This is a genomic window from Streptomyces sp. NPDC002888 (assembly GCF_042888465.1).
GTDB lineage: Bacteria > Actinomycetota > Actinomycetes > Streptomycetales > Streptomycetaceae > Streptomyces.
The window spans coordinates 56,204-111,815 of the sequence record NZ_JBIAPU010000006.1 but is presented as its reverse complement, the minus strand read 5'-3'; the positions used below and the strand labels follow the sequence as shown (position 1 = coordinate 111,815).

The window sequence follows — 55,612 nt, the reverse complement described above, 5'->3', positions numbered from 1 at the left end:
GACCAGGGGGCGCCGTCACCGTCGCCGCGAGATCGTTCAGCGTTGCGTTCACCACCGGCCAGCACATGTCGAGCGTGTCGCGGTTCGGGGTGTGTCCGGTCTGTTTCTCCGCCAGAGGGTGGACGAGATTCCTGCACTGCCGGATAAGTTCCGAGGCCAGTTTGGCATCGTGCTCGATCCATTTGTTCTCGTACGCGAAGTCCAGGAAGTCTTTCAACCCCATGTTCCGCAACGGCTTCGGCATGCGTGCGCCTGCGGCGCGGGTCTGCGCAGCATGCGCAAGCACCCCCTCCAGAAGGCTGCCCAGCATGATGACCGCCGACGTATAGGCGCCGTGCTCGTAGCAAATGCGTGCCTCGTCCAGCCGGAGTTGCACGGTGGCGGCGAGTTCCGGGTCGCTCACCACCTCCGTCACGGAGACCTTCAGCTCGACACGCGGCAACCGCCGTACCTCGTCCTCGAAACCGGCTTCACAGCGGACGAGGACCAGCTGGCCTCCGTCTTCGCCGATCCGGCGTCCGTCGAGCACGAGTACCTCGTTGAGCCGCTTCAGCGTGGCGTGGTACTCCTGCTGCTGGTTGTAGTACTCAAGGCGGTTCGCCAGGCGCAGGATTGCGCGCTCGGCGTCGTCCATGCCGTCCTCCTGCCGCTCCTTGAGGAGTTCCCGGGCCCACTTGTGCCTCGGTGTACTTCCGTCGTACTCCGGAACGTCATCCCAGCCCGCCCGCTGGAAGAACGCGGCTATCTCGTATCCCTTCCGGTAGAGCAGTGGCGCCTCGTCCCCGCAGATCAGGTGGGCGATCTCCGTCAGTGTGCTGTCGTCGAAGACGTCGTTCACATCAGGCTCCTTCGAGAGATACGGACGCGTCCTCATCGAGCATCGCGTCGAGTTCATCAGCAGTGAGGTCGGTGTCGTCCACGTCGATCGGAGCCCATGTGCTCCCCGAGTCGCCCTGGACCTCCTCTGTGACTCCGGGCCGGATACCCAAAGCGTCAAGGCGCTTCCACAGCGGAGCCAGCGAATCCTCCGGAGACAGGGCGAACTCGCTGCTGCGTACGCGCCAGAACTGCCAGCCCGCCCGGCGTAGTTCTCGCTCCCGCTCGTAGTCGTCACGGATCTGGTCAGGGGTGGAGTGATACGGGCTGCCGTCGCACTCCACGGCGAGGCGACCCGCCTCTCCGACGACGACGAGGTCGATGCGTTTGCCGCTGACCTTCCACTGCGGGACGACGTGGTAGCCGCGTTCCTTGATCCTTCGGAAGACCCGCTGCTCGAAAAGGGACTCAAACGGCTTGCTCGGCTGGTCGGGCGAGACGGCGGAGAGGCTGGGAGAGCTGCCCTGGAGTTCCGGTGGCGCCTGCATATAGGTGAGCAGGGAGTGGCGCAGGTCCCTGCTGCTCAGCTGGTCCGGTGTGACGGAGGTGAACAGCCACATCTGGTCGCGCGCCCGGCTGGCAGCCACGTTGAACCGCCTTCCGCTCCCCTGGCCGGTCGCCCGGGTGTGACCGGCGTCGATGACCATCGAGAGCAGGACGACGTCCCGTTCGTCCCCCTGAAACTGTTCGGCCGTGCCGACACGTATGTTGTGCCGCTGACGGATCGCGGGGTCGATCCGTGTGTCGATGAGATTTTCCAACAGCCTCGTCTGGTGTCCGGAACGGAGCACGATGACCCCGAAACTCCTATTCGCGTACGCGTCGTCCTCCGCAAGTTCCTGCAACGTGGCGACGATACGTTCTGCCTCGGGCCTGTTGACCAGGGTCTCTCCCCGTCCCTCGCAGTGGCCCTCATGTACATGGACGACTTCGAGGGGCCGCAGCCGATCCGCTCCGTATTGCCGCAATGGCACGAGTTCGTTGTCGGGATAGAACTGGGTGGAGGACCACTTGATGATCTCCGGCATGCACCGGAAGTGCTCGGTAAGCCGGATCGTCTCGGTAAAACGGGCGGACAACAGGGCATAGAGGTTGGACTTGGGGCTGAGCCCGTCCCGCTGCCAGTCGATGAGATTAGGCAGGAGTGAGTCGAGGAGTTCGTCGAACCGCTCATGCTTGCCACCCGTGTAGAACGGGACACACTGCTTGTCGTCACCCACGACGATGATCCTCGGAGCCAGCCACAGCAGCATCAGCCCATCCAGACCGACCTGGCTCGCCTCGTCCACGATGACGACATCGAAGGCGTCCGGCTCGGGATCAATCATTTCGGCGACCTGCTTGATCGGCATGACCCAGGCCGGGACCGCGGCACGCGCCTCACGCATCGCGGAACGGGCGTTCTTCAGATGCCGCTTGCCGAGTTTCGTCATTCCCTTGCCTGCGTTCGACATGGCCGACGCATAGGCGCTCAGTGCCTGTCTCTGTCCGGCCGTCATCCGGTCCAGGCAGTGGTACAGCGCCCGGTCGGCCGCCAGTTGGGTCACCGTGTTTTTCAACTGCGCCTCGACTGCTTCCAGTTCCCCTTCGAGCTTGGCTTCCTTGCCAGGCGTGAGCATCGCGTCCTGGAAGGTACGCGCCCGCCGCCATGCCCAGGCTCCGTCCAGGTCCACAAAGCGGTTCTCCCAAGCCACCTCGGTCGGCGACTCGGCGAAACGCCGGGCAAGTTCAGGGTGGTCCTCGGACAGTCGTTCCAGGAGTTTGCGAGCCTCCCGGCGATCGGCCTCACGGTTAAACGCCTCGGTCACTGAGTCGATTGCGGACGCGTACGCCTGCGGATCACGGGCGGTGACAGCCCGATGCACCTCTGCCAGTTCGGCCACGCCGCGGGCATCGGGCCTCGGCAGTTGCTCGGCGAGGGACCGCAGCGTCTCCTCCGCCTCACGGGCGCGGAGCAGCCGTTCCGCGCCGTTCGCCGACGTACGGACGTCGTCCCACTGCTGTGCCGTCCGCACCGTGGCCTTGATCCGGGCCTTGAGCAGGACGTCGTGCAATGTACGCACGGAGTGGGTGAAGCCGTCTGCCGCTCGGAGCGTCGGCACCCGGTCCAGCAGCTCCGACAGAGCCACCGCCGTGGAGCCCTCGGCCGCTGGCGCGCCGACGCTCTGCCAGCGCTCGTTCAGCCGCCGGACGCACTGGCGCGCCGCCAGATGGGCCACGACTGCGGAGATCTCGTCCGGTGTGCTGGGCAGCCGCCCGTCCACCCGGCAGTCCCGCAGGAGGACTTGGGCTTCCTTCTGCACCGGCCTCAGAGCGAGTTTACGCAGCTTGCCACCACCTCTCAGGTGCTGTTCGAGGTCCTTCCCAGCGGCGATGAGACGCGATTCCTCGGCAAGCGTCACATCGGGTACGTCAAGCACGGCGAAGGGCATGTTCTGAAGCACGCTCTGCACACTCTCGGCGCGCGCGGACGACTGACGTACTCCCTCCCACAACTGCTGTCGCCGGCCTGCCATTCCGTCCTGCAGAGCACACGTGATCCACTCGTCGGGCGGCCAGGCGGCGGGATCGCCCGGCAGGCCCTCGCTCTGCAGTGCGTGTTCCGCCGCGTCCAGCAGTGCAATCAGCGTCGTAATCAACTCACTGCCCTGGTCGGCGAGTTCGAGGGCGAGCGTGTCGGACGCTGGTGCTGCGCAGGCACGTATGGCCGTGTCCAGGGCATTGACCGCCTCTTCGAACAGCACCGGTGCGACGAAGTCTGCGGGGTCCGGGCAGCGGGCGGCATGCTCGTCCATCACCCTGGCCCCATGCCGGGACACCAGACCCAGCAGGCGCTGGGCCTCGTCCTGGCTCAGCAAGGGTTCCATCGGTGCCGAGGCCGGCAGGGCGGGCATCCAGTCGTACTTCGGTGCACCAGCAGTGACGGTCTCGACGATCTCCGCAAGCCGCCCCTGGTAGCCAGGTGCCACGTCGAGGTGTTCGTACCACTCCGCCTCACGAACGGCACGGAGTTCGTCACGGAGCCGCGCGCGGGTGTCCGAAAGTTCCGAGCGCAGCGCCTCGTGGCTCTTGATCTTTACGCCGAGACGCTCCGTCGACTGGGTGGCGCTGAGCTGGGAAAGCGCGCGCACGGACTGTTCGAGGTCGTCGCTGCCGTCCTGACGCCGGTCGCCCTGGAGGACGCACAGGCTACGCAGTTCGGGTGGCAGTTGCCGCCGCAGGACCTTCAGCGCCTGGCCCTTCTCACTCGTCACGAGCACTCGCTTGCCGTCCGCCAGCAAGGCGCACACGAGGTTGGCGATGGTGTGCGTCTTTCCCGTGCCGGGTGGTCCTTGAACGACAACGCCAGTATCAGCCTGAAGGCGCCTCAGTACCTCCCGCTGGGCTTCGTTCGACAACAGCGGGAACAACGGGTCGGGGCCGAGGGCGGGCGGCACATCGCGGCCCCCTGCCGTACCCCACACCCGGCGGTCCTCTGCTTCCAGCTTGTACAGCAACTGAGCCAGACCCAGCGGAGCGATGGCACCGGGCTGGGCAAGGCGGTTCGCGATGCCGTCGTAGAAGTTCACGAGGGCGCCCTGGCCCCGCTGACGGAGAATGATCGCTGGCGAGAACCCGAGCGTGGGCACCGGCAGCCCCGGGTCGGCGGGCGGGCGGCCCCAGCCACGGTGGAACGCCACCGTGCGATCGGTGCCGAACGCCCTCTCCGACCAGTCACCGAGCACGTCTTGGGAATCACGGGACAGCGGATGGAACCCTTCCGCGTCGACACGGTCCCGCAGCGGGCCCAGCAGACGGGTGCTGTAGCCCTCGTCCGCGTCAAGGAACTCGCTGTCCTCCATCCTCACGGGGTCTCCGGGTGCGAGAGCGACGGTGATGGACATGTCCGTGGAATTCACGGTGAGTATCAGCGGCACCGTCAGAATATGCCGGGCGATGCGCGCCGACGGACGTGCAGCTCCGACGATCAAGAATCCGGCGCCCAGAACCGCCTCGTATTCCTCGCCGTCCTGCTGAATCTTGGTCGCCATTCGGTACAGCTGCTGATAGAGCTCCCTATACGGCCGGTCGATGCGCTCTTTTTCCGACCACTTGCGCCACACATCGACCCATCGCGTGTAAGCGCGCAGCACGTCATGCGCTTCCTCCCGGCGGATCTCGGAGACCTCGAACAGATCTCCGTTCTCGTCCTCCTGCCAGCCCTGGCCCGGTCCCGACTCGGCCAGCGGGGGTGCTTCGGGCGTCGCTGTGGTTGCGGCCTCGGGATCGACCCACCGCGCCAGCACCTCGGGCAGCACAGGAGCCGGGCGAGGCGGGCGGTGTGCCACCTTGAGCAGCGTCCGGTCGGCGTCCGGGTGCCGCCGGAGTTTGTCGTCCGGCAGGCCGGAGAGCCAGAGGACCTCCGGATACTTCTGCCAGTCGCGCACCGGCTTATACGACCCGCGAACGATTTCGCGCATATATTCGACAAGTTGACGCGTGCGGTGGACCGCCTCCGGATTGTCCGCTCGGAGTGCAGAGTTAAGAGACACCTATCCCCCCAGTCATGGCTCGATGGAAAGCCTTCCAGGATGTGGGAGAGGAGCGGTGTCATCAACAGGAACCGGCGAGTAATGAGGTGAACAAGCCACATTCCGCGAAAGTTGGCTGTAACCCGGCCAACCGTTAGGAGCGAACCCACGTGTGGCGATCACGTGCCGCCATGTACACCGACTCGACCTTGTCCGGTCGCCAGCCAGCCTTGAGGTGCTTGAACGCCGCGATGTCGCGCTCCCGAAGGACACGTACGTCCCGGAGTGACGGCACGACCTGCAGCCCTGCCACCGCCACGAAGGCGAGCACCGGCTGAACCTCGACTGGAAAGCCACACGCACTCGTCAGCGCAGCTGAGGCCCGCCGCGCCTCAGCTCGACTCTTTCGCACGTGGGGGTACGACTGGCCGCCTATGCGAACAAAGTCGTCGCCCACCCAAACGCGCGCTCCGTGGTGGCACTTCGTGTTGAAACAGAAGGCTCCGCCCGGGCCAATCAGGACGTGGTCGATGTCAACATCACCGGCCAGGGGTATGGAATGCAGAACTCGCCAGCCTCGTCGCGCCAGCCTCTCCAACTCCGCTCCCACCCGGCGCTCGCCGGCCAGTCCGGTGCGCCAACTGTCCGCCTCCAGACGCCGACCGGACAACCTGGCCAACGCCCACCGCCAGAAACCGGGCGTCAGCTCGTCCACCTTCATCTGCAGCGCGTCTCCCGGGCGGTTCCCGGCAAGGTCGTCCTCAGAACGCAGCGCCTTGTGCGCCACCGGCCCAGGTAGCGCAGCGAGATAGGGAGCAAGTACGTCAAGTACCGCATCTCGCTGCCCTTCAACGAGGAGCTGCAGATACCCGGTACGACGGTCGAGCCAAGCAACCTTCTCGCCGTCCGACCGATTCACGTATAGACGGTCATGTCCGTAACGCTTCCACACGGAGACCCGTAAGCCGCTCACGCTCCCACCCCCGTTCCACCAATGAACATGTGACCAGGGCCAGGAACAACGAGCAAGACCGCCTCCTGTCTGCGCCGAGCATGCCGGTGGCCGAGGTCGTCGACACTCCCCACCTGGTTCTGCGAGCGTTGCCAGGGCACATCCAGGGCACATGAGCCTGGGAAACGGCGCCGAGTAGTGAGAACTACCGAGAGCCGTTTCCGCAGCTCAGCGCACATCGCCCCAAGAAACCCCAGGTCAGCCTCCCGCCCCTCCCATTCGCTGCACTAGTGGGCGCGGGCGACCCCACTGGCCACCATTGTTGACCCCTGTTTCTGGCACTGCTGTGGCACGCAGGCACGAGTGAAGAGGTGAGGGGACCACCCACTAACCTTCGACCTATACACAGGCGTTACAATAGATGGCCAATAATCGCATGCCGCACAGGAGGTGAAAGTCACTTCCGGAATGCCAGCGTCGGTATCTGCTACCCCGTCACTACACTCAGGGAGCATTTTTGTGAGCGAGTTCATTTCCCCTGATGACACCCGTTACGACGAGCGGGCTCGGGCTCTCGTCCGTATTGGCCGCGAGGCTATCGCCGTGGCCGACGAAGAGAAGCTGGATTCTTATTTCGCCGACGGCTTCGCCTTTCACGGGCCGGACGGTGATATGACCTATCAGCAGCTCCGGTCCTTCTTCGCCGCCATGCGCGCCGCGTTCGAAGGATTCTCCTGCGAGCGGCGGTCCATCGTTAGTCAGGGAGCTTTCACCGGTTGCCGAACCTCCATGTCGGGCAAGTTCACCGCCCCCTTCGAGGCATCCCCGGTGGGTACCATCGAACCCAACGGGGAGGCGATGAGGCTCGAGCTGATCAACATCTTCCGTTACGACGAGGACGGCAGGCTGGCCGAGGAATGGGTGCAGTACGACAACCTCGGATTCCTCCGTCAGTTGGGCGTCGACCTCACCGAGGGGCGATAATCCCTCCGCCCAGAGGGACTTCCCAGCCTGACGCCGCACACCGGCCAGCGCCCGTGCCCACGGGTACGCCTCCGGGTTGCCCCGCTTCGGCGGATGCGACACATACCCGTCCGGGCCGTCGAGAACGAGGGCGCCCTGTTCCCTCAGCGCAGCGACCGAGCGGGCAACCGAAGGCTGCGCGCCCTGCGCCTGGTTGAAGTACGGCATCGCCACGACGGGCACACCCCTGTGCGACCTCGGCACCACCCTGCGCCGTCTCACGCGCGGGGGCTGGCTGTGAAGTACTGCGTCCACTGCACCGAGCCGATCGAGCCCGGCGAGGAGTACACGACGGTGATCCCCCTCTCAGACTCGGCCGCCCATGCCGGAGCCGACCTCAACTCGCCGGATCGTCGACCGCCCCATGACGCTTAGCGAGGAGAGGGGACTGAAGAGGTCTTCTCAGGCCAACCCGAGTGACCGAGATCGCCGTCCCCGTGGCGCTGCTGATCGTCCTCGACATCCACGTCCGCCGCTGGCGCCCTCGCACCTGACGGCCCAGCCCCATCAAAAAGCCCCCGCCCCGCGAAGAACTCGCAGGTCGGGGGCTTAAAGGCGTCCGCTTACTTCTTCTTGCCCTGGTTCTTGACCGCCTCGATCGCAGCCGCGGCCGCCTCCGGGTCGAGGTACTTGCCGCCCGGGGTCACCGGGTTGAAGTCGGCGTCGAGTTCGTAGTACAGGGGGATGCCCGTCGGGATGTTCAGGCCCGCGATGTCGGCGTCGGAGATGCCGTCGAGGTGCTTGACGAGGGCGCGCAGCGAGTTGCCGTGGGCGGCTACGAGGACCGTGCGGCCGGTGAGGAGGTCGGGGACGATGCCGTCGTACCAGTACGGGAGCATGCGGAGGACGACGTCCTTGAGGCACTCCGTGCGGGGGCGCAGCTCCGGGGGGATCGTCGCGTAGCGCGCGTCGTTCGCCTGGGAGAACTCCGAGTCGTCGTTCAACGGCGGGGGCGGGGTGTCGTAGGAGCGGCGCCACAGCATGAACTGTTCCTCGCCGAACTCGGCGAGGGTCTGGGCCTTGTCCTTGCCCTGGAGGGCGCCGTAGTGGCGCTCGTTCAGGCGCCAGCTGCGGTGGACCGGGATCCAGTGGCGGTCCGCGGACTCCAGCGACAGCTGGGCGGTGCGGATCGCCCGCTTCTGGAGGGACGTGTGGACAACGTCGGGCAGCAGGCCGGCGTCCTTGAGCAGCTCACCGCCGCGGACAGCCTCCTTCTCGCCCTTCTCGTTGAGGTTGACGTCCACCCAGCCGGTGAACAGGTTCTTCGCGTTCCATTCGCTCTCGCCGTGGCGGAGGAGGATCAGCTTGTACGGTGCGTCGGCCATGCGTATGAGCGTAATCCAAGGCTTTGGGCGGGAGCGCGGGTGCCCGCAGGGCGGACGGCGGGCCGGTCGGTTGACTGGATTTGTTAATTGAGTGGCCTCCGACAACCGCCGGATTGTAAGTTGTGATCACGGTAGGAGCCACTTACATCCGTAGCCACCCGCCTGAGCCGCTTGTATCCGTTTGTATCCGTGGGGGGATCCCGCCATGTCCGTCGCCACTCTGAGACGTGCCGCCCGCGAGACCGTCTCCGGGCTTCCCCGTGAGTTCTGGTGGCTGTGGACCAGCACGCTCGTCAACCGGCTCGGTGCGTTCGTGGCCACGTTCATGGCCCTGTACCTGACGCTCGACCGCGGGTACTCCGCCTCCTACGCCGGCCTGGTCGCCGCTCTGCACGGGCTCGGCGGGGTCGTCTCCTCGTTAGGGGCGGGGGTGATGGCCGACCGGCTCGGGCGGCGGCCGACGATGCTCGTCGCGCAGGTCGCCACCGCGTTCTCCGTCGCGCTGCTCGGGTTCGTGCACGACCCGGCCGCCATCGCGGCCACGGCCTTCCTCGTCGGGATGGCGTCCAACGCCTCCCGGCCCGCCGTGCAGGCGATGATGGCCGACATCGTGCGGCCCGAGGACCGGGTGCGCGCCTTCTCGCTCAACTACTGGGCCATCAACCTCGGCTTCGCCGTCTCCTCCATGGCCGCCGGGTTCATCGCCGAGGTCAGTTACCTCGCCGGGTTCCTGATCGAGGCCGGGATGACCCTGGTGTGTGCCGTCGTCGTCTTCCTGAAGCTGCCCGAGTCACGGCCCACCCCCGAAAGCAGCGCCAAGGAAACAAGAGACGACGTCGGGCTCCGCACCGTCCTGCGCGACGGCCGCTTCATGGGCGTCGTCGGCCTGTCCTTCCTCGTCGCACTGATCTTCCAGCAGGGGGCGATCGGCCTGCCCGTGGCCATGGGCGACGCCGGGTTCGCGCCCGCCGACTACGGCATGGCCATCGCCGTCAACGGGGTGCTGATCGTCGCGCTGCAGATCCCGGTGACCCGTTTCATCGAGCACCGGGATCCCAAGCGGCTGCTCGTCGTGTCGTCCCTGCTGGCCGGATACGGTTTCGGACTCACCGCCCTCGCCGGGTCGGTCGGCGTCTTCGCGCTCACGGTGTGCGTGTGGACGCTGGGCGAGATGGTCAACGCGCCGACGCAGACCGGCCTCGTCGTCCGCCTGTCACCGGTGCAGGGCCGCGGACGATACCAGGGCATGTACACGCTGTCCTGGAGCCTCGCCGCCCTCATCGCCCCCTTGATGTCCGGCTTGGTCATCGACCGGTTCGGGGCGGAGTGGCTGTGGGGACTGTGCGCCGTCATCGGCACGGTGGCCGCGGTCGGGTACGCGGCGCTGATGCGGCGGCTGCCCCAGGAGGAGCCCGTCGCCGTGGTGCCGAAGGCGTCCGCCGCCGAGCCCGAGGCCAGCCCGGCCTGACGCCGGTGCCCCCAAAGAGCCGTCCAAAGAGCCGTCACGGGTGCATCCGCGCGCCCTTCAGCACCTTGTCCACCGCGTTGCGCGGCCCATACAGCGAGATCCCCACCAGGTCCAGCTCGCCCGTCGGCACCGCCCGTACCGCCGCCCGGTTGTCGCGGTCGTTGCCCGTCGTGAACAGGTCACTCGTGAAGACCGTCCGGGGCAGCGCACGGGACAGCACGCGCGCGTGGGCCGCCGTGAGCGTCTCCTTCGTGCCCTCGAAGACCAGCACCGGCTGGCGGAACATGGGCAGGTAGCCGACGCCGTCGGCGTCCTCGTACGGCTCGCCGATCACCTCGGGGACCGTCGTGCCGAGGCCGCTGACGAGGAACGCGGTGACGTTCAGGCGCTGCCAGGGCTCCAGGTCCTCCCGCAGCAGGACGGCGATCTTGGTGTCGAAGCGAATCGGTTCGGTGCTCATGCTCGTGCTGGCGCTCATGCTCGTGTTCATGCACTGAGACTGCCGACCCTCGTACGACACCGTCTTGTACGTTTTTTGCATGGCGGCCAAACCAGGGGCTCACCCAGCGGCTCACCAGGAGGTCTCCGCCTGGCGCCCGCGCGTCCCGGGTGTGGTGGAGGTGTTCCACGCCCACTTCACCGAGCACTCCTACCCGATGCACGTACACGAGGCGTGGACGCTGCTGATCGTGGACGACGGCGCCGTACGGTACGACCTCGACCGGCACGAGCACGGCACTCCGCGCGACACGGTGTCCCTGCTGCCGCCGCACGTCCCGCACAACGGCTCGCCCGCCACCCCGCTCGGCTTCCGCAAGCGGGTCCTCTACCTCGACGCCACGCACCTCACGGACGACCTCATCGGGCCCGCCGTCGACACGCCCGACCTGCGGGATCCCGTACTTCGGCGGCGTGTGGGGCAGTTGCACACGGCGCTGACCCGCCCCGGCGAGGAACTGGAGGCGGACAGCCGGCTGACGCTGATCGGGGAACGGCTGCGGGACCATTTCCGGCACACGGTACGGTCCCCTCGGCCGGACCCCGCCCTCGCGCGCCGGCTGCGGGAACTCCTCGACGCCTGTGTCGTCCAGGGCATCTCCCTGGAGCGGGCCGCCGACGTCGTCCAGGCCCATCCCGCCCATCTCGTACGGGCGTTCAGCGGCGCGTACGGCATCGCACCGCACCAGTACCTCACCGCCCGCCGCGTCGACCTGGCCCGTCGGCTCCTTCTCGACGGGCGGCCCCCGGCGGAGGTCGCCGCTGCGGCCGGCTTCTACGACCAGGCCCATCTCACCCGCCACTTCAGGAAGTTGGTGGGGGTGACGCCGGGTCGGTACGGAGATCGGCGGAAGCCTGACGTCCGCTGACCACCGCCGATAGCGTCGCATCCATGGATGAGACACGGAACTCACAAGACGTACACAAACCGCAGGAGTCGCCCACCTCGTCCGCCCGGCGCACCGTGCGGTTCGGACGCCTCTCGACCGCCGTCGCGGGGGCGGCGGCCCTGGTGGCCCTGAGTGTCGGCGCGGCCCTCGCGGCCACGTCGTCGGACAGCGGTCCGTCGCCCGAACCGAGCCCGTCGTACAGCGAACCGCAGGGCGACCAACCCGGCGACGGCAGCGGCGGAAGCAGTGGCGGCGACGAGCCGAGCCCGAACCCCAGCCAGCCCTGGCCGAGCCCGTCCCCCACCGATGTGACCGACCCGCCGGTACCGCCGGACGACCCGGGCGCCCCCGACCCCAGCAACCCGCCCGCCGACCTCGACGAGCTCAACCGGCGCATCACGGAACTCGACCGGAAGGTCGATCAGCTGCCCACGAAGAAGGAACTGGCCGACGCGCTCCGCGCCTTCGCCGACGAACTCGACAAGCCGGCCCGGCCCACGCCCGAGCCGTCCACCCCTGAGTGATCGAGCCGACCAGGCCAACACCCCCGGGCCACCCGTCCACCCGGCCCGGGGTCAGCCGGCCCGGAGTCAGCCGGTCACCTCGCCTCACTCCCCCGTCTCACTCCCCCCGTCTCACTCCCCCGTCTCGCTCCCCGCCCGCCGCGTCAGATGCGCGAACGCGTCCAGGTTGCGGGTCGACTCGCCTCGCGACACCCGCCACTCGTACTCCTTGCGGATCGCGGAGGCGAAGCCCAGTTCGAGGAGGGTGTTGAAGGCGCCGTCGGCGGCTTCCAGGACCTGTCCGAGGAGGCGGTCGATGTCGTCGGGTGTTACGGCGGACAGGGGGAGCTTGGCGGTGACGTAGACGTCGCCGAGGTGGTCGACGGCGTAACTCACGCCGTACAGCTTGAGGTTGCGCTCCAGGAGCCAGCGGTGGACGCCTGCCTCGTTCTCGTCGGGGTGGCGGATGACGAAGGCGTTCAACGACAGCGAGTGGCGGCCGACGATCAGGGAGACGGTCGTCTTCAGCTTGCGGGTGCCGGGGAGCTGGACGACGTAGGTGCCGGGTTCGGGGCTCTCCCACTCGAGTTCGGCGTCCTTCAGGAACCCCTCGATGAGCTGTGCGGTCTTCTCGACATCACCCATGGTGGGAGCGTACGCGACGGCGGTGGGCCTGGATCGCGGCCGTGTAGACGTCGGCGGTCGCGGCGGCGGCGGTGTCCCAGCCGAAGGACAGGGCGTGCCGGGCGGCGGCCGCGCCCATGCGGGACTCCAGCCCCGGGCGGTCGGCGAAATCGGCCAGCACGCGCGCGTAGGCGGCGGGATCGTGGCCCTGGACGAGGAAGCCGGTCTCGCCGTGGCGTACGGCCACGGGCAGGCCGCCGACCGAGGCGGCGAGCACCGGCGTACCGGCCGCCTGTGCCTCTATGGCGACCAGGCCGAACGATTCACTGTAGGAGGGGACGACCAGGAGGGACGCGGCGCGGAACCAGTCGGCCAGCTGGTCCTGGCCGACGGGCGGGCGGAACCGTACGACGTCGGCGATGCCGAGTCGCGCGGCCAGCTTCTGCAGGCCCTCCGGCTTGGCGAGGCCGCTGCCGCTGGGGCCGCCGACCACGGGGACGACGATGCGGGAGCGCAGCTCGGGGCGCTCGTCCAGCAGGACCGCCACCGCGCGCAGGAGGATGTCGGGGGCCTTGAGGGGCTGGATGCGGCCCGCGAAGAGCGGGACCAGGGCGTCCTGCGGGAGGTCCAGGCGGGCGCGGGCGGCGGCGCGGCCGTCGGCGGGGCTGAAGCGGTCGAGGTTGACGCCCGGGTGGACGACGGCGACCTTGCCGGGGTCGGCGTGGTAGTGCCGTACGAGTTCGTCGGCCTCCTCCGCCGTGTTGGCGATGAGGCGGTCGGCGGCGTCGACGATCTGGGTCTCGCCGATGACGCGGGCGGCGGGTTCGGGGGTGTCGCCGTCGGCCAGGTTGGCGTTCTTGACCTTGGCCATGGTGTGCATGGCGTGCACCAGGGGGGCGCCCCAGCGCTGGGCGGCGAGCCAGCCCACGTGGCCGGAGAGCCAGTAGTGGGAGTGGACCAGGTCGTAGTAACCGGGGCGGTGGCCGGCCCACGCCTGCATCACGCCGTGGGTGAAGGCGCACAGCTGGCCGGGCAGCTCCTCCTTGGCGAGGCCCTCGTAGGGGCCGGCGTCGATGTGACGGACGAGGACGCCGGGGGCCATCTGCACGGTCGGCGGGAGGGCGGCCGTCGTGGACCGCGTGAAGATCTCGACCTCGATGTTGAGCGCGGCGAGGCGTTGCGCGAGCTCCACGATGTAGACGTTCATGCCGCCGGCGTCGCCGGTGCCGGGCTGGTGGAGCGGGGAGGTGTGCACGGAGAGCATCGCGATGCGGCGGGGGCGGCGGTGCAGACGCAGCCGCGAGGGTGCCGCCGAAGAGCGACGCCCGAGCCTGCTGACGTAGTGGCTCACGTGGCGTTCCTCCTTGCTGCGGGCAGGCGGGCAGGAGGGTGGGCCACACCCTCCAAGGGGGTGCAACACCGGAGGAAGCACCTCCCATTCCGGCCCTCTCGATTTTTGCCGGGGTATTACCGAACATCGCTCAACCGTTCGAGCGTGGGGTGCGTCACGTGTCGCTTCGGCCCTTCCGCTTCCGCCTACCCTCATACGCATGCCATCCCGCGCCACCCCCCGCCCCGTGGGCACGGTCACGCGCGGGACCACCAATCCGAACCGGCTGCGTCGCATGGACCGCTGGATCGCGGCGACGCACGGCCGTGAGCTGCGGCGGGCCGGTGATCCCGTCGCGGTCGACCTCGGCTACGGAGCGGCCCCCTGGACCGCCGTCGAACTCCTCACCCGCCTCCGCTCGGTCGCACCGCACGCGCGCGTGGTGGGCGTCGAGATCGAACCGGCCCGGGTCGCGGCCGCGCGGCCGTACGCGCGCGAGGGGCTCGCCTTCCGGCACGGCGGCTTCGAGATCCCGATCCAGGAGCGGCCGCACCTCGTGCGCGCCGCCAACGTGCTGCGGCAGTACGACGAGGACCAGGTCGCCGCGGTCTGGCAGCGGCTGTGCGCGCGGCTCGCACCGGCCGCCCCCGAGCGCGGGTCGCGGGGCGGGCTGCTGGTCGAGGGAACGTGCGACGAGATCGGGCGGCGACACGTGTGGGTCGCGCTCGGCCCCGAGGGCCCGCGCACCGTGACGTTCGCGACCCGGCTGGGCTCCCTGGAGCGGCCCTCGGACCTCGCGGAGCGCCTGCCGAAGGCGCTCATCCACCGCAACGTCCCGGGCGAACCCGTGCACGCCTTCCTGCGCGACTTCGACCGCGCCTGGGCGGCCGCCGCGCCCTACGCCTCGTACGGCGCCCGCCAGCGCTGGATCAGGGCGGTACGGGACCTCACGGCCGACTGGCCGGTGACGGACGGGCCGGCGCGGTGGCGGCAGGGGGAAGTGACCGTGCCGTGGGGGGCGTTGGCACCGCGCGCGTGACGCGGAAGGCCTCACACCGCCCCTCGCCACTCCCACCGACCTGCGGGGAACGATCTATGTGAGTCGTTCGTCACACAGGCGGGGAGATCGTCTTGTGGGGAGGGCGAAAGGGGAGGGAAAAGGGGAGAGAAACGAGGGAAGCGTTCCCTCTGTCGTTTTGCGCCACGCCATGGCACGATCCCTCAGGCGTCCATATGTTACTGACAGTTAATCAGTTTGGGGGAGGGCGTATGCGACCGGGCAAGCGCGGCCTTTTGGTGGCGGCCGTGACCGTTGTCTGCGCGATCACCGTGCTGGGGGCACCCGGCACCGCGTTCGCAAGCCCGAGCCCCACGCCGTCACCGACCGCGACCACGCCTGCTCCCAAGCCCGGCAAGGACCTCGAGGCCGTCCGCGAGAAGCTGGACGCGCTGTACCACGATGCGGCCGTGGCCACCGACGCCTACAACGCCGCCGAGGAGAAGGCCGAGAAGCAGTCCGCCGAGATCGTCGAGCTGGCCAGGAAGATCGTCAAGGGCCGGGAGAGGCTGGACGAGCTGAAGGACCACGCGGGCGCCGCGGCCCGCTCCCAGTACCGCACGGGCGGACTGCCCGACGAGGCACAGCTGATGCTGAGCGACAACCCGCAGGCGTTCCTCGACGGCGCGGGTCGCGTACAGCAGGGCCAGCGCGCCACCAAGGGGCTCCTCGCGGAACTGACCCGCACCCAGCAGGACTTGGAGCAGTACTCCAGCGACGCCTCCGCCCAGTGGCAGAAGCTGGAGTCCAACCGCAAGACCAAGGCCGAGGCGCAGAAGAAGATCGAGAAGCAGATCTCGGCGGCCGAGAAGCTCGAGTCCCAGCTGGAGAAGAAGGAGAAGGAACGCCTCGCCGAGCTGGAGAAGGAGGCCGCGGACAAGGCCCAGACCGCCTGGCTGGACTCCGGCGCCCTCGAGGAGGTCGAGGGCAAGGCGACCGAGCAGGGCAAGAAGGCCGTGAAGTTCGCGACGGCCCAGATAGGCAAGCCGTACGTATGGGGCGCCGAGGGGCCCGACTCGTACGACTGCTCCGGGCTGACCTCACAGGCGTGGGCGGCGGCCGGCCAGGGCATCCCGCGCACCTCGCAGGAGCAGTGGCGGCAGTTGCGGCACGTCGACGTCAAGGACATGCTCCCCGGCGACCTGATCATCTACTTCGACGACGCCAGCCATGTCGGGATGTACATAGGCGACGGCGCCATGATCCACGCCCCGCGGCCGGGACGGACCGTGACGGTCGCGGGAGCGGGCTCGATGTCGATCCTGGGAGTGGTCAGGCCGGGCACGTGAGGCTCGGGGTGCGCAGATTCTGGCCATACAACCCATGTGGGCCCATATCGCTCCGAGATGAGACTCGGACCACGTGACCCAGCGCACGCCAACCGGCCGCCAAACCCTGGGCGGGCGTGACCTTCGTCATCCCTGCTCCGCGGCCTTCCTGTCCAACTGCGCTCCATAAAGCGGCATATGACAGAGGTCTGACGCGAAGCCGCGTGTCTCACGCCATTCCGCTGCGGCGTCCTCTACCGCTATGGTCCCCGTCGGTGGTCGAGGTCCCTCGCCCCCGCCAGCCCTCGGGGGGAGGGAAGGAACTCAGGACAATGCCCGTACCAATACCGCGGCAGAGAGCGATCCCGGCCGCGGAGTGTGGTCAGGCGCAGGCCGCGCCCGTAGGTGTCGGCCCCTCCAAGGATGTAGCCACGAGCAAGGAAGACGTGGCCGACAGCGCCACCCAGACCAACCTCACACTGCTGCTGATCGAGGACGATCCCGGCGGCTCGCCGATCGTGCCCGATCTGCTGGACTCGGCCGGCAAGCCGATCCGCGTGCGCACCGCCCGCAACCTCACCGAGGCCGGGCGGCTGCTCACCGACGACGTCCACTGCATCCTGCTCGACCTCGCGCTGCCCGCGCCCGGCCGTGACGCGGGTGACGACGAGCTCGCCGTGCTCCGGCACGTACTGGAGCTCGCGCCGCGGCACGCCGTGCTGGCCCTGACCGCGTCCGGCGACGCCGAGCGCGGCACCGAGGCGGTGCGCGTCGGCGCCCAGGACTACCTCTTCCGGGACGAACTGGACGGACGGCTGCTGAGCCGGGCGATCCGGTACGCGGTGGAGCGCAAGCGTTCCGACTCCGCGGAGCGGCGGCTCGCCGAGGGCCGGGTGCGCGCCCAGGAGAACCGGCGTCTGGAACGGGGCCTGCTGCCCACGCCCCTGCTGGAGGGCTCCTCGCTCCGCTTCGCCGCCCGCTACCGCCCCGGCCGCTCGCGCGCGCTGCTCGGCGGCGACTTCTACGACACCGTGCGCACGCCCGACGGCACCGTGCACGCCATGATCGGTGACGTCTGCGGGCACGGGCCGGACGAGGCGGCGCTCGGCGTGGAGCTGCGCATCGCGTGGCGGGCGCTGACGCTCGCGGGGCTGTGCGGCGACGAACTGCTGGGGACCCTTCAGCAGGTCTTGGAGCACGAGCGCTCCGACGACGAGATCTTCGCGACGCTGTGCACGGTGGACATCGCGCCGGACGGCCGCCGTGCGGGCCTGTGCCTGGCCGGCCATCCGGCCCCGCTGGTCGCCCGCCCCGGACGGCCCGCCCAGCTGTTGCCGTACGAGAACAACGGCCCCGCCCTCGGTCTGCTGCCGGGTGCGCGCTGGCCGCGCATGCAGGTGGAGCTGGGTTCGGAGTGGAGCCTGATGCTCTACACCGACGGGCTGATCGAGGGCCGCATCGGCGAGGGCCGGGAGCGGCTCGGCCAGGACGGCATGGTGAAGATGGTGCGCCGCCAGCTCTCCGAGGGTTTGCGCGGGGAGGAGTTGCTGCGGGCGGCGGTGAATGAGGTGCGGCAGCTCAATGGTGGGGAGCTGACGGATGATGTGGCGGTGCTGCTGCTGGATCGGATGGGCTGAGCGGGACCGCGCCGTTTCAGGTTTCGTTGTATGCCGAGTGCCGGCTCCGCGGTGGCTGGTCGCGCCCCGCGATGGAGCCGCATGTCGACACCGCCCCGCGCCCCTTTGAGGGCGCGATTTCAGCGGCCGCCGTTGTACGGCCCGTAAGGTCCGTCGCTGCTGGAGCCGCGGCTGCGGCCGCCGCCCGAGAGGCCGCGCAGGGCCGGTCGAACGTCGACCATGTACACGATCGTCGCGATCAGCCCGATGATGGGCAGGAACGACAGGATGTTGAAGATCAGGTTCACCACGAAGGCGATCCCGAGGACGATCAGCCAGAACGGCTTGGTCTTCTTGTCGGCCGCCCGATAGGCGTCCTCGCGGCGCGTGGCGGCGTCGATCAACGCAAAGCCGCTGAACAGGATCAGGGCCATGCTCAGCAGCCACATGAACCCTGCGAACCCCTGCATCAACACAACGTCCACCACCTGTATCGGCTCGTCGTTACGCGGTCACCGTACCCGCAACCGCAAGCCCACTACCCGGAACAACGGGCCGGGCACTCAGGAAGTGCCCGGCCCGTTACTTGCTGATCCGGCTCGTCGGCGTCACTTGGCCGGCGGCGTGGTCTTCTTCGCGGTGGTCTTGCGGGCGGCCGGGGCGGTCGGGGTGGCCTTCTTCGCGACGGGCTTCTTCGCCGGGGCGGGCTCCACCTTGGCCTCGGCGGGCTTCGGCTGCTCCTTGGCCGCGACCGGCGCGGGCTTCGGCTCGGCCTTCGGCTCGGTCGTCGCCTGCGGCTTCGGCTCGGCCTTCGGCGCGGCCTCCGGCTCGACGACGATGGCCAGTTCCTCGATCTCCTCGGCGGCCTCGCCGCGCCAGGTCCGCACGGCCTGCTCGCCGTGCTCGGCGACCTTCTCGTAGGTCTCGCGGGCCCTGACCGCGTACTCGGCGGCGACGCCGACGCCGCGCAGGGCCAGGTCCTGGGCGGTCTCGCCGATCTTCTTCAGGTCGGTGTCGAGGGTGCTGCCCAGCTTCTTCAGGTCGACGTCGATGGTGCCGATGAACTCGCCGACCCTGGCCTGGATGGCCTCCTGCGCCTCCTTGGCCTTCACGCCGGCCTCCTTGGCACGGGCGGCGGCCTTCTCCTGCACGGCCTTCGGGTCGGTGCCGCGGACGGCGTCGAAACGGGCCGGGGCCTCGGTGCGCAGCTGCTCGACCAGGCCGGGCACCTTCTTGGCCTGCTGGAGGGCCAGGTCGGCGGTGCCGGCGGCGAAGTAGAGGGGGGTCGGGTCGCTGAGGGTCTTGCGCAGGTCGTCGGTGATGGCCATGGTGATGGTCCTCCCGGATTCGCTTTCGGCTGAGGGTTTTGGTGGTCCGCAGTCAGGCGGCCGGTCCCCTGGTCCGGTCAACTGGCCGTCTGCTGCGGATCGGCTTCGCTGCCGCCGGCAGTGCGGGTCCCTTGTACGGCGGTGCCGTCGCCGTCGGGCGTGCGGGTGCCTCGTATGGAGGCGTCGCGGTCCTGGGCGTCCGCCGCGCCGTCGCTCTCCGCGGTGCGGACGGCGACGACCTCGAATCCGTTCTCCTTGCGGAAGGACTCGTAGATCTGGAGCAGCGCCTGCTTCTGCTGCTCGGTCAGCGTGGGGTCGGCGAGGATGACGGCGCGCGTCTCGACCTCGTCGCGGTCGCGCTCGGCGTCAAGGATGCCGGCGCGTACGTACAGCGTCTCGGCGGAGATCCGCAGGGCCTTGGCGACCTGCTGCAGCACCTCCGCGCTCGGCTTGCGCAGCCCTCGCTCGATCTGGCTCAGATACGGATTGGACACCCCGGCGGCGTCGGCGAGCTGCCGCAGCGACAGCTGCGCGTTGCGCCGCTGTTCGCGCAGGTACTCACCGAGATTGCCGACGTTGAGCGATGCCATGCCTCCACCTTGCACCACCGACGCTAACTATTGCAAGCACCTGCTTGCAATAGTGCGCCACGCCACGAATACGGGAGATTGTGACTCGCAGCGATAACTGTCACTTCGCAGGGATTTCTGTCACCAGTCGTCCGTAGTCGCCGAGCCGCACAGTGTGACTGATGTCCTGTCGTACGGAAGCTGGGGTGTGACCCAGATACGCCAGAAACCCGCCACGGGATGATCTTGGAGCCCGGATGGCCCGCTACGGGGTGTCGCCCGCGAGGGTGCTGACGCGGTTCTCGTACTCGCGGCGGGCCTTGCGCTGTGCCGGGACCGCCGAGGTTCCTGGGCTGCCGTCGAGGAGCCGGCAGTGGATCGCGGGCGCGGCGGTGACGCGCAGGGTGTAGCCCTGGCTGCGCCGTACGGTGACGCCCTGGTCGAGCGTGGCACGCTCGGCGGGCTGCAGGTCGGCCGCGCGGAGGAAGTCGGCGACCTTGCCGGGCATGTCGAGGGCGACCGGCAGCTCCGGGGCCGGGGCGTCCGGAGCAGCGGCCGTGTACTCGGGCAGGAGGTCGGCGACGGCGGTTCGGATGGCGCCGCGGCTGACGTCGTGGTCGCGGGCGAGGGCGGCGATGGAGCGGCCTTCCAGATACGCGGTGCGCACGGCGTCCACCTTCCCCGCCACTACGGCCGGGCGGCGGCCGCCCTTGTGGCCCTTGGCCTCGGCCGCCCTCAGCCCGTCGTAAGTCAGCTCGCGCTGGAGGTCACCCTGGAGCTCCCCGGCGGCGGCGAGGGTCTGCACCATGAACTTCACGGTGGACAGCAGCTCCCCGGTGCCGCGGACACCGCTGTTGGCGATTCCCCGAGTCAACACGGAGGTGCGGCTCGTCCGGTGCGGCACGCGTCAACGCAGGTTCGAGTCAGCCGATGGAGGAGATGCCGCCCTCGCGGGCGTCGAGTAGCTCGTCCCAGTGCTCGGCCGCCCATTGGCACGCGGCGGCCAGCGGCTCCAGCGTGCTGCGGCCTAGCGGTGTCAGCGCGTACTCCACCCGCAGTTTCGGGTCGGCGTGCACGGTGCGTGACACGAACCCGTTCCGCTCCAAGCCGCGGAGCGACTGGGTGAGCGCCTTCGGGGTGACGCGACTCAGTGGTACGCGGAGTTCGGAGTATCTGCGCGGGCCGTCGTCCAGGCAGCGGAGGACCATGGATGCCCATTTGTCACCGAAGCGGAAAGGCAGCAGCGAGGACGGGCACAGCTCGTCGAACAAGTCGGGTGGCAGCGGTGGCCGTTGCGTCATTGAGGGTCTCCCGTCTCAGGTCTTGGTATCCAGCTGGTTACCGACCTTCTGGATATCTTCCGGAGCATCGACTCAACGGGAGGTATTCCGACGATGGGCAGGATCGTGGTTGTCGGGGCGGGTGGCTGCCCGACTGCTCGACAACCTCACCGATCCGCACCCGTCCTCCTCTGGCCGGAGGGCAGTCGGCTTGCCGCACCTCAAGTCAACGTCAGATTTGCAGTAACGGGCGTCGAATGAACACCATCATTTCGACCTATAAAGGTAAGGCAGGACATTATGCGTGCAGCCCGCTTCCATGAATACGGCGGAGCGGAGAGCCTGGTGATCGAGCAGGCCCCCGACCCCCACCCCGGACTTGGTGAGATCCGTGTCCGCGTCGCGGCGGCCAGTGTCAATCCCATCGACTGGAAGCTGCGCGCCGGCACCCTGCACCAGCTGATTCCCCTGGAGCTACCCGCCATCCCCGGGCGCGACGCCGCCGGCGTGGTCGACGAAATCGGTGACGGAGTGCAGGGGGTGAGCATCGGCGACCGCGTCTTCGGGCTGGGCGGTGTCACCGGCGCAACCGCAGAGCTGGTCATCCTCTCAGCCTGGGCCCACGCCCCCGACACGTGGAACGATGAGCAGGCCGCGGGCGCCGGCCTCGCATCCGTGACCGCGATGCGTGGCCTGAACGCGCTCGGCTCCCTGGCGGGGCGCACCCTTCTCGTCGAGGGCGCCGCCGGAGGCGTGGGCGGCGCGGCAGTCGAGATCGCTGTGGCACAAGGTGCCACCGTGATCGGGACAGCCAGCGAACGCAACCACGAGTTCCTCACCTCTCTCGGCGCCGTTGCCACCACCTACGGCCCCGGCCTCGCGCAGCGCCTCTCCGCTCTCGCTCCGCACGGCGTCGACATCGCGCTCGACACCGCGGCCTCCGGATCCCTGGACGACCTCGTCGCGATCACGGGCGACCCGACACGCGTCGCGACGGTCGCCGACCACGCAGGCGGGCAGCGCCTGGGCACGCATGTGGTCAACGCGGAGAACGACTCCACCCTCCTGTCCGCGGCCGCGGAACTGGGCCGGCAAGGCCGCTACACACCCCGTATCGAACAGACCTACCCCCTGGAGCGGATCGCCGACGCCCACGCGCACGCCGAGCGCGGACGCACACGCGGAAAGATCGTGATCTGCATCTGAAGCGGGGGCACGGCGCAGATGCGCCAGGTCCGCCAAGCGATGGGTGCACGGTGACCTGCACCCCGCGAACGTCGTCGTCGCGGACGGCATACTGGCAGGCGTCGTCGACTTCGGCGCACTCTTCGCTGGCGACCCGGCCCGGCCCCGGGAAGCTGAACCTGGGCAAGGTCCCGGACCGGCACGATCAGTTCGCTGCCTCCGAGGTTCAAGGTGACTGCCCAGCGACGAGTCCAGCCATCCGAGAGATCCAGATCCTGACGTCCAGATTCAACCGATGCCCGTACGAGCAGGTCGTCCCAGCGGCAGCGGTGTGATCACACCGCCGCCGTTCCAAGGTCTGCCGCAGGCAGCAATCCGTCCTCGTCGGCCATGCCTTCAAGCAAACGCCCGCCCACGGTGCCCGCACCAGCACGCTTCGAAATTGGTGACAACCCGGCTGCGAACACGAACCTTGTGACAACTAGCCCGAGCAACTGGTGACAACTATCGCTGCGAACTCGACCTAGAGGACCAGGTCAGACCCCCCGCTCGGTGACAGTTATCGCTGCGAGTCACAGAGATCAACTCGCCTGCGCGTGTGTCTGACCTGTATCGCTGAAGGCGGGCCAATCTCGGTCTGTCCGAGCCATCGGGCTGTGTGTCTCAGTCAACCTTGGCCATCTGCTGTTCTGTCTCGCTCTTTCTGAGCCGCTGCCGCGCTTGACTGCCTACGGTTGTGCGACCGATGACAAGGCGACGGGGGCAACGATGCGCATCGCGGTGACGGGGGCGGCGGGCAGCCTGGGCCGACGGGTGGTGCAGTTGCTCGCGGACCGGGCCGACGTGGACGTCGTAGCGATGACCAGGCGGAAGCTGCCTGCCGAGGCGGTACCGCCGCAGGTGGAGGTCGCCGTTGCCGACTACGCCGATCCGCCCGCTCTGCGTGCGGCGCTGAAGGGCGTGGACGCTCTGGTCTTCGTCTCCAGCGACGGGCCCGATGCACGAGTGCTGCTGCACCACCGCAACGTTGTCGCCGCCGTGGCGGCCGAGCGCGTCGGCCATGTCGCGGCGCTGAGCAGCGTTGACGCCGACATGGCGTCCCCGTTCTGCTACGCCGTGGTCAACCGGCTCACCGAGGATCTGCTCCTGGCTTCCGGCGTCCCGTGCTCGTTCGCCAGGGCTTCGCTGTACATCGAGTTCTTCCAAGGCTGGCTCACCGAGGCGCGCGCGACCGGGCTGCTGAGGCTCCCGGCAGCGGACGGCAGGGTCTCTCTGGTGGCGCGCGACGACGTGGCCCGTGCTCTCGCCGCACTCGCGGTGGGTGAGCCGACCGGCCGTCACCATGACATCACGGGACCTGAGTCGGTGGACCTGGCAGGCATCGCCTCGATCGCGGCGGATGTGTGGGAGACGCCTGTCGCCTACGTGGACATCCCGGCTGAAACGTACTGTGCCGAGACTGCGGCGACCGGCCTGGATCCCTGGTGGCTCTACGCCTTTTCGTCCATGTTCGCCTCGGTGCGCGAGCAGCGCTGGGATCGAGTCCGAAACGATTATGCCCAGCTGACCGGCCGCTCCCCCATCGCTCTCCGCGACGTCCTATCAGCACACGGGTGAGAGAGCCGGACACCGCCGAGCGGGCAACGACGACGCTCAGCGGGGCCGACTCAAGCACTCAGTCACAGGTCGTTGTACTTGGTCAGCGCTGTGTGGGGGTGCTGGTGGAGCCTGAGGACTTCTGGCTGGAGTACGTCGACGGTCGTGGTGAGCTGCACAGCGGGCCGTTTGAGGCGATGTGGTCGACGCGTTTCGAGGCTGCCGGGCAGGTGCGGGCGTTTCCGTCGTACCGGGGGCAGCGCAACTTTCCCGGCTGGTACTGGGCTGCTACCAGTGGCGAGTTGGTGGGCTTCGAGTCGTGGGTGGAGCTCGGTCATCTGATGCGGATGTTCGGACAACTCACGGCTGAGCTACGGACACGTGAACGAATCCAAACAGCTTGACCTGTCACAGGCTCCCGAAATCGTGCAGGCTCAGCTTCTTCTGGACCAGCTCGAACGCCGACACGGTGCCTCCGTTTTCCCTGACTGCTACCGCCTGTGTGAACGTTTCTGGAGGGAAGTGGACAACCGGGCCCTGGTGCGCACAGGCAGAGACGCCGTGCTCCAGCGCATCCCCCAGCCGAACGCCAGCGGCCTCCCGGATCGCTTCGTCGCCGCCCGAACTCCACGAGTCCGGCGAGCGGCCAACCACCCCCAGGTGGCCAGATTCACCAAGCTGATCATCTCAATGGCACTACAGCCCGAACTGGAGCGCCGGATCGCACACATCACCGGCGAAACCCAGACCGAGTTCACACGGGTCTTTCCCCTGGACCGCCACCCTCGCGGCATCACGATCCCGTGGTTACGCCAAGGACTCGACGTCCTGGTGGAGGCAGTCGCCAAATGCCTCACCTCGACCGACAGACGAATCTGAACCGTCTCGCTCAATCTGACGCATGGCGCGTCAGAGCTTCACGCGTGTGGGGGATCACCCGGACGCCGCCGTCACTTGATCTCGATCCGCCGAAGCGAGGGCACAAGCAACGGCACCAGCATCGCCACCGCTGCAACCCCGCCGCCGGTGACGGCGATCGTCGCTGTCCCGAACACCGCGGCGAGGATCGGCGTGGACAACTGGCCGATGGGAATGGGCACGAAGGACCAGAACTCGTCTTGGGCGCCGACCCGGGAGAGCAGCCGCTCCGGAACGTGGGTGTTATTGACGGTCTCCCACACGACGGTGAAGAACTCCGAGACCACCCCTGCCACGAACGCCGCCGCAGCCAGCCAGAACGTGTTCGCGCCAGCTCCGAGCAGGATCAGCGGGACGGCAGCCATCGTCATCGAGGACAGCGCGGGCACCATCGGGCGCCGCACCGTCAGCTTCACCATCACCACACTGGCCAGCAGAGCTCCGACACCGCGGGCGCTCAGCACAAGTCCCCAGCCCTCAGCACCGATCGTGGCGTTCGCAATCACCGGGCCCAGGATCTGCCAGACCCCCATGTTGAGGGCGTTGAAGACGCCAAAGGCCGATGTCACCGTCCAGATCCACGGAGTGGAACTGAAGTAGCCCCAGCCTTCGCGCAGTTCGGCAAGCATCGTCGTGCCGCCCTCGGTACGCCGTGGCAGTTCAGGCAGCGACATACGCGCGAAGAATGCGGCCGCGAGAAGGAAAGAGGCGGCGTCCGCTGCGATCGCCCAGCCGCCACCCACGGAAGCGGTCAACAGGCCGGCCACGGTCGGCCCAAGGATACGAGTGGCGTTCCTGACAGACGCCAGCAGGGAACTGGCCTGCTGGATGCCGCGTCCCACCGCCAGATTCGAGACGATGCCGCGCAATGCGGGCTTGGTCAGTCCCTGAAAGATGCCGTTGAGGGCAGCGAGCGGCAGCAGGAACGCCGGATGCTGGTGGGCCAGCAGGAGGAACGCGACGCCGACCTGTGTGAGGCCGGCGCCCAGACTGGTGAGGCACAGCACGGTGTCGCGTCGGTAGCGGTCGGCGATACCACCGCCGAGGAGAAGCATCGCGACCATCGGGACCAAGGCCGCAGTGGTGACCGCGGACAGCCAGGCCGTACTGTTGGTGACCTCCAGGACGCCGAAGGCCAGGGCGACAGGCGACATGGCGCTGCCGGCCAAGGAGATCGACTGACCCGCCAGGAACCGGCGAAAAGCCACAGATCGGAGCGGCTGTCCGGACGCGAGGCCGGTACTGGACGCCGGTAATGCGCCGATTTCAGGGACTTGAGGATCTCGATCTTCTGGCGCTTCTGATGCAGGCACAAGGGGCAACCGTGCCAGCAGACGCAGGACGCCTCAAGTGGTTTGGTCGGCGCCACATTCCCGTGGCTGCATGCCGCACCCGTCACCTTGGCGGAACAAGCAGCCAATGCCTCACCTCAAGCGAGACAGACGACTCCGAATCATCTCGCTGAATCTGAGGTAGGGCAGGTCAAACCCTCACCCTGCCTCACCTTGAGCGAGACCGGACACGTGACGTGTGTCCGATGAGGCTGCCGCGGCGGGAGGCACCTCGGCGCCGGTGCGCAGGGTGCGTACCTGCGGCGAGAGCAGGGCCGCCGTGGTGGCCAGGACGACCAGGGCCGCACAGCCGGCCAGGGCCCGGCCGGTGCCCACGGCGGCGGCGAGGGGGCCGGCGACGAGCAGTCCGAGCGGGGCGAGGGCCAGGGAGCCGAACCAGTCGTAGGAACTGACCCGGGACAGGACCTGTTCCGGGATCTCGCGCTGGATGGTGGTGGCCCACAGCACGCCGAAGACATCGCTCGCGATCCCGGCGCCGAACATGGCGGTGGCGATCAGCCACACAGGGGCTTCGGCACTGAGCAGCACGATCGGTACGGCGGCTGGGAAGGTGCAGAGCACGGCTACCAGGATGGGACGGTTCACCCGCACACGCGCGGCAAGTCCCGCGCCGGCGACGGTGCCCACGGCCTGGGCCGCCACGATGACCGACCACGACCGCGCTCCGCCCAGATGCTGCTCGGCCGTCAGCGGGCCCAGGACCCCGAGGTTGGCATTGAGCGCGGCGACGACCACCGCGTACTGGGCGACCACGACCCACAGCCACTGCCGGGAGGCGAACTCCTGCCAGCCCTCTCGCAGGTCGGCCCAGCCCGACGCTTTCTTGCGTGGCCGCGCAGCCACCCGCAGCCGGGCGGTGAGCACCGCACTGACGACGAAGGAAGCCGCGTTGAGCGCGAGCGCCCAGCCGGCACCCACCAGTGCCACGGTCACCCCGGACAGGGCCAGGCCCAGCAGCAGGGAGCTGTTGGTGCCGACCCGCAGCAGCCCGTTGGCCCGCTGCAAGCGGTCCGCAGGCACGACCAGCGGCACGAGGCCGTCCATCGCCGGGGCGAACAGGGCTGTCGCGGTTCCGGCCGCCACCGCCAGCAGGCACATGGCCACCGGCGGTGCATGACCGGTCAGCACCATGGCAGCCAGACCCGCATACGCCCCGGCCCCCAGGATGTCGGCCAGGACCATCAGTCCCGACCGCGACATGCGGTCCGCGATCACCCCGCCCACCAGGACGAACACCAACTGCGGCAGGGCTTGGCAGGCCAGTACCAGCGACAACCGACCCGCACCGGCCCCCGGCAGAGCAAGCACCGCGAACGCCAGCGCCACCCGCGCGAAGCCGTTGCCCAGCACGGAAATGCCCCGTGCGCACACGAGCAGGACGAACTGCCGGTCGCGCCACAGCGGCGCCCCCACCGAAGGAACTGTCACGGCCCGGCACCCTACGGCGGCCACGGCCGACGCATACCTGAACCAGCCACTTCGGCGGATCGCTGCCCGCACCCGCGCCGCCCAGGAGCCCGCGCAGTGGCGTGAGTTGCGGGAGTGGCTCGAGTGGGGCGATGGATCGGTGCGCTAGCATGCGCGGACCGAATGAGCAACCGCTCCGGTTTGTGCGTATGGGATGGCGAAAAAAACAGGCCAGCCTCGAACGCGCCCCGTGCAGGACCCGTGCAATGCCTGACGCAAAAGAGTGGCCGTGACCCCGAAGGAGCCGCTCGCGCGCAGTCTGGGTGTGCGGAGTAATCACCGCGTGCTTACCGTTGCCATACCGTCCGTCACATCCTCGTCTCGTATCCCGGAGCGGCCAGTGGGCGCACCTCCTTCCCCCCGTCCCGTGTACGGGGGCCGCCCCGCGCCCTACGGGATCATCGGCGAGTTCGTGGGACGGGCCGTGGAGCAGGGGCGGGAAAGCGGCGGGAACCACAACCTCAACCACGTCCTGGCGGCGACGGAGCGGGTCGCGCCGCTGCTGGGTGTGGACCCCGGCACGCCCGTGATCGTGCGGGCCCCGCGCCCGGGGGCGCTGCCCGTCGTGATCCGCACCTGGGACGACGAGCCGAAGATCCTCGACGCGATCGGCAGGACACTGCCGCACGTACCGCGCTGCCTCGCCAGGGGGCACGGCTTCGCCATCCACACCTATGCGGAGGGCGCGCCCCTGTCCGCCGTCTGCCCCAAGGGCAAGCCCGTCGACACCCTCCGTGTCCAGGAGCTGGCCGGGCTCCTCGCCCGCACCGCCCAGGTGCGCCGCTCCGCGCTGCCGCCGCTGCCCGCCGTCTGGCCCCGCAACCTCACGGACAGTCAGGGCTTCCTCAGGACGCTGGCCCGGCTCGCCGACGAGCAGGTCCGCAAGCCCAACTGGTCCGTGTTCGGCGGCCTGTTCAAGGCGCTCGGCATCCCGGAGGACGCCCTCGTCCGGCTGGCCGAGCGGGTGCCGTCGATGGCGCGGCGGCCCTACAGCCTGCTCCACACGGACCTGCACCGGGACAACATCGTCGTCGGGAGCCGCTCCGACGGCCCCTCCCTCCTCCTCGTGGACTGGGAGCTGGCCAGTTACGGCGACCCCCTCCACGATCTCGCCACCCACCTCGTGCGCATGCAGTACCCGACGGACCAGTGGGACGAGGTCGTCGAGGCCTGGGCCCAGGCCGTGCAGCAGGTCCGCCCCTCCGCCGCCAACGGCATCCGCAGGGACCTCTTCCGCTACGTCGACTTCGAGTGGGCGCAGTCCCTCTACCCCGACGTCATGCGCGCCGCGCGCTCGCTCGAGGACTCCCCCGGCGAGGCGGGCCTGACCGCTGCGACGAAGGAGGTGCTGCGAGCCCTCCAGGCGGCGGCGCGGCCCCTCGGGCTGGGGAGCGTGCCGGACGCGCCCGAGATCGAGCGGGCCCTGTTCCGCTGGCTGGCCTCACGCAACGCCGGCCTGCGCACGAACCGGGGCTGGGTCGCCGAGACCTTCGTCCTCGAGCCCGACCGCCGGCTGCCCCACCGCCCGGACTTCCCCGCCTCCGCCGTACGCGGCGCCCTGCTGGCCGAGGGAGCCGCTCCGGCGCACCTGGTCTTCAAGGGCACCGCCCACCTGAACTCGGTGGTCCGGGTGCCGGACGTGCACTTCCCGGTGGTCGTCCGGCGCAGGCTGCCGCACGTCTGCCGACGCGAGCGCAGCTTCCTCAGCGAGCACGCCGTCCTCAACGCGATCCACGGCTCGTCGGCGAACGTGGCGGCGCCCCGGGCCCTCGCCCTGGGCAGGAGCTACGGGGACGAGGCCTTCACCATCCACACCTACGTCGGCCCGCCCGACATCGACCGCCCCCCGAACCACCCCGTGAACGGCCTGTTGCCGCACGAGGCGGACGGGCTCGTGGACCAGCTGTGCTCCCTGCGGCACGTGAAGTACAAGCAGGTCGACCCGGCCGCCGGGGAGGGCCGCTTCTTCACCTGGCTGTGCGGTCAACTCGTCGAACTGGTCGCCGAGTTGCCGGAGGAGACGCAGCGCCTGGCCCGGCACCTCGGCCTGCCCGACGCACGCCGTCTCGAACAGATCCTGAGCCGGCTCACCATCAGCGATCGCACACCGGCGCTGCTGCACGGCGACCTCAACCCGTGGAACCTCGTCCGCCGGGACGACGCCCTCGCGCTGACCATCATCGACTGGGAGATGGCGGTGGTCGGGGACCCCCTGTACGACCTGGTCCGGCACATGCACCTCACGCCGACCCGGCCGGAGATCCGCGACCGCATGTTCCGCCGCTGGGCCGCCGGTCTGCCCGACGCGTACACGGTGAACTGGGCGCAGGACTGGCCCGTCTACCGCTCGATCGAGACCGTGCGCTCCGCGTACGTCGACCTGGACCGCCTGGTGACGGGCGCGAGTCTGGACGCCCCCAACGTCCGCCGGGCCGTCGACTCGTACGCGATGACCCTGGCGGCCGCCACCGGCTCCCTCGGCCTGCGCTCCCGCACTCCGGCCAACCCCTGCCTCGTACGCACGTTCCCCTGACACCAGGGTCACCGCCGGCACCCGGCGCGGTGCGTACGCTCGGCGGTATGAGTGAGATCGGGCTGCGGGAACGCAAGAGGCAGCGGATGTACCAGGCCGTGTCGGACATCGCCGTCCGGCTCTTCCTGGAGAAGGGGTTCGACGCGGTCTCCGTCGCCGAGGTCGCGGCCGCGGCGGAGATCTCCAAGCCCACGCTCTTCCGGTACTTCCCGGCCAAGGAGGACCTCGTCCTGCACCGGATCGCCGACCACGAGAGGGAGGCCGCGCGGGTCGTCACCCAGGAAGGCGAAGGGACCTCCCCGCTGCGGGCGCTGCGCCGGCACTTCGTCGACGGTCTCGACCGCCGCGACCCCGTCACCGGCCTCAACGACCACCCGCAGGTCCTCGCCTTCCACACCCTCCTCTACGGCACTCCCTCACTGGCCGCCCGCGTGTACGCCTATCAGGAGCGGTCGGAGGCGGCGCTCGCCGAGGCCCTCGGCGGCGACCTGGCGGCACGGCTCGCCGCCGGCCAGATCATCGCCGTACAGCGGGTGCTGGCGCTGGACAACTGGCGGCGGATCGCGGACGGGGAGCGGCTGGCGGACGTAGCTGCGGACGCGGTGGCGGCGGCGGAGCGGGCGTTCGGGCTGCTGGAGAAGGGGCTGCCGTGGCTCGCGGAGGAAACCGAGCCTCGGTAAAATTCAAGGCCTCAGTAAAATATTTAACTCGGTCACGTTATTTCGGTACGCTCGATGGCATGACGACGAGCCTTGGCCGGCAGCTGCACGCCGAACGCGCCCACCACGACACCTGCCGTTCCGCACTCGCCGCCATGATCGAAGGCGCCCACGAACAGGTCGTCACCGGCGCGGACGTCTCCGCCTCGGGTGCCGACGCCGAGGTCCTCGGGTACGGGCTGCGCAGCCGGGCCAAGGCGTTGCGGGAGCTGCCCGAGGGGCCGTTGTTCTTCGGGCGGCTGGACTTCACCGGAGGAGAGCACGACGGGCTGAGCTACCACGTCGGGCGGCTGCGGATCAGCGAGCACCCGGCCGCCCCGCCCCTCGTCGTCGACTGGCGCGCCCCCGTCTCCCGCGCCTTCTACCAGGCCAGTGCCCGCGCCCCGCAGGGCGTCGACGTCCGCCGCCGCTTCGGCTGGGCCCCGGGCAGCCGGGGCGACTCCGCCGACCTCACCGGTCTGGAGGACGAGCACCTGGGCCGGGGCGAGTCCGGGCCCAGCGACATCGTCGCCCGGGAGATCGAACGGCCCCGGGTCGGCCCGATGCGGGACATCGCGGCGACCATCCAGCCCGAGCAGGACGACCTGGTACGAGAGGACCTCACTGTGTCGGTGTGCGTGCAGGGCGCACCGGGCACCGGCAAGACGGCCGTCGGCCTGCACCGCGCCGCCTACCTCCTCTACACCCACCCCCAGCGCATCCGGCGCGGCGGTCTGCTCATCCTCGGGCCGAACCGCACCTTCCTCTCCTACATCGCGGCGGTGCTGCCCTCCCTCGGCGAGACCGGCGTACGGCAGTCCACTCTCGCCGACGAGATCGCGCGTCATCCCGTCACCGGGGTCGACGACGAACGGGCCGCCCGTGTGAAGCACGACGCGCGCATGGCCGAGGTGCTGCGACGGGCGCTGTACGCGCGCGTGGCCGATGGTGCCGCCGACGACCTCGCCGTGCCGGACGGTTCGTACCGCTGGCGGGTGGCGGGGGTGGAACTGGCGCGGATCGTGTCCGGGGTGCGCGCGGAGGAGCCTCCGTACGGCGTCGGGCGGGAGCGGGTGCGGTCGCGGATCGTGCGGCGGATCCAGGAGCAGGCCGAGCGGCGCAGCGGGCCCCCGCCGAACGCGTGGGTGCGGAAGATCGAACGGGCGCGGGCGCTGAGCGCGTACGTCGACGCCGTGTGGCCGCGGGTGCGCCCCGAGGAGGTCGTCGCCGCGCTCCTGTCCGACCCCGAGGAGTTGGCACGGGCGGCGGAGGGTCTCCTGGACGCCGACGAGCAGAAGGCACTGCTGTGGGCCCGGCCGCCGCGCTCGCCGAAGTCCGCACGCTGGTCGGCCGCCGACCTGGTCCTCCTCGACGAGGTGGCCGGGCTCGTCGAGCATCCCGAGGGGTACGGCCATGTCGTCGTCGACGAGGCGCAGGACCTCTCCCCGATGGAGTGCCGGGCCATCGCACGGCGGGCGCCCTTCGGTTCGCTGACGGTGCTCGGCGACCTGGCCCAGGGGACCACGCCGTGGGCCGCCCGCTCATGGCCCACGCTCCTCGCCCACCTGGGGAAGCCGGAAACCGCGGTGATCCCGCTGACCACCGGCTTCCGCGTCCCGGAGTCGGTCCTCGCCCTCGCCAACCGGCTCCTCGACCGCCTCGACGTCGACGTTCCGCCCGCCCGCTCCCTGCGCCGCGACGGCGAACTCCGCGTCACCGAGGCCCACGGCGACCTGCCGGCCGCGGTGGTCGCCGCCGTACGCGACGCCCTCACCCGGGAGGGCTCCGTCGGCGTCGTCACGGCGGACGCCGACACCACCCGGGTACGGCAGGCCCTGCACGCGGCGGGCCTCGAACCCGCCGGCCCCGACGACCCCGGCGCCCGACTGACCGTCGTACCGGCCGGCCTCGTCAAGGGCCTCGAGTACGACCACGTCGTCGCCGTCGAACCGGCGGCGATCGCGGAGGCGGAGGACCGGGGCCTGCACCGGCTGTACGTGGTGCTGACGCGGGCGGTGTCCCGGCTGGAGGTGGTGCACGAGCGGCCGTTGCCGTTCTAGTGCCCCGGGCCGGCATCGGCGGAGCACTCGCCGGGGACGGTGTCGAGGGCGGATCCTGTCACCGATGCTTCTCTTCCTCGACATCGACGGCACCCTGCTCCCCTTCGGATCGCCGCGGCCCTACCCGGTGTACGACGGACCCGTCGCCCTGTCCGCCGTACACCCCCTGCTGAACCGGATCGACCCGGCGCTCGGCCCGCGGCTGCTGGCGCTCGGATGCGAGCTGGTGTGGGCGACGACCTGGCTGGACGACGCGAACGTCTGTGCGGCGCCCTGGCTCGGGCTGTCCGCGTTGCCCGTGATCGACTGGCCGGACGAGGAGGAGCCACCGCGCGGCGGCCCGCACTGGAAGACGCGGCCGCTGGTCGCCCGCGCGGCAGGCCGGCCCTTCGTCTGGCTCGACGACGAGATCACCGGCGCCGACCGCACCTGGGTGAGCGCCCACCACCCCGCCCCGGCCCTCCTCCACCGCGTCGACCCCCGCGACGGCCTCACGGACGCGGACCTCGCGGTCGTACGGGAGTGGCTCGGGGCCTGACCGGGGGGCTACTTGCCGCCGAGCAGCTCGGTCACCCTCGTGTATCCGTCGGTGCCGTGGCCGCGGGCGATGACGCGGCGGGCCTGGCCCTCGGCCGCGCGCATGACGCCGGCCTCGATGCCGTGCGACTCGGAGGCCTCGACGATGTGGGCCATGGAGGAGACGGTCGAGGTGATGGGGTTGCCCTCGCCGGAGAAGGAGCCGCTGTCGACGTCGTCCGCCCACTCCGCGAACAGCGGCGGCAGGATCGCGCCGATGCCCTGGGCGAAGGGCGCGAGGTCGCGCGCGGTGATGCCCTCGGCCCGCGCGAGGGCCAGGGCGTGCACGTAACCCGCCATCGCCGTCCAGAAGATGTCGAGCAGGGCGACATCGTAGGCCGCGGCCCGCCCGATGTCCGTGCCGAGGTGGGTGTGGGTGCCGCCCAGGGCGTCCAGGACGGGCCGGACCTCCTGGTAGAGGTCCTCGGGGCCGCTGTGGATGAACACCGCGTCCGGCGTCCCGATGCTGGGGGTAGGCGTCATGATCGCGCCGTCGAGGTAGCGGACGCCGTGTGCGGCGGCCCAGTCGGCCGTGGAGCGGGCGCGGCCGGGGGTGTCGGCGGTGAGGTTCACGACCGTACGGCCCTTGAGGGCGGCCGTGACCGCCTCGTCGCGCAGGATGCCGTCTGCGGCGTCGTAGTTGACCACGCAGACCACGGTCAGCCCGCTCGCGGCGACCGCCCCGGCGGCGGACGCGGCGCCGAGCGCCCCGCGCTCCACCAACTCCCGGTCCCGGCCCGGGGTGCGGTTCCAGACCGTGGTCCGCACTCCCGCGTCCAGGAACGCCCCGGCCAGCGCCCGGCCCATCGGGCCCAGACCGAGGACGGTGACGGCGGACCGGTCGGCGGACTGGTCGCCGGACTGGTCGGCAGGCATGGAGGACATGCTTCGACTCCCTTGAGAACAGCTACGATTGAGAAGAATGACAATTGCTGACGAATGGGGCGGGGATGACACGCGAGCGCGCCAAGGACCTGAACGTCTGTGGAGTCACTGCCGCGATCGCCGTGATCGACGGCAAGTGGAAGACCTCGCTGCTCTGGCTGCTGGAGTCCGGCCCGCAGCGGCCCGGTGAACTGCGCCGGCAACTGCCGGGGCTCACCGAGAAGGTGCTGACTCAGGCGCTGCGCGAGATGGAGGAGGACGGGCTCGTGCACCGCGAGGTGCACGACGTCCTGCCGCTGAAGACCGTCTACTCCCTGACCGGCTTCGGCCGGGACCTCTCCGAGGCCCTCGCGCCCCTCTCCGAGTGGGGCCACCGCCGCCTGGACAGACTCGCCGAACGCACCTCCGCCTCCCCCGTCCCGGCGGCCCCGTCGGCCACCTGAGACCAGCCTCGCCGGGACGACGGGCGGTGCCAAGTACCCACAAAAAAGTGGGTACCTACGGACGCTTGGCCCTGACCAGCTCCAGCACGGGCTCCAGGGACTCCACGACGCACTCGGCGCCGGCGTCCTTCAGGAGCTTGGCCTTGTGCTCGTTACGCGCGTAGCCCAGGAACGGCACTCCGGCCTCCGACGCGGCCTCGAAGTCCGTGGGGGTGTCCCCGATCATCAGCGCGGCCGAGGGGTCGCAGCCCATGGCGTTCAGCGCGCGGTTCAGGCAGTGCGGGTGGGGCTTGAGGAGGTGGAGGTCCTCGGTGCGCCCGTAGATGTGGGGGGAGAAGCAGGAGATGGTGTCGCGGCTGGCGAGGTAGGTGACCACCGCCCGCGGATGGTTGTTGGTGGTGATCGCGAGCCGCGAGCCCACCGCGGTCCAGGTGCGTATCAGGATGTCGGCGTACGCCGTGGGCATGGCCGACACCGCGGCCTTCAGCTCGGCCTGGGTGAGACGTTCCTCCACCACGGCCACCAGGTCGCTGTCGCGGTCGCGCCGGTACAGCGCGCGCAGCACGATCTGCGGGTCCAGCACCTGCTGTTCGGCGTCCGTCAGCAGGCCGTGCAGTCCCTGGCCGCCGAGCCAGTCCACCAGTTCGTTCGCGACCTGCTCCGACGGATGCCCGGCGAAGAGGTTGCAGATCGGCCCGTCGAAGTCCCAGAGCACGACCCGCGCACGAGTGATCAGCTGTCGCAGTGGTGCGTTCTCGTTCTCGGTGTCCGCCGTCACCCGTTCAGTCTGCGTCGTCTCAGAAGTCACTAGGAGAGTGTCAGGTCCGAGGTGATGGTTGCCCAGAGGGCGTCGAACCACTTCTGGGATTCCTTTACGAACGCGGCGTCGCGTTGACCCGTTCGTTTCACGAAGGAGAAGAGCAGCGACTTGGAGCCGAGGACGTCGTACATGTCCAGGGTCTGGCTGCCCCACTCCTCCTCCCGTCTGGTGAGCGTGTAGTAGCCCATCAGCGCCTCCTCCTCGTTGAGGAGGTACAGCTTGACCGGCGGGGTGAACGGCAGCGCGCGGAAGGCGACGTGGACGTCGATGCCGTGCGTGGAGCGCAGGGCCAGCAGGTTGTGGCGCAGGACCTGGCCCTGGGCGTTGCGCATCGACAGCCAGCGCCGGTGGACCGGGTCGCCGTCGCCCTCGACCGGGACGGGGAAGGCGAGGTTGATGTCGCGGGACGGCACCAGGATGCGCACGTCGATCGTGTCGGGGCGGATACGGCCCTCGTGGATCAGCCGGAGCGGCTCACCGAGCGCCAGCATCAGGGTCTCGGCCGTGTGACAGACGACGTCGACCCGTACCCGCTTCGCCGAGAACGCCGCCACCAGCCGCGGCGCGAGCCCCACCATCGTCGGCTGGGGTTCCTCGCGGGCCGGCGCCGGTTCCGCGATGCGCGGCGGGCTGCCCTTGCTGACGTTGCTGAGCAGACCGTCGTCCTGAAGTGCCCGCAGGGCCTGGCGAACCGTGCCGCGCTCCACGCCGAACTCCTCGGCGAGTTCGGCCTGGGTGGGCAGGCGGTCCCCCGCCTTGAGCTCTCCGGCACGGATCCGTTCGCGGAGCACGTCGGCGATCTCCTGGGGCGAGACTCTCCTACTGCCGTTCACTGCCACGTTCTCCTGGGTCACGACCAAACGCTACAACTCTGATCCATCTATGGGGAGTTGTTTGAAAGTTGTTTATAAGTAGCTGCCAAGTGGGGACAACATATACAAAGTTGGCTGCCAACTTCATGAAGTTGGCGGAAGTTTTGCCTCCGTCCCGGCAGCACTAAGGGGGAACCATCATGCCTGCCCTCGCCCTTCTCTCCGCCTTCTTCATCGTCGGCTTCGAACAGATCATCCAGGTGAAGTACGGCGCCGCCGGCATCATCGGCATGCTGCTGCTCACCGTCGGCATCAAGGCCAAGAGCCCGGCCGTCAGCTCCGTCGGGGCGGTCGTCCTGGCCCTTCTGGTCGCCGGGCCCGCCCTGTGAGCGGTCCCGATCGCCCGGCTCGGCCGCCGTGGGGGACGATCAGCTCGTGAGCACCAGCTCCGAACTGATCGTCTCCCACAGTGCGTTGAACCACAGGTGGGACTGTTCCACGAACGTCGTGTCACGCAGCCCGGCCCCCTGCGCGAAGGCGAACAGCATCGACCGGGTGCCCTCGGCGTCGTACAGCTCCAGGGGTTCGTGGTCGATCTCCTGCTCCCGCCGCGTGAGCGTGTAGTACGCGAACAGCGCCTCGGAGCCGTTGAGCAGATACAGCTTCACCGGTGGGGTGAAGGGCACCGCGCGAAAGGAAACACGTACGTCGATGCCGTGCGTGGCGCGCAGGGCCAGCAGGTTGTGCTTCAACACCTGCCCCTGGGCGTTGCGCTGGGCCAGCCAGCGGCCCTGCAGCCGGTTGTGCGGGGCGGCGGTGTCCACCGGGGTCGGGAAGGCGAGCTCGATGTCCCGGCTGGGCAGCAGGACACGGACGTCGATCTTGGCCGGTTTCAGCTCCCCCGCGTGGATGCGGCGCAGCGGTTCGCCGAGGGCGAGTGTGAGGGAGACCGAGGTCAGACAGAGGGCGTCGATCTCGACGTGGGCGGCCGCGAACGCGTCGGCTATGCGCGGGGCTAGGGCCACGGTGGTGGGCAGCGGCGGGGCAGCCGGGCCGGCCAGGACGGGGCCGCGCCCCAGGTCCGGGGCAACGGTGGCCGGGCTGCCCTTCGAAACGTTGGTGAGCAGGTGCTCCGCCTGCAGGATGCGCAGGGCCTGGCGTACGGCTCCGCGGTCGACCCCGAACTCGTCGGCCAGCATGGCCTGTGTGGGCATGCGCTGGCCCGGCCGCAGCACGCCGGACCTGATCCGCGTGCGCAGCTCATCGGCCACTTCGTGGTGTGACTTCTGTGGCCGATGTGGCCTCTTCCGTCCATTGACGGGGGCGTGTTCCGGGTCCACGACAAAACAGTACAACTTCCCGCCATCTTTGGGCAGTTCGTGGGAAGGTGGTTATAGGACGCTTCCAAGCGGAGATAAGTACAGTGAAGTTGGTCGCCAACTTCAACGACGTGGTCAAACTTGGAGGATCGGGCTCCCTTCCGGAGGGGAGCCGGGAGCCCGGCCGTCCGGCACAGTCACAACTCCACAGGGCATGGCACAGCCACAACTGCACACCGACAACTCCACACCGACAACTTCATACAGCTCAACAGAGCACAGCTACGGATGCGGTACCGACCCAGGTCGTCCACCGGAAGGAGCGCTCAGAACATGTCCGGGCACCAAGGCCGCCTGGACGTACGCAGCAGGGCGTCGGCCTTTCGGGCGGCGCCCGCTCGTTCTTCCCGCACCCTGCCCAGCGCCGCGAGCCGCACCGCCGACTCGTCGCCCAGCCACAGCGCCGCCAACTCCCGCACGTCGAGCGCGAGGTCGGCGCTTCGCGTGGTCCGCGCGCAGGACGCCCCGTCCGCCGACGCCTCCAGCAGATAGCGGCCCCCGGCCAGCCCCGCCCCGTCGGCGACCTCCAGCACCAGCGAGCCCTCACCCTCGTACGTACGCGCCTCAAGAGCCCGTACGACGTCCAGGAGCCGCACCCACAGCCAGTCCGCCTGGCTGGTGATCCTGGCCGCCCTGGGGTCCGGCAGGAAGAACGGGAGCAGGTCGTCGGGGGCCCGCCAGCCCGACTTCACCGTCACGACCCAGTCGATCGCGCACAGGTAGTGCCACAGGGCACGCTCGGCGGCCGGATTCGCCGCGATCAGCCATCGCACGCTCGCCGTGTTCGCCGGCTGCAGCTTGCCGTCGCCCCAGTGGCCGTCGCAGCGGTACGACAGCAGACCCTGCACCTCGCCGTCCGGCGAGCGGTGGACGGCGTAGAAGGGCTCGGTCCACGACGCCTCGAAGCGCACGTCACCGGTGTTCACCCGCCACCACATCTCGTCGCGGCTGACGGCGCCCGGCTGCGCGCGGCGTATTCGCTCGTACAGTTCGGGGCCCAGCTTGCGGACGTCCTCGCCCTCCACGAGATCGATCCGGCCGCCGTCCTGCGGTCCGGCCCACCGCGGGTCGAGGCCGGACCGCGGCACGTCGATCGTCCACTCGCTCATCGAGGTGGCGGGGCCGAAGCCGTAGCGGCCGTAGATCGGGTACTCGGCGGCGATGAGCGTGGCGACGACGTCCTCGCGCTCCTTCGCGGCCGCGAGGTCCTGGCTCATCATGCGGGTGAGCAGGCCGCGCCGACGGTGCGTGGCGGTGACGGTGACGCCCGTGACGGCGTTCGCGGGAACGGCCGCGCCGCCGACGGCCGTCAGCTCCTGGGCGAAGGACTTGAAGGTCGCCACACAACGGCTGCCGTCGAAGGCGCCGAGGTAGCGGTCGGGCACGAACTGGGCACGCCGACCTTCGAGTTCGGCCTCGGAGGTGACGGGCTCGCGCAGGAAGCCTGCGTTGATGGCACGGAGCCACTCGGGGAGCTCCGCCTCGTCGATGGGACGTACGTCGATGTCGGCGCGGGGGGTCATGGGCCCACGGTAGAGGGAGGGCCGTCGGGGTGTCGTGAGGATTTCCCCGGGCCTCGCCCGGCCCTGGGGCACGGCCCTGGGGCACGGCCCTGGGGCACGGCCCTGGGGCACGGCCCGGCCCGGGGCCCCGCCCCCTACCGCACGTCCCTCACACCAACAGGTCGTCCACCTGGGCCTCGCCGTCCCGGTAGCGGCGGGCGATCTCGGCGCTGCAGTCGTCGGTCGTGCGCTGCAGCCGCTGTCGGCGTCCGGAGACCTGCTGTTCGTAGCGGACGAGCCGGCCCATCGCGGTGTTCAGCTCGAGGTCCGTGCGGGCGCCCAGGTCGGAGAGCTCGACCTCGGCGAGCATGTCCGCGGCCAGCCGCCGGTACTCCTCGTTGTGCGGTGTGCCCAGCGTGACGTGGCGCGCCGAGGAGCGGTGGCGGGCCGGGGCGTCTGTGAGAATCTCCGGGAGCCGCTCCACGACGGACGACTCGGCCGGGTCCACGACCGACGCGGGACCGCGCCGGGCCAGCTCCGCCCGCAGGATGTCGATCCGCCCCTGGAGCAGTCGCCGTACATAGCTCAGATCGGCCTCGTCGCGCTGCGCGTCCCGGCGCAGGGTGCGCAGCTCGGGCAGGCTCAGCGCGGCCAGGTCGGGCTCGGGCGGCTCCACGGACAGCAGCGGGCTGTCGGTGCGCTGCGCGGGCGGTCGGGGGCTGTCCAGGTCTCCCCTGTGGGTCAACGAGACAGCCCCGGGCGGCTGCCCGGTACTCGGTGTGCTCATGTGCCTCTACCGTCCCCTCGACCGGCGTGTGCCAGCATCGTGCCACCCCAAGTGGCCGCTATGTGACCGAGTGCCCCCGAACGGCCGCACATGGGGGCTTAAGGATCAAAAAGCTGCCTGGTACGGACCAGAGGTCGACCGCCGTTCGTCACCCGGCATGATGGTCGTATGCGTGCAGTGGTGCAGAGGGTGGACGGTGCGAGCGTCGTCGTGGACGGCGAGACGGTCGGGGAGATCATCGGCGAGGGGCTGTGCGTCCTGGTCGGGGTCACCCACGAGGACACGAAGGAGAAGGCGGCCCAACTCGCCCGCAAGCTCTGGTCGGTGCGCGTGCTGCACGACGAGAAGTCGTGCAGCGACATCGACGCCCCGCTCCTCGTGATCAGCCAGTTCACCCTCTACGGCGACGCCCGCAAGGGCCGCCGCCCCACCTGGAACGCGGCCGCCCCGGGCCCGGTCGCCGAGCCCCTCGTGGACGAGGTCGTCGCCCAGCTGCGCGCCCTGGGCGCGACGGTGGAGACGGGCCGCTTCGGCGCCCATATGCGGGTGTCCCTGACGAACGACGGCCCGTTCACGGTCCTGGTCGAGGTCTAGGACCTGTCTGGGGCTGGTCCAGGGCCTGTCCTAGGGCTCGACCACGGCCTCCTGCGCGGCGGCCGTGGTGTCGGCCATCAGCGGCGCGTCCACCGGTACGTTCCGCTTGACCAGGGCGAGGGCGACCGGGCCGAGCTCGTGGTGGCGTACGGACGTGGTGATGAAGCCGATCTTGCGGCCGTCGGGGCCGTCGTCCGCGAGCCGGAGCTCCGTGCCGCGCGTGGGCAGGTGGACCTCGCTGCCGTCGAGGTGCAGGAAGACGAGCCGGCGCGGGGGCTTGCCCAGGTTGTGCACGCGGGCGACCGTCTCCTGACCGCGGTAGCAGCCCTTCTGGAGGTGCACCGCCGTGCCGATCCAGCCCAGCTCGTGCGGGATGGTGCGGTGGTCGGTCTCGAAGCCGAGGCGCGGGCGGTGGTGCTCGACGCGCAGCGCCTCGTAGGCGAGGATCCCGGCCGCGGGGCCGGACTTCTCGGCGTACGACTCCAGGTCGGCGCGCGGCAGGAACAGATCACGCCCATGCGGCGTCTCGCGCACGACGACGCCCTCGGGCACCTCGGCGATGGAACCGGCGGGCAGGTGCACGACGGCGAACTCGTCCGTGCGGTCGGCGACTTCGACGCGGTAGAAGAACTTCATCGACTCCAGGTACGCGATCAGCGCGTCCTGGGTGCCGGGTTCCACGTGGGCCCAGACCGTCTCGCCGTCGTCGACGAGATAGAGGGCGTGTTCGATGTGGCCGTGCGCGGAGAGGATCAGCGCCTCGGTGGCCTCGCCGACGGGCAGCTCGCTGACGTGCTGGGTGAGCAGCAGGTGCAGCCAGCTGAGCCGGTCGTCGCCGGAGACGGAGAGGACACCGCGGTGCGAGAGGTCGACGAAGCCGGTGCCGTCGGCGAGGGCGCGCTGCTCGCGGAACAGGTCGCCGTAGTGGGCGGCTACGCCTTCGTCCACGCCCTCGGCGGGAACGGCGCCGGGCAGGGACAGCAGTGGGCTCTTCATATACGTAAGCCTACGACCCGGTAGTTGAACTCTTCAGAGAGCAGTCCTTGCACCGGCCGAAGATCGCGAAGTGCTTCATGTCGGTGTCGAAGCCGAAGGTGTCGCGCAGCTTGGCGGTGAAGTCGGCCGCCACCTCCACGTCCGCCTCGATGACGTTCTCGCAGTCGCGGCACACCAGGTGGATGTGGTGATGCCGATCCGCGAGGTGATACGTCGGCGCCCCGTGCCCCAGGTGCGCGTGACTGACCAGGTCCAGCTCCTCCAGGAGCTCCAGGGTCCGGTACACGGTGGAAATGTTGACCCCCGACGCCGTCTTCCTCACTTCCACGAGGATGGCGTCGGGGGTCGCGTGCTCCAGGGTGTCCACGGCCTCGAGGACAAGCTGACGCTGCGGCGTCAGCCGGTAGCCGCGCTGCCTGAGGTCGCTCTTCCAGTCGGTGCTCACCACACCGACGAGTCTATGACTACTTGAAGAAGGCGATGCCGTCGTCGGGCATGTCGTCGGGCAGGGCCTTCGCCCAGCGCTCGACCTCTTCCGGGGTGACGACCTTCTTCAGGTGCGCCGACATGTAGGGGCGCAGCTCGACCTCGGGGGTCTGCTTCTCGCCGACCCACATCAGGTCGCTCTTGACGTAGCCGTACAGCCGCTTGCCGCCGCTGTAGGGCGAGGAGGCCGCCGTACGCGCCACGGCGTCCGTGACCAGCTCGATCTGCGGCTTCTTGTGGGCCAGCTCGCCGTACCAGATCTCGATGACGCCGTCGTCGCGGGTCATGGTGACCTCGACCTTGCGGGCGTCGTCGATGCGCCAGAAGCCGGACTCCGTCTCCAGCGGCCGCACCTTGTTGCCGTCGTTGTCCAGCACCCACGTGCGGGAGTGGTACTCCAGGAAGTCCCGGCCGTCGTGGGTGAAGGTGACCTCCTGCCCGAAGTTGCACTTCTGTGAGCCGGGGAAGTCGTGCACGCCCGCGCCGGCCCAGTTGCCGAGCAGGAAGACGAGCGGGACGAGGTCCTTGTGGAGGTCGGACGGAATCTCGATCATGAGCGGCAGTTCCTAGGTGGGGGTCAGCGCTGGCCCTGGTACAGCTTCTTCACGGTCAGTCCGGCGAAGGCGAGAACGCCGACGCAGACAAGGACCAGCAGGGTTTCGAAGAAGATCTCCACGGGTGCTCCTTGAGCGAGGGTGGGCATACGACAGAGCCGGGCCCCAGCTTACGCGGCCGGGGTCCGGGCCCCCTTGTGAGGTAGGCCCTCACGCCCCCCCGGCTTACGATGCGGGCATGGCGAAGAAGCTCGTGATCAAGGTGACGGCGGGCGCGGACGCCCCCGAGCGCTGCTCTCAGGCGTTCACGGTGGCGGCGGTGGCCGTGGCCAGTGGGGTCGAGGTGTCTCTGTGGCTGACCGGGGAGTCCGCGTGGTTCGCGCTGCCGGGGCGGGCCGCGGAGTTCGAGCTGCCGCACGCGGCTCCGCTGCCCGATCTGCTCGACTCGCTGCTGGCCGGCGGTCGCGTCACCCTGTGCACGCAGTGCGCGGCCCGGCGGGACATCACGGAGAAGGACGTCATCGAGGGCGTACGCATCGCGGGTGCGCAGGTGTTCGTCCAGGAGGCGCTCGGGGACGAGACGCAGGCGCTCGTCTACTGAGACGCGGCGCCGACACGGGGGCGCGCTGTGACTACGGGCGAGGGCGTTTCTTGCCGTCCAGCTCGTCCCACCACTCGTCGGACTGCGGGTCCCCCGAGGGGTCGTCCCACCAGCGGTCCTCGGGGCCTCGTCGGTTGGCCACCATCGCCGCGAGCGGCGGAATGACCATGGCCACCACGCACATCCCGACGGCCACGGGCACCGACCAGATGCGCACGACCCCCCACGCCAGGACGAACAGGCCGATGCAGATGCCCATCATGGCGAAGTAAACGTGCCGTCGCCGTGCGTACATACATCCAGGGTAGGCCGGTGGGCCCGTACATGCCGAAAGGGCCGCGCACCAGGTGTCCAACCCGGGGGGCGCGGTCCTTTCGGTGTGCGAGAGGTGCCTCAGACCGCGATCGCGACCTCCGCGAGGCCGCCCTGCTGGGCGACGACCGTGCGGTCGGCGGTGGCACCGGGGACGAGGGCACGGACGGTCCAGGTGCCCTCGGCCGCGTAGAACCGGAACTGGCCCGTGGCGGAGGTCGGGACCTCCGCGGTGAACTCGCCGGTCGAGTCCAGCAGACGGACGTAGCCGGTGACCGGCTCGCCGTCGCGGGTCACCTGACCCTGGATCGTCGTCTCACCGGGCTTGATCGTCGAGGCGTCGGGGCCGCCGGCCTTCGCTCCACACATGTCTTACTCCAGAGGGGTCTGACCGGAAGGAAGGCCGGTCGGTTGGGTTGCTTCTTCGCTTACTTGTTGGCGCCGAGCTCGATCGGCACGCCGACGAGGGAGCCGTACTCGGTCCAGGAACCGTCGTAGTTCTTGACGTTCTGCACACCGAGCAGCTCGTGCAGCACGAACCAGGTCAGCGCGGAGCGCTCACCGATGCGGCAGTACGCGATGGTGTCCTTGGCCAGGTCCACCTGCTCGTCGGCGTAGAGCTCCTTGAGCTCGTCGTCCGACTTGAAGGTGCCGTCGTCGTTGGCGTTCTTCGACCACGGGATGTTGCGGGCGCTCGGGACGTGGCCCGGACGCTGCGACTGCTCCTGCGGCAGGTGCGCGGGGGCGAGCAGCTTGCCGGAGAACTCGTCGGGCGAGCGGACGTCGACCAGGTTCTGCGAGCCGATCGCGGCGACGACGTCGTCACGGAAGGCACGGATGGACTTGTTCTGCGGCTTGGCCTTGTAGTCGGTGGCGGCCCGCTCCGGGACCTCCTCGACGAGCTCGCGGGCGTCCAGCTCCCACTTCTTGCGGCCACCGTCGAGGAGCTTGACGTTCTCGTGGCCGTACAGCTTGAAGTACCAGTAGGCGTAGGACGCGAACCAGTTGTTGTTGCCGCCGTAGAGGATCACCAGCGTGTCGTTGGCGATGCCCTTCGCCGAGAGGAGCTTCTCGAAGCCCTCCTCGTCGATGAAGTCACGACGGACCGGGTCCTGGAGGTCCTGGGTCCAGTCGATCCGGATGGCGTTCCGGATGTGGTTCTTCTCGTACGCGGACGTGTCCTCGTCGACCTCGACAATGGCGATGCTCGAGTCGTCCAGGTGGTCCTGCAGCCATTCGGCGTCGACCAGGACGTCGCTGCGGCTCATGCTCTTTCTCCTCCGGGGCAGTTACGGCGGGGCGTGCGAGTGAGGGTGCCGCCCGAGTGGGGGCAGCACACGTATGCCCTCTGCAGGGCTGTGGGGGGATGCGGAAGTCGGCGCTTCCACTCAGAAGGGGCGACAGAGCATGGCGGCGACGCGGCACAGGTCTACTGCCCGCCGCTTCGTGAGATCCGCCTGTCGCTTCATGGTTGTCGATCGTAGGGAGAGAAGGGCGGGCGTGTCACCGGCGTGTCGCATCTTGAGATGCGATCGTCCGGAATGTGAGAAGAGAAGGGCGCCCGGCCGTGTCCCCCACGGTTTCCGGGCGCCCGCGTCCGTCATTCGCGCTACGGAACGGACTCCGGCGTCTCGCCTGTCGGACACCGGTCGTCACCGCAGGTCGCAGGTCCAGGTCCAGGTCCAGGTCGCAGGTCGCAGGTCGCAGGTCGCAGGTCGCAGGTCGCAGGTCGCAGGTCGTCCACCGCAGGTCGCACGACGTCCTACCCGGCAAGCCTGACGTTCGAACCCTTCACCGTGATCTCCACACCGTCGTTCACGGCCTGCACCTTGTCCAGCCGGATGCCGCCGGGCAGCTGCTCGATGGTCTGCTGGAAGTCGGTGACCGAGCGGATCGTGCTCTCCGCGAGGTCGATGCCGAGGTCGGGCAGCGAGTCGGCCTTCACCCGCACGGTGTCGCCCTCGACCGTGACCGAGCTGAGCACGGAGACCGGCTTGGGCAGCTTCACGCCGAGGACGGTCGCGTCGATCTGGACCTTGATCTTCCCGTTGCCGCCGTCGGACAGGCCCACCACCTGCGCGGTCACCGCGGGCCCGACCCGCGTCGGCTCCGACTTGGCCGCCTTGAGCAGCTCGTCGTAGGCGATGGTCGCCGTGCCCGTCGCGGAGGCGGCGGTGGCGGAGCTGTAGTCGCCGGAGAAGGTGACGCCCTTCATCTCGGCCTTCATGTCGTCGATGCGGATGGTCTTGCCGCCGGTGCCGGTGGGCGCCTCGTAGTCCTTGATGCCGACCTCGACCTCGTCCAGCTCACCGTCGGCGACCTGGGTGAGGAAGGGGAAGCCGTTTATGGACACGTCCGGGGCGGACGCCAGGTTCTCGCTCGACTTCAGCTGGTCCGCCGCCTCACCCTCGGCGAAGTGCACCGCGACCCGGTCGACGATCACGAACAGCACACCCAGGACGATGACCGTGATCAGCAGTATCCGCAGCGCGCGCATTTCCGTGTTCCCCCACTTGGATGTCCGTGACAAAGACAGCCCACGGTAACCCTGGGTCGCGGGGCCACCGAGGTTTTGTCGATCAGCTGTGACACGCCCACACAGGTCAGCCGAGCGCCCGCCCCAGCACCCACACAACCGGCCCGGCGGCGGACAGCGGCAGGGCCACGCCCGCCGTGAAGTGCACGAACCGGGACGGGTAGTCGTAGCTCGCGACCCGGTGCCCGATCAGCGCACAGACCGCCGCTCCCGCGCCCAGCAGCGCGCCCTTCGTCCCCAGGTCCGTCAGCCCGCCCACGGCGATCCCGGCGCCCGCCGCGGCCAGCAGCGAGACGACCACGGAGGCCGGGGTCGGCAGCGGCAGGGCACGGGCCAGGACGGCCACCGCGACGGCGGCCGCGCCGACGGTGACGGCGTCCGGCTCGGCCGCGAGGTACCCGGTCGCGATGATGGCCAGCGCCGCCGAGGTGACGGTCGCCATCAGGCCGTACATCCGCTCGTCCGGGTCGGCGTGCGAGCGCAGCTGGAGGACGAGACAGAGCAGCACCCACACCCCGAGCGTGCCCAGGATCGCGGCCGGCGCGTTGTCCCGCCCCGCCACGAGCAGCGCCACGTCCGACACCAGCGCCCCCAGGAACGCCAGCGCGATGCCCTGCCGGGCGGGCCACATCCCGTTCAGCCGGAACCAGCCCGCGGCAGTGACGGCCTGGAGAAGGACGAGGGGCACGAGGAGGGCGTACGACCCGACGGCCGCCGCACCGGAGAGCAGGAGGCCGAGGAGAGCGGTGAGCGCGGCCGGCTGCATGCCCGGCTCGATGATCGGGGAGCGCCCTTCGAGACGGGCCCGCTGGGCGTCGGTGACACGGGAGTTGCCGGCGACGGTGGCGGGTCCGTAGGAAGAGGGCTCCTCAGTACCGCCTTGGGCAGTCGTCCCGCTGGGGCGGGACGGGTGGGCAAGGCCACCAGCGCCGGGCTCCTCGTAAGCGGGCTGGTACCCGTGACCCTGCGGCGGCACAGGCTCCTGCACCTGCGTCTCCCAGGTCTGCCCCTGCCACTGCTGCGTGTACTGCTGCGGGTCCTCGTAGGGCTGCTGATACGGCTGCTGGTAGGGCTGCTCCTGCTGAGCCCACCCCTGCTGCTGCTGTTGCTGCTGCTGTTGCTGCGCGTAAGGGTCGTATCCGTCGTACGGAGCCCCCTCATACGGCTGGTTGCTCACTGCTCACCCTCCTGCGAACGGCGGGAGCACCTCAACCGTGCCGCCCTCGGCCAGCCGTACCGTCTCATGCCCGCGCGTACCCACGGGATCGCCGTCGACGAGGAACGAGCAGCGCCGCAGTACGCGGATCAGCTCACCGGAGTGCCGCTCACGCACCGCGTCCAGCGCCTCGGCGAGCGTGGCCGCGTCGTACGGCTCCTCGGCGACGCCGGCCGCGGCCTTGGCGGCCGCCCAGTAGCGCACCGTGACCTTTGCCATCGGGTTCCTCTAACAACTCGTATCGACTCGGCGGTGTACACGGTCAGGCTAGCCCGCCCGCGCGGCCGCCCAGTCCCCGATACGGCCCAGCAGCCCGTCGTCCGCCGCGTGCTCGGCGTGGCCCATGCCGGGTTCCAGCCACAGTTCCCCGTGCTCACCGGCGGCCGCCGCGAGCATCCGGGGGTGGTCGACGGGAAAGTAGCCGTCCCGCTCGCCGTGCACGATGAGCAGCGGGGTCGGCGCGATCCGCGGTACCGCCTCCACCGGGGAGAGCGGGACCGGGTCCCACTCACGGTGGTGGATGCGCGTACCGAACCCGTAGCGGCCCACCAGACGGCCCTCGGGGCGAGTCACCAGCCAGTGCAGCCGCCGCATGGGGGCGGTCCCCCGGTAGTACCAGCGGGCCGGCGCGCTGACGGAGACCACCGCGTCCGTACGGGCCGTGTCGTCGGAGTCGTCCGAGCCGTGCAGCGCCGCGTGCCGCAGCACCACGGAGCCGCCCATGGAGAAGCCGACGGTGACCACGCGCGCGTGCCCGAGTTCGCGGGCCCAGCGCACCGCGGCCGCCAGGTCGTACACCTCGCGGTCGCCGACGGTGGAGCGCCCGCCCGACGCCCCGTGCCCCCGGAAGGAGAAGGTGACCACCGCTCCGTGCCGGGCGAAGGCCCGCGCCACCCGTCGAATGTGCGGCCGGTCCACTCCGCCGGTGAATCCGTGCGCGATCACGAACACCAGATCAAGGGAAGATGGACGCCGAGCGTCGTATACGACCGCACCCGGGTCGTATACGGAATGGATCGTCACTCCGTCGACGGTGCGCAGAAACGTCCGCAATGGCACCCGTCTGGGCGTCTCGCCATTCGGACGATTGGTGGATCGCGTCGTTTGACCTGCCCGACCAGTCCTCATGTGGGCTATTCTGCTGGACAGAGGACTCGGGCAGCGTAGCCCCCGGGTCCTTTTGTGCTTTCGGAAGCGTTGTATACGAAGCGGAAAACCGCAGGTGTACGGGGCCCCGGGATCGCAGAGCAGTGCCGTACCGCACACGTCCTCGCAGGGACCGAGGAGGAACCAGACGTATGAGTTCTCTGCTGCTCCTGACCAATGCCCTCCAGCCGTCGACGGAGGTGCTTCCCGCGCTCGGCCTGCTTCTGCACAACGTGCGGGTCGCCCCGGCGGAGGGCCCCGCCCTCGTCGACACCCCCGGTGCCGACGTCATCCTCGTCGACGGCCGCCGCGACCTTCCACAGGTGCGCAGCCTGTGCCAGCTGCTGCGTTCGACCGGCCCCGGCTGTCCGCTCATCCTCGTCGTCACCGAGGGCGGTCTCGCCGCCGTGACCGCCGACTGGGGCATCGACGACGTGCTCCTCGACACCGCGGGTCCGGCCGAGGTCGAGGCGCGGCTGCGGCTGGCCATGGGCCGGCAGCAGATCGTCAGCGACGACTCCCCGATGGAGATCCGCAACGGCGACTTGTCGGTCGACGAGGCGACCTACTCGGCCAAGCTCAAGGGCCGCGTCCTCGACCTCACCTTCAAGGAGTTCGAGCTCCTGAAGTACCTCGCGCAGCACCCGGGCCGCGTCTTCACGCGCGCGCAGCTGCTGCAGGAGGTGTGGGGCTACGACTACTTCGGCGGCACCCGAACGGTCGATGTCCACGTACGACGCCTGCGCGCCAAGCTCGGCCCCGAGCACGAGTCGCTGATCGGAACCGTCCGGAACGTCGGTTATCGATTCGTTACTCCGGAGAAGGGCGAGCGGGCCACCGACGAAGCCAAGGCCAAGGCAGACCGGGCAAATCCGGACGTTGCCGACGATACGGCCGCCTTGGACGCCGCGGAGGCCGGGGCGGAGGCATAGCGGACGCTCGGGCAGGGCATTGCCTACGCACAGGTGGGCGCCTTGACGCCCTGCCCAGAGCGGGTCCATCCGCGTAGACTCCGCGCGTGGCCAAGGTGACTCGGGATGATGTGGCGCGGCTGGCGGGAACTTCCACCGCCGTAGTGAGCTATGTCATCAACAACGGACCCCGGCCGGTCGCCCCGGCCACGCGCGAGCGTGTCCTCGCCGCGATCAAGGAGCTGGGGTACCGCCCCGACCGCGTCGCCCAGGCGATGGCGTCCCGGCGCACCGACCTCATCGGCCTGATCATCCCGGACGCGCGCCAGCCCTTCTTCGGGGAGATGGCCCACGCGGTCGAGCAGGCCGCCTCCGAGCGCGGAAAAATGGTGCTCGTCGGCAACACCGACTACGTCAGCGAGCGCGAGGTCCACTATCTGCGGGCGTTCCTCGGCATGCGTGTCTCCGGGCTCATCCTCGTCAGCCACGCGCTGAACGACCTGGCCGCCGCGGAGATCGAGGCGTGGGACGCCAGGGTCGTCCTCCTGCACGAGCGGCCCGAGGCCATCGACGACGTCGCCGTCGTCACCGACGACCTGGGCGGCGCGCAGCTCGCCGTGCGGCATCTGCTGGAGCACGGCTACGACTACGTCGCCTGTATGGGCGGCCTCGCGGAGACCCCGGTGGTCGGCGACCCCGTCTCCGACCACGTCGAGGGCTGGCGGCGGGCGATGGACGAAGCGGGGATATCGACGGAGGGGCGGCTGTTCGAGGCGCCGTACAACCGGTACGACGCGTACCAGGTGGCGCTGGAGATCCTCGCCGGGCCGCAGCGGCCGCCGGCGATCTTCTGCTCGACGGACGACCAGGCGCTCGGGTTGCTGCGGGCGGCTCGGGAGCTGCGGATCGATGTGCCGGGGGAGCTGGGGGTTGTGGGGTTCGATGACATCAAGGAAGCAGCGCTGGCGGATCCGCGGTTGACGACTGTGGCGTCGGATCGGTCGGCGATGGCGCGGGCGGCAGTTGATCTTGTGCTGGATGACGGGGTGCGGGTTGCGGGGTCGCGGCGGGAGAGGTTGAAGGTGTTTCCGTCGCGGTTGGTTGTTCGCCGGTCGTGTGGGTGCGTTTAGCTTCGACGGCGAGTGCGGGTTGTTCGTGGCTTGTCGCGCCCACGCGGCAGAGCCGCACATTGACAGCGCCCCGCGCCCCTGGAGGGGCGCGGGGCGCTGTCGTCTGTTGTCTAGAACAGCAAGTTGTACTGGTTGAAGCCCGTGCCCAGCTTGATGCGTGAGGCGAACAGGGCGCTCGACGCCTTGTTCGTGCCGGGGTAGAGCCAGAGGGTGCCGCCGGAGTCGCGGGTGATGAGGTCGGCGATTCCGTCGCCGGTGACGTCACCGTTGGCCACGTAGGACGTGAAGGTGAAGCCGGTGCGGGCCTGGATGCGGGCGGACCACGGGGTGTTCTGCTGCTGGGTGCCGCGGTAGAGGTAGAGGACGCCCGAGCTGTTGCGGACCAGGAGGTCGGCCTTGCCGTCGCCCGAGAGGTCGCCGTGGCCGAAGATCTGCACGCCCTTCCAGGCGCGGTCGACGACCTTGACCTTGGCGTAGAACTGGCCGTTGCCCCTGCCCGGGTAGAGGTAGACCGAGCCGTCGGCGTCGACGGCGACCAGGTCGGGGCGGGCGTCGCCGGTCAGGTCGCCGGGGATGGCGTACGACTTGTAGCCGCCCCAGACGGAGCTGATCTGCATCCAGGTGAACTCGCCGGAGGCGTGGTCCATGTAGCTGCGGTACAGCTTGCCGTCGGTCTTGTCGCGGACGATCAGGTCCTGGTGGAAGTCCCGGTCCAGGTCGGCCTGGAGGCCCCAGCTGAGGGTCTCGTAGCCGCTGCCCTGGAAGGCGCGCTGGGCGAGCGAGGTGCCCTTGCTGTCCTGCTCGAACAGGCCGCCGGAGGGCGTGCGGGCGAGAAGGTCGGCGCGGCCGTCGTAGGACAGGTCCGTGTCGTCGATGCGCGGCTGGGCGGCCCAGGTGTACGAGGACACCTTGGTGAAGACCGGGTAGGCGCCCTGCGCGGTGCAGCCTTCGACGCCCCAGGAGACGATGCCGACGATCTTGCCGCCGACGACCAGCGGGCCGCCGGAGTCGCCGTTGCAGGGGCTGGTGGTGCCCTCGTCGGCGCCGGTGGCCGGGGTGCCCGCGCAGATCATCGAGCCCTCGACGAAGGCGTCCTCGCCGAGGACGGACTGCATGGCGCTGTTGCAGGTGGAGTCGGCGACCAGCGGGAGGGTCGCGGTGCGCAGCTTGGCCGACAGGTCGGCGTCGGAGGCGCCGGAGGTCAGGCCCCAGCCGTAGACCTTGGCGCTGGTGCCGGCCTTGTACAGGGCGCTGTCGTTTGCGGCGGCCAGGCGCAGCCAGGGCTGCTCCAGCGGGCGGTCGAGGGTGAGGACCGCGAGGTCGTTCTGGAGGGTGTCGCCGTTGAACCGCGGGTGGTTCCACTGGCGCCAGACGCCGGCGACGGTCCCGGAGTTCGCGTCGTCGAGGTCGGTGGACCCGGCCAGGACGGCGCCGTTGTTCACCCAGTCCAGGCCCGCGACGCAGTGGGCGGCGGTGAGGACCTTGTTGGGGGCGACCAGGGTGCCGCCGCAGAAGTAGCCGTCGCCGGTGGTGTCGTCGTAGTAGGCGAGCTGGACCATCCACGGGGCACTGGAGACCGTCGTCTCGCTGCCGCCGATGATGAAGCGCGACTTGGCCGGCTTGGTCGCCGGGGTCGCCTGGTCCTTCGCCGCCGCGATGACGCGGTCGTGCAGTTCCTTGGTGGAGGCGGTCGGCTGCGGGGTCTCCGACTGGGCGACGACACCCGGGTCGGGCAGTCCGGCCGGTCCGTCCGCCGCGGTCGCGGGCTGGGCGGCCAGAAGGCCGGCGCAGCTCAGGGCGAGCGCGAGGGCGGTCGCGGGGAGCGCCGTGACGGGGCGTCTCCAACGGCCGCGCAGGGCACGTATCACTCAGGGCTCCTGAAAGTGATTGAGGGGAGGTGGCTGAGATGTCAGAACCCACCAAGATTGCGCCCCAGTAGTCACTTTGCACACGTCCTTCACAGCAGGTCCGACAAGGTTTCGTTTGCCGCCTGCTGTGATCTCACCCCTGCGCAACCTCTCGTTTCCCTGACCCCTCGGGCGCTTCTGCGGGCGCCTCTATAGGCGGCTATGTGCAGGACGGTGCCATTGAGTACTTCAGTTGGCCGCTGCGGCGCTCGGCTTACTGCTTCACCTTCGGGCCGGGCATCGCGGTGTTCCTCAAGCGGATGAAGCCGTGTCGTCCGGTCATGCACGCGGGGCGGGCCAGGAGGTGAGGGGGAGCGGGCCGCGGTCGATGACGGTGCGGATGCAGAAGGTGCTGCGGGCGTCGCGAACGGGACCGATGGCCAGGATCTGGTCGGTGAGCACCTTTTCGAAGGTGCGCAGGTCCGGCACGGCGAGTTCGACGAAGAAGTCAGCGTCGCCGGAGACCACGTGGCAGGCGACCACATGCTCGATCGCCTTCAGCGCCTCTTCGACCACCTGGGAGGTGGTGCGGGAGTGCTCGACCTTGAGGAAGAGGAACACCGTCAGCCCGAGGCCGAGGCGCTCGCGGTCCAGATCGGCCCGGTAGCCGGCCAGGACCCCGTCCTCCTCCAGCGCCTTGGTGCGGCGCAGGCAGGACGACGGTGACAGGCGTACGGCCTCGGCGAGGTCGACGTTGGGGGTGCGTCCGTGGCGCTGGAGGTGGTCCAGGATCGCCCGGTCGATGCGGTCGTACAAGGGTCGTGGCATGAAATGCAGCGTAACGGCCACATCGACGAACAATCCTGCGCCACAGGGCCGTCTGGGCACTGCTTACGCCATCGTGTGCCGGGCTCGGAGATGCATCCTGGTCACGCTCCGGCCGGCACGCCGGACTGCGCCTTCGCACCCCTCTCACGCACATCGGACTGCCGCATGCACTACTCCCCCCTGGAACCCGACCGCGCCGCAATGACCGAAATGGGACGTCTTGTCCTGGACCGTGTCGTCGGCCGCACCGAAAAGCTCGCGGCCCGCCCAGCGAGCAGCCCCCTGTCGCCGCGGGCCGAGGCCGAGCTTGTGGAGTCCTTCCTGGCGCCGCCACCCGACCGGGGCGGCGACCTGAAGGCTCTGCTCGCGCGGCTGGACGAGGCCGCCGACTGCGCTCTGGAGACGGCCGGGCCGGGACACCTGGCGTACATCCCGGGCAGCGGTCTGTACTCGGCCGCGCTCGCCGAGTTCTACAACCGTGCCGTCAACCGCTACGGCGGCCTGGCCTCGGTCGCCCCGGCCCTCGCCGCGCTGGAGGAGAGCGTGATCCGCTGGATGGCCCGCGAGGTGTGCGGCCTCCCGGAGGGCAGCGGCGGCCTGCTGACCAGCGGCGGCTCGATGGCCACCTTCTCCGCGACGGTCGCCGCCCGCCACGACAGGCTCGGCGAGGATCTCGTCGGCGGTACCGTCTACACCACCGCCTTCGCCCACCACTCCGTCGCCAAGGCCGCCCGCCTCGCCGGCATCCGCGCGGCTCACATACGTACCGTGCCGCACACCCCGGACCTGCGGATGGACCCGGAGGCCGCCGCCGCGATGATCCGCGCCGACCGGGACGCCGGGCTGCGGCCGTTCCTGCTGGTGGCCACCGCAGGCACCACCGACACCGGCACCGTCGACCCGCTGCCGCAGTTGGCCGACCTGGCCCGCAGCGAGGACGTGTGGTTCCACATCGACGCGGCTTACGGAGGCTTCTTCCGGCTCACCGCACGCGGCGCGGAACGCCTCGCCGGGATCGAGGAGGCCGACTCGGTCACCTTGGACCCGCACAAGACCCTGTTCATGCCGTTCGGCACCGGTGCCCTGGTCGTCCGCGACATCGCCGCCCTGCACGCCGCGCACGAGGGCACCGGCAGCTACCTCCAGGACATGGGGGCGGCGGGAAGCGTCCCGGACTCCGGTCACCTCGGGCCCGAGCTGACTCATGAGATCCGCGGCCTGCGGGCCTGGCTTCCCCTGCACCTGCACGGGGTGGACGCCTTCCGCGAGGCTCTGGACGAGAAGCTCGACCTGGCCGAACACGTCCACGACACGCTGTCCGGCGTCCCCGAGCTGGAGGTCCTGCAGCGCCCGGACCTGTCCACCGTGATCTTCCGCGTCCGCCCCGCCGACGGCAGCCGGGCCGCCGCCGAGCGGGCCGACGAGGCAAGCCGCCGTCTGCTGGAGCGGATCAACGGCCACCGGCGCATCGTGCTCTCCAGCACGGTTGTCGACAGCCGCTACACCCTGCGCGTCTGCGTGGTCTCCCACCGCACCCACCAGGACCGCATCACCGAGGCGCTGGAGATCATCACTGCCGAATCCAGGAACATCCCCGCCGCGTAGCCAGCGACGGCCCTGGACCCGGGTGGTGTCCACCTGAGGGACGCCACTGTCGAATCACGAATACAAGGAGGACTTCATGACTGTCCATCCCGAATCCCTTCCCGCCAGGGGAACAGCCATCGTGACCGGTGCCTCCTCGGGCATCGGTGCGGCCTACGCACGTCGGCTCGCTGCGGATGGTCACGATCTGGTGCTGGTGGCGCGTCGCGCAGAGCGTCTCCGCGCACTTGCCGCGGAGCTGACCGGGCTGCACGACGTACGAGTGGAAACCGTCGTCGCGGATCTGGGCGATGCCGGTGACCTGGACCGGGTTGCCCGGCGAACCGCCGAGGACGACGTCGAGCTGCTGGTGAACAACGCGGGCATCAACGGCTACGGCCCCTTCGCCGAGACCGATACAGCACTGCTGGAGAAGGTGATGGCCGTGAACGTGGTGGCGCTCACCCGGCTCGCTCGTGCAGCCGTGCCGGGCATGCTGGCACGCGGCCGCGGCGCCGTGGTGAATGTGGCTTCCACCCTCGCCTTCGCCGGTTCGCTTCCGCCGGACCCTCTGCCGGTGCGGGCGGTCTATGGAGGGACCAAGGGGTACGTAGTCACCTTCAGCCGAACCCTCGCCGCAGAGTTGGACGGTGCGCCGGTTCGTGTCCAGGTGCTGTGCCCCGGGCTGACGGCAACCGAGTTCCATCTCGCCCAGGGCCAGGATCCGGTAGCCGGTGATG

The 55,612-nt window shown here is 69.6% G+C and carries 55 protein-coding genes and 1 pseudogene (2 of these 56 cut by a window edge); 24 read left to right on the top strand and 32 right to left on the bottom strand.

What is annotated here, in order from left to right:
* The 3 genes from ACFYWX_RS11990 to ACFYWX_RS11980 form a co-directional block, all read right to left on the bottom strand.
* On the bottom strand, positions 1–838 hold the 5' portion of the coding sequence (locus tag ACFYWX_RS11990; RefSeq protein ID WP_389423857.1) for a hypothetical protein. 125 nt of this gene lie to the left of the window's left edge; 838 of the gene's 963 nt are visible here — the first part of the coding sequence; its start codon is at positions 836–838; its stop codon lies off the left edge, out of view.
* A 1-nt stretch (position 839) separates the two neighbouring features.
* Positions 840–5,303: an AAA domain-containing protein gene (locus ACFYWX_RS11985; protein WP_389423856.1), complete on the bottom strand. Its 4,464-nt coding sequence runs from the start codon at positions 5,301–5,303 to the stop codon at positions 840–842.
* Positions 5,304–5,541: 238 nt separating this feature from the next.
* Complete coding sequence (locus ACFYWX_RS11980; RefSeq protein ID WP_389423855.1) at positions 5,542–6,306, bottom strand: nuclease-related domain-containing protein; 765 nt, start codon at positions 6,304–6,306, stop codon at positions 5,542–5,544.
* 552 nt (positions 6,307–6,858) lie between these two features.
* Here ACFYWX_RS11980 and ACFYWX_RS11975 point away from each other — a divergent pair.
* On the top strand, positions 6,859–7,323 hold the full coding sequence (locus tag ACFYWX_RS11975) for an ester cyclase (protein WP_389423854.1): 465 nt from the start codon (positions 6,859–6,861) through the stop codon (positions 7,321–7,323).
* 602 nt (positions 7,324–7,925) lie between these two features.
* Here ACFYWX_RS11975 and ACFYWX_RS11970 read toward each other — a convergent pair.
* Entirely contained in the window at positions 7,926–8,687 is a 762-nt protein-coding gene (locus tag ACFYWX_RS11970; RefSeq protein ID WP_389423853.1) for a phosphoglyceromutase, read from the bottom strand.
* Positions 8,688–8,892: 205 nt separating this feature from the next.
* Here ACFYWX_RS11970 and ACFYWX_RS11965 point away from each other — a divergent pair, with 205 nt between their 5' ends.
* Positions 8,893–10,155, top strand: a complete 1,263-nt coding sequence (locus tag ACFYWX_RS11965) for an MDR family MFS transporter (RefSeq protein ID WP_389423852.1) — start codon at positions 8,893–8,895, stop codon at positions 10,153–10,155.
* A gap of 34 nt (positions 10,156–10,189) precedes the next feature.
* On the opposite strand, the gene ACFYWX_RS11960 is transcribed toward ACFYWX_RS11965, so the two are convergent.
* Positions 10,190–10,645, bottom strand: a complete 456-nt coding sequence (locus ACFYWX_RS11960) for a DUF2000 family protein (RefSeq protein ID WP_389423851.1) — start codon at positions 10,643–10,645, stop codon at positions 10,190–10,192.
* 49 nt (positions 10,646–10,694) lie between these two features.
* Here ACFYWX_RS11960 and ACFYWX_RS11955 point away from each other — a divergent pair, with 49 nt between their 5' ends.
* The gene (locus tag ACFYWX_RS11955) at positions 10,695–11,522 is read left to right on the top strand and encodes an AraC family transcriptional regulator (RefSeq protein WP_389423850.1); all 828 of its coding nucleotides are present in this window, start codon (positions 10,695–10,697) and stop codon (positions 11,520–11,522) included.
* Between the two features lie 23 nt (positions 11,523–11,545).
* Complete coding sequence (locus tag ACFYWX_RS11950; protein ID WP_389423849.1) at positions 11,546–12,067, top strand: hypothetical protein; 522 nt, start codon at positions 11,546–11,548, stop codon at positions 12,065–12,067.
* Between the two features lie 111 nt (positions 12,068–12,178).
* On the opposite strand, the gene ACFYWX_RS11945 is transcribed toward ACFYWX_RS11950, so the two are convergent.
* Together ACFYWX_RS11945 and mshA are read right to left on the bottom strand one after the other, a co-directional pair.
* Positions 12,179–12,691: a YbjN domain-containing protein gene (locus tag ACFYWX_RS11945; RefSeq protein WP_389423848.1), complete on the bottom strand. Its 513-nt coding sequence runs from the start codon at positions 12,689–12,691 to the stop codon at positions 12,179–12,181.
* Positions 12,684–14,021 (bottom strand): D-inositol-3-phosphate glycosyltransferase, encoded by a 1,338-nt coding sequence (mshA, locus tag ACFYWX_RS11940; RefSeq protein ID WP_389423847.1) that lies wholly within the window; start codon positions 14,019–14,021, stop codon positions 12,684–12,686. Before mshA ends, ACFYWX_RS11945 begins: the two co-directional genes overlap by 8 nt.
* A gap of 199 nt (positions 14,022–14,220) precedes the next feature.
* Here mshA and ACFYWX_RS11935 point away from each other — a divergent pair, with 199 nt between their 5' ends.
* From ACFYWX_RS11935 to ACFYWX_RS11925, 3 genes are all read left to right on the top strand, one after another.
* On the top strand, positions 14,221–15,039 hold the full coding sequence (locus ACFYWX_RS11935) for a class I SAM-dependent methyltransferase (protein ID WP_389423846.1): 819 nt from the start codon (positions 14,221–14,223) through the stop codon (positions 15,037–15,039).
* A 230-nt stretch (positions 15,040–15,269) separates the two neighbouring features.
* Entirely contained in the window at positions 15,270–16,346 is a 1,077-nt protein-coding gene (locus tag ACFYWX_RS11930) for an NlpC/P60 family protein (RefSeq protein ID WP_389423845.1), read from the top strand.
* Positions 16,347–16,657: 311 nt separating this feature from the next.
* Positions 16,658–17,962 carry a PP2C family protein-serine/threonine phosphatase gene (locus ACFYWX_RS11925; protein WP_389423844.1) on the top strand — a complete coding sequence of 435 codons (1,305 nt, stop codon included), beginning with the start codon at positions 16,658–16,660 and terminating at the stop codon, positions 17,960–17,962.
* 119 nt (positions 17,963–18,081) lie between these two features.
* Here ACFYWX_RS11925 and ACFYWX_RS11920 read toward each other — a convergent pair whose 3' ends face one another.
* The 5 genes from ACFYWX_RS11920 to ACFYWX_RS11900 all read right to left on the bottom strand — a co-directional run bounded on the left by ACFYWX_RS11920 (position 18,082) and on the right by ACFYWX_RS11900 (position 21,139).
* Complete coding sequence (locus ACFYWX_RS11920) at positions 18,082–18,411, bottom strand: DUF2516 family protein (protein ID WP_389424076.1); 330 nt, start codon at positions 18,409–18,411, stop codon at positions 18,082–18,084.
* 138 nt (positions 18,412–18,549) lie between these two features.
* Positions 18,550–19,269: a hypothetical protein gene (locus tag ACFYWX_RS11915; RefSeq protein ID WP_389423843.1), complete on the bottom strand. Its 720-nt coding sequence runs from the start codon at positions 19,267–19,269 to the stop codon at positions 18,550–18,552.
* 77 nt (positions 19,270–19,346) lie between these two features.
* On the bottom strand, positions 19,347–19,859 hold the full coding sequence (locus ACFYWX_RS11910) for a helix-turn-helix domain-containing protein (protein WP_389423842.1): 513 nt from the start codon (positions 19,857–19,859) through the stop codon (positions 19,347–19,349).
* 244 nt (positions 19,860–20,103) lie between these two features.
* Positions 20,104–20,715, bottom strand: coding sequence for a hypothetical protein (locus ACFYWX_RS11905; RefSeq protein WP_389423841.1), 612 nt, complete (start codon positions 20,713–20,715; stop codon positions 20,104–20,106).
* A gap of 46 nt (positions 20,716–20,761) precedes the next feature.
* Complete coding sequence (locus ACFYWX_RS11900; RefSeq protein ID WP_371661552.1) at positions 20,762–21,139, bottom strand: winged helix-turn-helix transcriptional regulator; 378 nt, start codon at positions 21,137–21,139, stop codon at positions 20,762–20,764.
* A 279-nt stretch (positions 21,140–21,418) separates the two neighbouring features.
* On the opposite strand from ACFYWX_RS11900, the gene ACFYWX_RS11895 reads away from it, so the two are divergent.
* The 5 genes and pseudogenes from ACFYWX_RS11895 to ACFYWX_RS11875 all read left to right on the top strand — a co-directional run bounded on the left by ACFYWX_RS11895 (position 21,419) and on the right by ACFYWX_RS11875 (position 24,778).
* The gene (locus ACFYWX_RS11895; RefSeq protein ID WP_389423840.1) at positions 21,419–22,324 is read left to right on the top strand and encodes an NADP-dependent oxidoreductase; all 906 of its coding nucleotides are present in this window, start codon (positions 21,419–21,421) and stop codon (positions 22,322–22,324) included.
* A gap of 40 nt (positions 22,325–22,364) precedes the next feature.
* A pseudogene (locus ACFYWX_RS11890) lies at positions 22,365–22,463 on the top strand (phosphotransferase); the annotation flags it as partial.
* 608 nt (positions 22,464–23,071) lie between these two features.
* Positions 23,072–23,920, top strand: a complete 849-nt coding sequence (locus tag ACFYWX_RS11885) for an NAD(P)H-binding protein (RefSeq protein WP_389423839.1) — start codon at positions 23,072–23,074, stop codon at positions 23,918–23,920.
* Positions 23,917–24,303 carry a hypothetical protein gene (locus ACFYWX_RS11880; protein WP_389423838.1) on the top strand — a complete coding sequence of 129 codons (387 nt, stop codon included), beginning with the start codon at positions 23,917–23,919 and terminating at the stop codon, positions 24,301–24,303. Before ACFYWX_RS11885 ends, ACFYWX_RS11880 begins: the two co-directional genes overlap by 4 nt.
* On the top strand, positions 24,281–24,778 hold the full coding sequence (locus ACFYWX_RS11875) for a hypothetical protein (protein WP_389423837.1): 498 nt from the start codon (positions 24,281–24,283) through the stop codon (positions 24,776–24,778). The genes ACFYWX_RS11880 and ACFYWX_RS11875 overlap by 23 nt, the downstream gene beginning before the upstream one ends.
* A gap of 71 nt (positions 24,779–24,849) precedes the next feature.
* On the opposite strand, the gene ACFYWX_RS11870 is transcribed toward ACFYWX_RS11875, so the two are convergent.
* Together ACFYWX_RS11870 and ACFYWX_RS11865 are read right to left on the bottom strand one after the other, a co-directional pair.
* Positions 24,850–26,130 (bottom strand): MFS transporter, encoded by a 1,281-nt coding sequence (locus ACFYWX_RS11870; protein ID WP_389423836.1) that lies wholly within the window; start codon positions 26,128–26,130, stop codon positions 24,850–24,852.
* 177 nt (positions 26,131–26,307) lie between these two features.
* Entirely contained in the window at positions 26,308–27,597 is a 1,290-nt protein-coding gene (locus tag ACFYWX_RS11865) for an MFS transporter (RefSeq protein ID WP_389423835.1), read from the bottom strand.
* Positions 27,598–28,003: 406 nt separating this feature from the next.
* Here ACFYWX_RS11865 and ACFYWX_RS11860 point away from each other — a divergent pair, with 406 nt between their 5' ends.
* The 4 genes from ACFYWX_RS11860 (at position 28,004) to ACFYWX_RS11845 (ending at position 33,465) form a co-directional block, all read left to right on the top strand.
* On the top strand, positions 28,004–30,169 hold the full coding sequence (locus ACFYWX_RS11860) for a phosphotransferase (protein ID WP_389423834.1): 2,166 nt from the start codon (positions 28,004–28,006) through the stop codon (positions 30,167–30,169).
* Between the two features lie 47 nt (positions 30,170–30,216).
* Positions 30,217–30,849, top strand: a complete 633-nt coding sequence (locus ACFYWX_RS11855; RefSeq protein ID WP_389423833.1) for a TetR/AcrR family transcriptional regulator — start codon at positions 30,217–30,219, stop codon at positions 30,847–30,849.
* 59 nt (positions 30,850–30,908) lie between these two features.
* Positions 30,909–32,927 carry a HelD family protein gene (locus ACFYWX_RS11850; protein ID WP_389423832.1) on the top strand — a complete coding sequence of 673 codons (2,019 nt, stop codon included), beginning with the start codon at positions 30,909–30,911 and terminating at the stop codon, positions 32,925–32,927.
* Between the two features lie 64 nt (positions 32,928–32,991).
* Complete coding sequence (locus tag ACFYWX_RS11845; RefSeq protein ID WP_389423831.1) at positions 32,992–33,465, top strand: HAD domain-containing protein; 474 nt, start codon at positions 32,992–32,994, stop codon at positions 33,463–33,465.
* Positions 33,466–33,473: 8 nt separating this feature from the next.
* Here the strand turns inward: ACFYWX_RS11845 and ACFYWX_RS11840 are convergent, their stop codons facing one another.
* Positions 33,474–34,388 (bottom strand): NAD(P)-dependent oxidoreductase, encoded by a 915-nt coding sequence (locus ACFYWX_RS11840; RefSeq protein ID WP_389423830.1) that lies wholly within the window; start codon positions 34,386–34,388, stop codon positions 33,474–33,476.
* Positions 34,389–34,453: 65 nt separating this feature from the next.
* On the opposite strand from ACFYWX_RS11840, the gene ACFYWX_RS11835 reads away from it, so the two are divergent.
* Positions 34,454–34,831, top strand: a complete 378-nt coding sequence (locus ACFYWX_RS11835; RefSeq protein WP_389423829.1) for a winged helix-turn-helix transcriptional regulator — start codon at positions 34,454–34,456, stop codon at positions 34,829–34,831.
* Positions 34,832–34,886: 55 nt separating this feature from the next.
* On the opposite strand, the gene ACFYWX_RS11830 is transcribed toward ACFYWX_RS11835, so the two are convergent.
* On the bottom strand, positions 34,887–35,609 hold the full coding sequence (locus tag ACFYWX_RS11830; protein ID WP_389423828.1) for an HAD family hydrolase: 723 nt from the start codon (positions 35,607–35,609) through the stop codon (positions 34,887–34,889).
* Between the two features lie 29 nt (positions 35,610–35,638).
* Positions 35,639–36,511, bottom strand: coding sequence for a GntR family transcriptional regulator (locus ACFYWX_RS11825; protein WP_389423827.1), 873 nt, complete (start codon positions 36,509–36,511; stop codon positions 35,639–35,641).
* 152 nt (positions 36,512–36,663) lie between these two features.
* Here ACFYWX_RS11825 and ACFYWX_RS11820 point away from each other — a divergent pair, with 152 nt between their 5' ends.
* The gene (locus ACFYWX_RS11820) at positions 36,664–36,852 is read left to right on the top strand and encodes a hypothetical protein (protein WP_389423826.1); all 189 of its coding nucleotides are present in this window, start codon (positions 36,664–36,666) and stop codon (positions 36,850–36,852) included.
* A gap of 39 nt (positions 36,853–36,891) precedes the next feature.
* Here ACFYWX_RS11820 and ACFYWX_RS11815 read toward each other — a convergent pair whose 3' ends face one another.
* The 3 genes from ACFYWX_RS11815 to ACFYWX_RS11805 all read right to left on the bottom strand — a co-directional run bounded on the left by ACFYWX_RS11815 (position 36,892) and on the right by ACFYWX_RS11805 (position 40,131).
* Positions 36,892–37,818, bottom strand: coding sequence for a FadR/GntR family transcriptional regulator (locus ACFYWX_RS11815; protein WP_389423825.1), 927 nt, complete (start codon positions 37,816–37,818; stop codon positions 36,892–36,894).
* A gap of 290 nt (positions 37,819–38,108) precedes the next feature.
* Positions 38,109–39,365, bottom strand: coding sequence for a GNAT family N-acetyltransferase (locus tag ACFYWX_RS11810; RefSeq protein ID WP_389423824.1), 1,257 nt, complete (start codon positions 39,363–39,365; stop codon positions 38,109–38,111).
* A 148-nt stretch (positions 39,366–39,513) separates the two neighbouring features.
* Positions 39,514–40,131 carry an aerial mycelium formation protein gene (locus tag ACFYWX_RS11805; RefSeq protein WP_389423823.1) on the bottom strand — a complete coding sequence of 206 codons (618 nt, stop codon included), beginning with the start codon at positions 40,129–40,131 and terminating at the stop codon, positions 39,514–39,516.
* A 168-nt stretch (positions 40,132–40,299) separates the two neighbouring features.
* On the opposite strand from ACFYWX_RS11805, the gene dtd reads away from it, so the two are divergent.
* Positions 40,300–40,725, top strand: coding sequence for a D-aminoacyl-tRNA deacylase (gene dtd, locus ACFYWX_RS11800; protein ID WP_389423822.1), 426 nt, complete (start codon positions 40,300–40,302; stop codon positions 40,723–40,725).
* A 30-nt stretch (positions 40,726–40,755) separates the two neighbouring features.
* On the opposite strand, the gene ACFYWX_RS11795 is transcribed toward dtd, so the two are convergent.
* From ACFYWX_RS11795 to ACFYWX_RS11785, 3 genes are read right to left on the bottom strand one after another with little or no spacing between them, the layout of a single operon-like run.
* Complete coding sequence (locus ACFYWX_RS11795; protein WP_389423821.1) at positions 40,756–41,721, bottom strand: YgfZ/GcvT domain-containing protein; 966 nt, start codon at positions 41,719–41,721, stop codon at positions 40,756–40,758.
* Between the two features lie 10 nt (positions 41,722–41,731).
* Positions 41,732–42,169: a Fur family transcriptional regulator gene (locus ACFYWX_RS11790; protein WP_389423820.1), complete on the bottom strand. Its 438-nt coding sequence runs from the start codon at positions 42,167–42,169 to the stop codon at positions 41,732–41,734.
* Positions 42,170–42,185: 16 nt separating this feature from the next.
* Positions 42,186–42,761 carry an FABP family protein gene (locus tag ACFYWX_RS11785; protein ID WP_389423819.1) on the bottom strand — a complete coding sequence of 192 codons (576 nt, stop codon included), beginning with the start codon at positions 42,759–42,761 and terminating at the stop codon, positions 42,186–42,188.
* A gap of 238 nt (positions 42,762–42,999) precedes the next feature.
* On the opposite strand from ACFYWX_RS11785, the gene ACFYWX_RS11780 reads away from it, so the two are divergent.
* On the top strand, positions 43,000–43,362 hold the full coding sequence (locus tag ACFYWX_RS11780) for a DsrE family protein (protein WP_004000117.1): 363 nt from the start codon (positions 43,000–43,002) through the stop codon (positions 43,360–43,362).
* A gap of 31 nt (positions 43,363–43,393) precedes the next feature.
* On the opposite strand, the gene ACFYWX_RS11775 is transcribed toward ACFYWX_RS11780, so the two are convergent.
* From ACFYWX_RS11775 to ACFYWX_RS11745, 7 genes are all read right to left on the bottom strand, one after another.
* Entirely contained in the window at positions 43,394–43,657 is a 264-nt protein-coding gene (locus ACFYWX_RS11775; RefSeq protein ID WP_389423818.1) for a DUF3099 domain-containing protein, read from the bottom strand.
* 98 nt (positions 43,658–43,755) lie between these two features.
* Positions 43,756–44,043 (bottom strand): DUF1416 domain-containing protein, encoded by a 288-nt coding sequence (locus tag ACFYWX_RS11770; RefSeq protein ID WP_010351646.1) that lies wholly within the window; start codon positions 44,041–44,043, stop codon positions 43,756–43,758.
* A 59-nt stretch (positions 44,044–44,102) separates the two neighbouring features.
* Positions 44,103–44,942, bottom strand: coding sequence for a sulfurtransferase (locus ACFYWX_RS11765; RefSeq protein WP_389423817.1), 840 nt, complete (start codon positions 44,940–44,942; stop codon positions 44,103–44,105).
* A 494-nt stretch (positions 44,943–45,436) separates the two neighbouring features.
* Positions 45,437–46,171: a DUF2993 domain-containing protein gene (locus tag ACFYWX_RS11760; protein ID WP_389423816.1), complete on the bottom strand. Its 735-nt coding sequence runs from the start codon at positions 46,169–46,171 to the stop codon at positions 45,437–45,439.
* 106 nt (positions 46,172–46,277) lie between these two features.
* Complete coding sequence (locus ACFYWX_RS11755) at positions 46,278–47,387, bottom strand: hypothetical protein (RefSeq protein WP_389423815.1); 1,110 nt, start codon at positions 47,385–47,387, stop codon at positions 46,278–46,280.
* Between the two features lie 3 nt (positions 47,388–47,390).
* A complete protein-coding gene (locus ACFYWX_RS11750; protein WP_389423814.1) occupies positions 47,391–47,645 on the bottom strand; it encodes a MoaD/ThiS family protein in 255 nt (84 codons plus the stop codon).
* Positions 47,646–47,693: 48 nt separating this feature from the next.
* Entirely contained in the window at positions 47,694–48,554 is an 861-nt protein-coding gene (locus ACFYWX_RS11745; protein ID WP_389423813.1) for an alpha/beta hydrolase, read from the bottom strand.
* Positions 48,555–48,724: 170 nt separating this feature from the next.
* On the opposite strand from ACFYWX_RS11745, the gene ACFYWX_RS11740 reads away from it, so the two are divergent.
* Together ACFYWX_RS11740 and ACFYWX_RS11735 are read left to right on the top strand one after the other, a co-directional pair.
* Entirely contained in the window at positions 48,725–49,504 is a 780-nt protein-coding gene (locus ACFYWX_RS11740; protein WP_389423812.1) for a response regulator transcription factor, read from the top strand.
* 86 nt (positions 49,505–49,590) lie between these two features.
* Positions 49,591–50,613, top strand: a complete 1,023-nt coding sequence (locus ACFYWX_RS11735) for a LacI family DNA-binding transcriptional regulator (protein ID WP_389423811.1) — start codon at positions 49,591–49,593, stop codon at positions 50,611–50,613.
* A gap of 110 nt (positions 50,614–50,723) precedes the next feature.
* On the opposite strand, the gene ACFYWX_RS11730 is transcribed toward ACFYWX_RS11735, so the two are convergent.
* Both ACFYWX_RS11730 and ACFYWX_RS11725 read right to left on the bottom strand, forming a co-directional pair.
* Positions 50,724–52,481, bottom strand: a complete 1,758-nt coding sequence (locus ACFYWX_RS11730; RefSeq protein WP_389423810.1) for a trypsin-like serine protease — start codon at positions 52,479–52,481, stop codon at positions 50,724–50,726.
* Between the two features lie 318 nt (positions 52,482–52,799).
* Positions 52,800–53,288, bottom strand: a complete 489-nt coding sequence (locus ACFYWX_RS11725) for an Lrp/AsnC family transcriptional regulator (RefSeq protein ID WP_389423809.1) — start codon at positions 53,286–53,288, stop codon at positions 52,800–52,802.
* A gap of 210 nt (positions 53,289–53,498) precedes the next feature.
* Between ACFYWX_RS11725 and ACFYWX_RS11720 the strand changes: the two genes are divergently transcribed.
* Together ACFYWX_RS11720 and ACFYWX_RS11715 are read left to right on the top strand one after the other, a co-directional pair.
* Complete coding sequence (locus ACFYWX_RS11720; RefSeq protein WP_389423808.1) at positions 53,499–54,893, top strand: pyridoxal phosphate-dependent decarboxylase family protein; 1,395 nt, start codon at positions 53,499–53,501, stop codon at positions 54,891–54,893.
* Between the two features lie 121 nt (positions 54,894–55,014).
* Positions 55,015–55,612: the 5' portion of an SDR family NAD(P)-dependent oxidoreductase gene (locus ACFYWX_RS11715; RefSeq protein WP_389423807.1), read on the top strand. It continues 206 nt past the right edge of the window; 598 of the gene's 804 nt are visible here — the first part of the coding sequence; its start codon is at positions 55,015–55,017; its stop codon lies off the right edge, out of view.

Coding starts and splice junctions, on each gene's coding strand:
- ACFYWX_RS11970 (WP_389423853.1), bottom strand. CDS start 8,687: ATGGCCGACGCACCGTACAAGCTGATCCTCCTCCGCCACGGCGAGAGC.
- ACFYWX_RS11965 (WP_389423852.1), top strand. CDS start 8,893: ATGTCCGTCGCCACTCTGAGACGTGCCGCCCGCGAGACCGTCTCCGGG.
- ACFYWX_RS11960 (WP_389423851.1), bottom strand. CDS start 10,645: ATGAACACGAGCATGAGCGCCAGCACGAGCATGAGCACCGAACCGATT.
- ACFYWX_RS11955 (WP_389423850.1), top strand. CDS start 10,695: ATGGCGGCCAAACCAGGGGCTCACCCAGCGGCTCACCAGGAGGTCTCC.
- ACFYWX_RS11950 (WP_389423849.1), top strand. CDS start 11,546: ATGGATGAGACACGGAACTCACAAGACGTACACAAACCGCAGGAGTCG.
- ACFYWX_RS11945 (WP_389423848.1), bottom strand. CDS start 12,691: ATGGGTGATGTCGAGAAGACCGCACAGCTCATCGAGGGGTTCCTGAAG.
- ACFYWX_RS11935 (WP_389423846.1), top strand. CDS start 14,221: ATGCCATCCCGCGCCACCCCCCGCCCCGTGGGCACGGTCACGCGCGGG.
- ACFYWX_RS11930 (WP_389423845.1), top strand. CDS start 15,270: ATGCGACCGGGCAAGCGCGGCCTTTTGGTGGCGGCCGTGACCGTTGTC.
- ACFYWX_RS11925 (WP_389423844.1), top strand. CDS start 16,658: ATGCCCGTACCAATACCGCGGCAGAGAGCGATCCCGGCCGCGGAGTGT.
- ACFYWX_RS11920 (WP_389424076.1), bottom strand. CDS start 18,411: ATGCAGGGGTTCGCAGGGTTCATGTGGCTGCTGAGCATGGCCCTGATC.
- ACFYWX_RS11915 (WP_389423843.1), bottom strand. CDS start 19,269: ATGGCCATCACCGACGACCTGCGCAAGACCCTCAGCGACCCGACCCCC.
- ACFYWX_RS11910 (WP_389423842.1), bottom strand. CDS start 19,859: ATGGCATCGCTCAACGTCGGCAATCTCGGTGAGTACCTGCGCGAACAG.
- ACFYWX_RS11900 (WP_371661552.1), bottom strand. CDS start 21,139: ATGACGCAACGGCCACCGCTGCCACCCGACTTGTTCGACGAGCTGTGC.
- ACFYWX_RS11895 (WP_389423840.1), top strand. CDS start 21,419: ATGCGTGCAGCCCGCTTCCATGAATACGGCGGAGCGGAGAGCCTGGTG.
- ACFYWX_RS11885 (WP_389423839.1), top strand. CDS start 23,072: ATGCGCATCGCGGTGACGGGGGCGGCGGGCAGCCTGGGCCGACGGGTG.
- ACFYWX_RS11855 (WP_389423833.1), top strand. CDS start 30,217: ATGAGTGAGATCGGGCTGCGGGAACGCAAGAGGCAGCGGATGTACCAG.
- ACFYWX_RS11850 (WP_389423832.1), top strand. CDS start 30,909: ATGACGACGAGCCTTGGCCGGCAGCTGCACGCCGAACGCGCCCACCAC.
- ACFYWX_RS11845 (WP_389423831.1), top strand. CDS start 32,992: ATGCTTCTCTTCCTCGACATCGACGGCACCCTGCTCCCCTTCGGATCG.
- ACFYWX_RS11840 (WP_389423830.1), bottom strand. CDS start 34,388: ATGTCCTCCATGCCTGCCGACCAGTCCGGCGACCAGTCCGCCGACCGG.
- ACFYWX_RS11835 (WP_389423829.1), top strand. CDS start 34,454: ATGACACGCGAGCGCGCCAAGGACCTGAACGTCTGTGGAGTCACTGCC.
- ACFYWX_RS11820 (WP_389423826.1), top strand. CDS start 36,664: ATGCCTGCCCTCGCCCTTCTCTCCGCCTTCTTCATCGTCGGCTTCGAA.
- ACFYWX_RS11810 (WP_389423824.1), bottom strand. CDS start 39,365: ATGACCCCCCGCGCCGACATCGACGTACGTCCCATCGACGAGGCGGAG.
- ACFYWX_RS11805 (WP_389423823.1), bottom strand. CDS start 40,131: ATGAGCACACCGAGTACCGGGCAGCCGCCCGGGGCTGTCTCGTTGACC.
- dtd (WP_389423822.1), top strand. CDS start 40,300: ATGCGTGCAGTGGTGCAGAGGGTGGACGGTGCGAGCGTCGTCGTGGAC.
- ACFYWX_RS11795 (WP_389423821.1), bottom strand. CDS start 41,721: ATGAAGAGCCCACTGCTGTCCCTGCCCGGCGCCGTTCCCGCCGAGGGC.
- ACFYWX_RS11785 (WP_389423819.1), bottom strand. CDS start 42,761: ATGATCGAGATTCCGTCCGACCTCCACAAGGACCTCGTCCCGCTCGTC.
- ACFYWX_RS11780 (WP_004000117.1), top strand. CDS start 43,000: ATGGCGAAGAAGCTCGTGATCAAGGTGACGGCGGGCGCGGACGCCCCC.
- ACFYWX_RS11775 (WP_389423818.1), bottom strand. CDS start 43,657: ATGTACGCACGGCGACGGCACGTTTACTTCGCCATGATGGGCATCTGC.
- ACFYWX_RS11770 (WP_010351646.1), bottom strand. CDS start 44,043: ATGTGTGGAGCGAAGGCCGGCGGCCCCGACGCCTCGACGATCAAGCCC.
- ACFYWX_RS11765 (WP_389423817.1), bottom strand. CDS start 44,942: ATGAGCCGCAGCGACGTCCTGGTCGACGCCGAATGGCTGCAGGACCAC.
- ACFYWX_RS11760 (WP_389423816.1), bottom strand. CDS start 46,171: ATGCGCGCGCTGCGGATACTGCTGATCACGGTCATCGTCCTGGGTGTG.
- ACFYWX_RS11750 (WP_389423814.1), bottom strand. CDS start 47,645: ATGGCAAAGGTCACGGTGCGCTACTGGGCGGCCGCCAAGGCCGCGGCC.
- ACFYWX_RS11745 (WP_389423813.1), bottom strand. CDS start 48,554: ATGAGGACTGGTCGGGCAGGTCAAACGACGCGATCCACCAATCGTCCG.
- ACFYWX_RS11740 (WP_389423812.1), top strand. CDS start 48,725: ATGAGTTCTCTGCTGCTCCTGACCAATGCCCTCCAGCCGTCGACGGAG.
- ACFYWX_RS11725 (WP_389423809.1), bottom strand. CDS start 53,288: ATGCCACGACCCTTGTACGACCGCATCGACCGGGCGATCCTGGACCAC.
- ACFYWX_RS11720 (WP_389423808.1), top strand. CDS start 53,499: ATGGGACGTCTTGTCCTGGACCGTGTCGTCGGCCGCACCGAAAAGCTC.